The following is a 57,671-nucleotide window of genomic DNA, read 5'->3' on the forward strand; positions in this document are numbered from 1 at the left end:
TTGGATTACAGAAGAAGCGGCAGATGGCTTTATGTTACAGTTTCCTTTATTGCCACGCGATTTAGAGGATTTTGTGAACAAGGTTGTGCCAATTTTACAAGAGCGTGGTATTTATCGTAAAGAATATACAGGATCCACACTTAGGGAACATTTAGGACTGAAAAAACCACAAAATAGATTTACTAAAAGCAAGGTGACTCATTGATGAGTGATGTTTTTATTCGAAATGAACGTGAGCAGCAGTTAGTTCAGTATGCTTCTAAATTGGCACAACAAATTGACGAGACAGCTGGTAAATATGATGAAAGTGGAGAGTTTCCGTTTGAGCACTTTAAAATTTTAGAGGAAGCTGGCTATTTTAAATTAACGGTGCCAAAAAAATACGGCGGTGAGGAAATTTCCCTTTATGAAATGTTATTAGTACAGGAACAATTAGCAAAAGGAGATGCTTCTACTGCATTGTCTGTTGGGTGGCACTTATTAACTTTTTTAAATGTTCGTGAGGCGAAGACATGGCCTGAGCCTATATTTGCGGAATTGTGCCATAAAGCAGTTAAAGAAGGTTCTCTCTTAAATATTATAAATAGCGAGCGAGGGAAGGGGAATATTTCTCGTGGAAGTTTACCGGGAACAATTGCAAAAAAAGTGCCTGGAGGCTATATCATTACAGGTGAAAAGGCTTTTGCTTCCTTAGCCCCAATATTAAAACAATTTACGATTATCGCCTATATTGAAGAAGAAAATTTAACAGCTGAATTTTTAATAACCAAAAATGATCAGGTAGAGGTTATTAATACATGGGATGCGATGGGAATGCGGGCAACGGGTAGTCATGACATTATTTTTCATGAAACGTTTGTTCCAGAGGAGGCATTGCTATACAAACATCGTCCAAATGAAGTGAATCGTTTTTTAGCTGATGGTCGCGTCTACTCGTTAGAAATTCCAGCTGTTTACTTAGGAGTTGCGGGTGCAGCTCGGGATTATGTAATTGATTTTGCTAAAAATACCTATTCATACAGCTTAGAAAATACAATCGCACACGCTAGTCATGTCCAACAAAAAATGGGTGAAATAGAAGTGCTATATCGCACAGCACGCCGAACATTGTATAGTATTGCAGCGCAAGTAGAACAAAATCCAGCGATTAAGGATCAGCTTTCTGAAGATGTTAGTATTGCAAAGTATGTTATTTGTAACAATGCGATTGACATCGTAACAAAAGCAATGCAAGTTGTTGGGGGACGAAGTCTATCTAAAGCTAATAAATTTCAGCGACTTTTTCGAGATGTTCAATGTAGTCGTTTTAATCCTCCAGCTGATGATGTAGTTATTGCACAGCTTGCAAAGGGTTTGTTAATCGATGTCAAACAAGAAGCTTTTCAATTATAGGGATCACTTTAATTTCATACAGCAATTATTTTCTGTAGCGAAAGCGAAGCAAATCAAAGCAAAGCAACAACAACACACGACTGAGTGACCGACATCGTGTCTGCCCTCGTGCAGGCAAAAGCACAAAGCCGATTCTGAACGCACTTATGCCGAGGCAAAATTGATTTTGATATAGTAAGTTTTCCAACCGTTGACGTGAGGAGAATATTATTGAATCTGCTAACGATATAGTTGGCAGATTTTTGCTTTTCTACTGAAGGGCTTTCCGTTCCTAATTTGCCAACCTATCCATCTAGATTTCTATATTGTTTTAGTTTGTTGACTGTAAATCAACTTTGATTTATTATATTTATCTTTTTGTCGCAATCTATTTTTAAGTGATCTATTTTTACTGATTTTCTATTTCTGTTTGTCGTGAAAGTTGATTTCTAGTATGATAATGGAGTGATAGGGGGGAAACCCGTGAATAACGGTTCGAAAAAACAAGAAATGTTTGCAAAAATGCAAGAAAGAAAATCCGAGGTAAAAATTGTGAGAAAAATCGTTGCTATTGTAGCAATTGCTTTTGTTCTAATATCAGGGATTGTCGGTATACTTGGTTATAGTTATGTGAAGAGTGCTTTAAAACCAGTGGATCCAGATGCAACTAAAACAATAGCAGTTGAAGTACCAATAGGCTCAACTTTAAGCTCTATTTCAACTCTATTAGAGAAGAAAGGGGTTATTAAAGATGCTCGTGTTTTTAAATATTATGCTAAATTTAAAAATGAATCCCAGTTCCAAGCAGGGAACTATGATTTAACACAAGCAATGACATTGGATGAGCTAATCGAAAGTTTAAAAACAGGGAAGGTTTATCGTACGCCAGTCTTTACAATGACAATTCCTGAAGGTTTAACACTTGAACAAATTGGTGATATTGTGGAAAAGAAAACGCCTTACACTCAAAAAGAATTTATGGACTTAGTAACAAGCGATGCGTTTGTACAACAAATGAAGGCTAAATACCCTGAGCTTGTGACAGATGCGGTTTTAGCTGATAATATTCGATATGATTTAGAGGGCTATTTATTCCCTGCAACTTATTCTTATTTCGAAGAAAAACCATCATTAGAATCGATTGTAGACGAAATGGTAGGAGCAATGAACAAGGTTGTGAAAAATTACAACGATGCTCTAACTGAAAAGAAAATGTCAGTACATCAATTATTAACATTTGCTTCATTATTGGAAAGAGAAGCCACTGCCCAAACAGATCGAGAAACGATTGCGAGCGTATTCTATAACCGTATCGATCAAGGGATGCCATTACAAACAGATCCAACTGTTTTATATGCACTTGGTTCCCATAAAGATCGTGTCCTATATAAAGATTTAGAAGTAGATAATGCCTATAATACTTACAAAAATAAAGGCTTACCACCAGGTCCTATTGCGGGTGCAGGGAAAACTTCGATTGAAGCAGTGCTTAATCCAAGTAAAACGGACTATCTATACTTCTTAGCGGATAAAAAAGGTGTCAACCACTTCTCGAAAACGTATGATGAACATTTACTGAAAGTAGATAAATATATAAAAAAAGCAGAGTAAGTACTTTAAATAGAAAAAATAAATAGCAATAATGTGGATAGAAGGAAAGAAAAATAGCTTTCCTTCTATTTTCGTGCTATTATAAATTGTGATTTTTAATCAATCCGCATGGAAAAAATTCAATCAGTCCGTTAATGCGGAATAATATACGTGGTGGCAATTGTTTGGAGCTTATAAAAACAATTGCTCATTTTTGTATGACGAAGTACCAAGACATCACGTTTGGTCTTTTTCTTTTTGTTGCTAAATGATGAAGTACAGACAACGAGTATTGCTCGTTGCCTTTTAACTTCTTTCAGCAAATGTCTCAGCTACAAATGTCTTATGTAGCGAAAGTGAAGTGTCAGCTACAAATGTCATATGAGCGAAAGCGAAGCGACAGGTACAAGTGTCTCCCACCTCTATTGGCGGGGAGATGAATGCGATTTTAAGTCACTTTTCAGCTGTGTACAAATATCCGCTGAAAGAAGTTAAAGCCTCCGGCGGATGTCACGGAAATCGGAAAGGAATTCTTAGAGGATGTTAGCCTAAAATCATCGCATCCATGCGATAACGGCTAACTGACCTGCATCGGTAAAGACGCCACGTCCTGTGGCATTACCGAAATGACCAACATCGTGTTGGCCCTCGTGCAGGCCTAAGCACAAAGCCGATTCCAGACACAATTATGCCGAGGCATAATTGATATGAGGGTGAACTAAAAAATGGAATTATCAGATGCATATATACAATCATTTATTCAACCACGTAATGAATTGCTTTTAGAAATGGAAGCATTTGCGGAGGAGAATCATGTACCGATTATGCAACTTTCAGGCATTGATGCACTAAATCAACTGCTACGTATTCAAAATCCGTCGAAAATTTTAGAGATTGGTACAGCAATTGGTTATTCTGCAATAAGAATGGCAGAGGCTTTACCAAATGTGCAAATCGTTACAATCGAACGTGATGCAGAGCGTGTTACAAGAGCAAGGGCTTATATTGAACGTTCTACAGTATCAGATCGTATTACAGTCATTGAAGGTGACGCCTTAGAAGTGAATGATGAAGCAATTCAAACGACCTTCGATGCAGTTTTTATCGATGCTGCAAAGGGACAATATCAACGCTTTTTTGAAAAGTATGCGCCTCTTGTAAAATCTGGCGGAGTTCTGTATATCGATAATATGTATATGCATGGCTTATCAGATTTGGATTTAAAAGATGTTCCGCGTCGTAAGCGTACAATGATTCGCAATTTAAAAAACTTCACCGAATGGATTATGCAGCACCCTGATTATACAAGTGCATTTTTACCAGTTGGTGATGGTTTATTATTATGTTTGAAGAGGTGACTATTATGAAAAAACCTGAATTGCTTGTTACACCGCAATCAGTGGACCATGTAAAAGACCTTTTACAGGCTGGAGCAGATGCTTTTGTCATTGGCGAACAACAATTTGGTCTGCGCCTAGCAGGAGAATTTTCTGTAAGTGAAGTGGAAGAGGCTACAAAGCTAATTCATGCAGCGGGTAAAAAGGTTTATGTTGCGGTAAATGCGTTATTCCATAATGAAAAATTGGATGCGCTTGCCGAATATTTAAAAGAAATGCAACGTATTGGTGTCGACCGTTTAATTTATGGTGATCCAGCAGTATTAATCATCCGTCGTGAGCAAGGTGTAACAATACCGCTACACTGGAATCCAGAAACGACTGCAACGAACTGGTTTACTGCAAATTATTGGGGAAAACGCGGAGCAACTCGTGCAGTGCTTTCACGTGAACTTTCTTTAGATGAAGTGCTAGAAATTAAAGAAAATACAGAAGTAGAGATTGAGGTTCAAGTACATGGAATGACATGTATGTTCCAATCAAAACGTCCATTACTAGGCCATTATTTCTTATATCAAGATAAAGTAATGGAAATTGAAAATCGTAAGGAAAATCGCAATATGTTCATTCACGATGATGAACGTAATAATAAATATCCAATTTATGAGGACGCTAATGGTACTCATATTTTCAGTCCAAACGATATGTGCATTATTGATGAGCTTGGCGAATTATTCGAAGGTGGCATTGATGCATTGAAAATTGAAGGTGTTCTTCAAACGCCAGAATATGTGAACACAGTAACAGAAGCTTATCGTCAAGCAATTGACACATATTTTGACGAATCAGAAGATGCGTATGAAGATATTAAAGATGATTTATTAGCTAAAATTGAAGATATTCAGCCTGCCATCAGACCTCTTGATACTGGCTTTATCTTCAAGGAAACAGTTTACTAGGAGGTGGCAAGAACATGGCATTAGTATTAGAACAAAATGACAAAATCCGTGAGATTGTAGACGGTAAACGTGTCATTACAAAAAAACCAGAGCTACTTGCCCCTGCAGGTAGTTTAGAAAAATTAAAAGTAGCAGTTCATTATGGAGCAGATGCTGTATTTATCGGTGGACGAGAGTTCGGTCTACGTTCAAACGCAGATAACTTCTCAATTGAAGAAATGCGCGAAGGTGTTGAATTCGCCAATAAATACGGTGCAAAAATATATGTTACGACAAATATTTTCGCCCATAATGAAAATATGGACGGCTTAGAGCAATATTTACAAGATATTGAATCTGCAGGTGTTACAGGCATTATTGTAGCGGATCCACTAATCATTGAAACATGCCGTACAGCTGCACCAAAGCTTGAAATTCACCTTTCTACACAGCAATCTTTATCGAACTGGAAGGCAGTACAGTATTGGAAAGAAGAAGGCTTACATCGTGTAGTATTAGCACGTGAAGTGGGCGGCGAAGAAATGAAGCTGATGAAGGAAAAAGTCGATATTGAAATTGAGGCATTCGTTCATGGAGCAATGTGTATAGCCTATTCTGGTCGTTGTGTACTTTCAAATCACATGACTGCTCGTGACTCTAACCGTGGTGGTTGCTGTCAATCTTGCCGCTGGGACTATGATTTATATGAGCTAGAAGATGGCGAAGAAAAGGCACTTTTCGATGATAATCATGCACCTTTTGCAATGAGTCCGAAAGACTTAAAGCTGATTGAAGCAATTCCACATATGATTGAGCTTGGTATTGATTCATTAAAAGTAGAAGGTCGTATGAAATCCATTCATTATGTGGCTACAGTTGTTTCAGTGTACCGCAAAGTGATTGACGCTTATTGTGCTGACCCTGAAAATTTCAAAATTAAACGTGAATGGCTCGAGGAACTAGACAAATGTGCTAACCGTGATACTGCTGAAGCATTCTTCCATGATGCCCCTGGCCACGAGGAGCAAATGTTTGGTGTACATGGCCGCAAAACGACTTATGAGTTTGCTGGTTTAATTTTAGAGCATGACCCAGAAACGAAAATAGTTACAATGCAACAACGCAACTATTTTAAACCTGGTGATGAGGTAGAGTTCTTTGGACCAGAAATCGAAAATTTCCGTCTTACAATGGGTGAAATTTGGGATGAGGATGGCAATAGCTTAGATGCTGCACGTCATCCACTACAAATTGTTAAATTTAAATGCGATACACCATTAAAACCACATAACATGATGCGAAAGGAGAATAATTAATGGCAGCAAAGCGTCCAGTCGTCATCGGAATCGCTGGTGGTTCATGCTCGGGAAAAACGAGTGTGACCCGTGCTATTTATGATGTTTTCCGCGATCATTCAGTAGTTGTAATTGAACAAGATTTTTATTATAAAGATCAAAGTCATTTAACGTTTGAGGAGCGTTTAGGTACAAACTATGACCATCCGTTAGCGTTTGATAATGATTTGTTAATTGAACACATAAAAAAATTATTGGTCCGTCAACCAATCGAAAAGCCAGTATATGATTATGTGCAGCATACAAGAGCTAAAGAAGTTATTCATGTAGAGCCTGTAGATGTTATTATACTAGAAGGTATTTTAGTGTTAGAAGATGCAGATTTACGTGATTTAATGGACATTAAATTATTTGTAGATACGGACTCAGATTTACGTATTATTCGTCGTATAATGCGTGATATTAAAGAGCGCGGACGTACAACAGATTCTGTAATCGATCAATATTTATCGGCAGTGCGTCCAATGCATAATCTATTTATTGAACCGACGAAACGTTATGCTGATATTATTATTCCAGAGGGCGGGGATAATGAGGTTGCGATTGATTTAATGGTAACTAAGATTAAAACTATCCTTGAAACCGACAACGTATTGTAATAAGATAGAGTGGTATTGACAATATTTACATGCATATCTGTACATATTTCAGAAAGGCATGCATACTATTAGGTCAAAGAGTAATTTGAAACCGTTTAAAAATAATAAAATTCGATTAAGTGCATCCTACTAAGCCACTTAATCGAGTTTTATGTTTTTATATTGACGAAAACAAGGAGTGAAGAACTTTGGCAAACGAAAAACAGTACCCAATGACAGCTGAAGGTAAAAGAAAATTAGAAGAAGAATTAGTGAAATTAGAAACAGAAACACGTAAGGAAATCGTAGAACGTATTAAAATTGCTCGTGATTTCGGGGATCTTTCTGAAAACGCTGAGTATGATTCTGCAAAAGAAGAACAAGCCTTTTTAGAAGGTCGAATTTCTACATTAAAATCTATGATTCGTAACGCAGTGATTATTTCTGAGGATGAAACAGACAACAGTGTTGTATCACTAGGGAAAACGGTTACATTTGTAGAAGTTATTAATGGGAAACCATCAACAGATGAGGAATCGTATACAATTGTTGGTTCGGCTGAGGCAGATCCAATGGAATTCCGTATTTCAAATGAATCACCAATTGCTAAAGGCTTGCTAGGCCGTGCTGAAGGCGAAGAGGTTGTCGTTCAAACACCTGGTGGTGAAATGAAAGTTAAAATTATTTCAATAAAATAATTTTGGTACAAGCAGTTAGCTAATCTTTTCAAAAGAGAGCTAGCTGCTTTTATCTTCATTTAGCATTGTCTGTGCGAAAGCGAAGCGACAGCAACAACAACGCCAATGAGATATGGATTCTTGAATCTACACTCTCTATGTAAGCTTTTACATCGATGGTAAAAATCTGGTTCATCACCAAAAGTTGTAGGACTTTTGTTAAAACGTATACTATGTAAATAAGTTGATTGGAGTGGAGGCTGGGCGGCTCCTTGGGGATTAGCAATAGGGGAACGAAGGCTAAAACCATCACGTCCTGTGATAACGCCTTCGTGACCAACATCCTGCTGCTGCCGCTACGTTAGCACTACGCTTTCGCGCAAAAAAACATCTGTTGCCCCAAGCGGCTCATCGGACGCCCCAGGAAGCTTTGCTCTGTGCGAAAGCGTAGCGACAGCAACAACAAATGTTTTCTGCCGCGAAAGCGAAGCGTCAGCGACAAAGCGCCCAGTCGGAACGGAAATCAACCACACGTTTTGGTGATAATACAAAAATCTATTAGAATATACGTTGAGATGTCTATATTTTTCTCTATGAAAAAATATATGAGCACAATTATTTTGCAAGTACTGTTGAACTTGATAGAATATTGGCTAGAGAGGGGGAGACTTCATGAGTGAACGAAAAACTCGAAGCAGTCGTCATTTGCAGCCATCTCGTAATAAAAAGCTAGATAAACTATTGAATGTTTTAATTGGTATTGTCGTGATATTAATTATTATAACAGCAACATTTGTGTTTAAATGGCAGGATGATGCAGGAAAGGCTGAGAAAGACGAGCCAATACAAGAGCAGAAGAACGATAAAAAAGATGTGAAGGAAGAGCCTTCTAAAGAGCAAAATAATGATGAATCAGCTCAGGAGGAAAAACCAGCAAAGGAAGAGCCTACAGAAGAATCTCAAACATCTGAACAGGACACTACTACTGAAACTACTTCAGATAACCCAATTGTTGACAAGGTCATAACAAATAAAAATTGGGAACCTACACCTACAACACAAACAGGTCAGCATGTGTCTTCTTACGATGATGGATCAGTAGACTGGGCTGAAAAGCTGGCAACAGTTGCGGCCGTTACAGGCATCGAAAAGGACAATATGATTATCTGGCGTATGGGAAATAACGGTAGCGCTAATTCTGCTATTGCAACAGTTTCAACGAATGATAAGACAAAAATGTATCGTGTTAGCATGGAATGGGTCGACAACGAAGGCTGGACACCAGTAAAACTTGAGCAACTAAATACATTAAACGGCGCCTATTGACGAAAATAACTCGTTTTATTATTTTTAATAGAGTTGAATAAAGAAGGGAAGTAACAGAGAGATGAAAATTGCAGTAATCGGCGCAATGGAAGAGGAAGTAGAGCTTTTACGAGCATCATTAGAGCAAGCAAAAAACACAACAATCGCAGGCAGTGAGTATACAACAGGAACTTATAAAGGGAAAGAGGTAGTTTTATTAAAAAGTGGTATTGGTAAAGTAAATGCCGCAATGTCAACTACTATTCTATTACATGAATTCAAGCCTGACGTAGTCATTAATACGGGCTCTGCCGGAGGCTATGATGAAACTCTTGAAGTTGGCGCAGTCGTTATTTCAGATGAAGTTCGTCATCATGATGTAGATGTAACAATTTTCGGTTATGAAATGGGGCAGATGGCAGGTATGCCAGCAGCTTATAAATCGGATGAAAAACTTATGAAAGTCGCTGAAGAGGCAGTAGAGGCTGTAGGAGAGCACCAATATGGTATCGGCTTAATTTGCTCAGGTGATGCCTTTATGAATGATCCTGTTCGTGTAGAAGCTGTTCGTCGTCATTTCCCACAAATGAAGGCAGTGGAGATGGAAGCAGCTGCTGTTGCACAAGTATGTTATCAATTTGGTACTCCGTTTGTTGTTATTCGTGCTTTATCAGATATTGCTGGAAAAGAATCGAATCTTAGCTTCGATGAGTTTTTACCAGTAGCTGCAAAGCATTCCACACAAATCGTACTAAAAGCTATCGAATCATTATAAAGTCTAAAAATCTGTGAAATAAACTACACAAAATAGTCAAAATGAGTGGCTTTTAGTGTGAGAAAAATCACAGTTTAAAGGTCTCACTAATGCTAAACTGATGTTAAATAAATCTCTTCATATTTAGATGGGAGGCATTCATAATGCTATTTTTAACAGCAGGTGTAGTCATTATAACAATGTTACTCGGTACACTTATTTCAGTAGAACTATCAGAATCTGCAGAATAAAAAACTCTCTTGCGATTGAAAATCGCAAGAGAGTTTTTTTTATTACTTCATTTATTACGCTAACTTGCTAAGGATTGGCTTATTACTAAAAGTTAGGGATGATGTTTGCTAAAACGTATGTTTTGTATATAAGTATTGGAGTGGAAGCTAGGCGACTCTTTGGGGATTAACGTCACAGATTAGACCCTGGAGCGAGCAGGTAGGGGAACAAAGGCTAAAACATCACGTCTGTGACAACGCCTTTGTACCAACCTCCTGTTGTTGTTGTTGCCGCTTCCTTTCGCGCAGACAAAACATGTTGTTGTTGCCGCTTCCTTTCGCGCAGACAAAACATGTTGTTGCTGCCGCTCCGCTTTCGCACAGACAAAACATGTTGTTGCTGCCGCTCCGCTTTCGCACAGACAAAACATATTGTTGCTGCCGCTTCCTTTCGAGCAGACAAAACATGTTGTTGCTGCGCTCCGCTTTCGCACAGACAAAACATATTGTTGCTGCCGCTCCGCTTTCGCACAAAAATACCCTATTACCCCAAGAGGCTCATCAGACGCCCACGGGAGAGCGTCAGTCGGAACGAAAATCAACTCTACGTTATGGTGACCAGCTTAAGGGGTACTTTTGTAACAAAAAATACAAGATTAATTGCAGAATAAAGTAATGGGAATGTTGAAATTTTATAAGTATCAATTTACAATATATTACTCAATAATCTTTTGATCTCGTTTATATAATTGATAGAGTTTAATAAGAGCTCGCTTTTCAATGCGAGATACATAACTACGAGAAATATTTAAACGTGCAGCGATTTCCTTTTGTGTAAGTGCATCTTGCTGGTTTAGACCATAGCGGAGTGTAACGATTTCGAGTTCACGATCGTCAAGCATATGCAAATAATGATATAGTTGTGCAACATGCTCTTTATGTTCAAGTTTTTCTGTTGCACTTTCTTCATCGCATTGTAAGAGATCTCGGATTTGTAGTGCATTACCATCTTTATCTGTACCGATTGGCTCAAATAAGCTAACATCTTTTTGCACTTTTTTCTGTGTACGCAGATGCATTAAAATTTCATTTTCGATACAACGGGCGGCATAAGTGGCAAGACGGGTTTTTTTGTCAGGCGTATAACTTTCTACGGCTTTCATCAGACCAATAGTACCGATGGAAATATAATCATCAAGTTGTTCATGTTTTGGGTGGAATTTTTTTACAACGTGTGCAACGAGTCTCATATTGCGTTCAATTAGATCGAGACGCGCTTGCTCATCACCGCCTAAAAATCGTTCAATACAAGCAGCTTCCTCTTCTTTTGAAAAGGGTTTATGGAATGTTTGCCCCTTTAAATAGCCAAGTAACGCTGGGATTTCAAGCCATAACTGCAACATAGATGTAAAAATTCCGCTCATTGAATGATTTCATCCTTTCCCCATTTTTCGACAGTATATGTTATAAAACTGTGTTAAATGAAAAAAAGTGCAACAGCAAATGCGCTGTTACACTTTTTTTAACGAGATTGTACTAATCATTAGTAATGCTAGTATTGGGAATAGGAAAAGATAAAATGCCGGGTGGAACGTATCAGATGCAAAATACGTTAAAGTTAAGATCGTACCTGCCGCTGTAATTGGTAACCCTGTAAAATAGCCGTTTGCTTCAGTAATATTGAAGCGAGCTAATCTCATCGCACCGCAGATGATGTATAGTACTGTCATCGTCATGCCGACGAAACCAAAGTCGACTAAGACAACTTTATACATTAATAATGCAGGCGCCACACCAAATGATATAATATCACTCATAGAATCTAATTGTTTACCTAGATCAGACACTTGTCCGAGTGCTCTAGCTACCTTTCCATCATAACGATCAAGAAGGGCTGCAATAAAGATAAACAAGACACTATAGCTATAGTATTCGTGTAGTGTAGCCATTATGGCCGCGCCGCCGAAGGACATATTACTGATTGTGATAAAGTTTGCTGCTTGCGATTTCATTTTCTTAACCGTGGTATCCACCAACTTGTGATAAAAAAACAAGGGGGATCACTCCTTTGCACTTAAGATATTGTACCATTATACTTCGAATGCGAAAAAATTGACAGTCTAAATTAATCGATAGGGGTTTTGTTTTATGAAAGAAAAACTATATCAACGCTTGATTGAATTAACAAACGGAAAGCAATCCTCCCATCTTTTGCAATCTATTGCAAAAGCAAAGTGGAGTAAACGAATTATTCCGAGTTACATGAAGGTATACGATATTAATCTTGAAGAGGTTTCAAAACAACAACAACATTTTTCAAGTTTACATGACTTTTTTACAAGAGAGCTTTTAAAAGATGCACGTCCAATTGAACAAAATCCCACTACTTATGTAAGTCCAGTGGATGCCAAAGTGGAATCCTTTGGACGTATCGAATGGGATATGACATTTCATGTAAAGGGTAAGCCTTATGCTTTACATGATTTACTTGGCAATGCAGAACGTGCTTCACAATATGCAGATGGACATTTTATCGTGTTTTACTTGAGTCCTGCAGATTATCACCGTATTCATAGCCCGATTGATGGGGAAGTGCTAAGACAATATATACTTGGTCAAAAATCTTATCCTGTTAACCAGCTCGGTCTTACATACGGTAAAAAACCTATTTCACACAATTATCGTTCAGTAACGGAGCTGAAAGTGGCGAATGATCAACAGATAGCATTTATTAAAGTTGGTGCTACCTTTGTAAATTCTATCATGCTCACTAATACAACAACACAGTGGCATAAGGGTGAAGAAGTCGGATATTTTTCATTCGGCTCAACAGTAGTTATGCTGTTTGAAAAGGATGCAATAGAATTTACGGAAAATGTTGTACAAGGAAGCCCAATTCGAATGGGTGAAGCCTTCGCAAATATGCTATAATGGTCGAATAATACGTTTAGATTAGGGGTCGCTATTTTGTATAATTTTTTATTACCAGATGAATTTGTCACGAGTATTTATGAAATTACACCGGAAAAGCTTCAAGACTTAGGTATTAAAGGGATTATTACGGATTTAGATAATACGCTTGTGGAATGGGACCGTGCAGATGCAACGGAAGAGCTAATTATTTGGCTGCGCATTATGAAAGAATCAGGCATTCGTGTTATTATTGCGTCGAATAACAAAGAAGCACGTGTTAAGCAATTTGCTGAGCCATTAGGTATTCCTTATATTCATAAGGCGAGAAAGCCACTTCGTAATGCCTTTTATAGTGCAATTGTTCAATTAGGACTACGACCACAGGAAGTAGTAATGGTAGGAGACCAACTACTAACAGATGTAATGGGCGCTAATCGCTTAGGTTTGCATACGGTACTAGTAAAACCAGTTGCACAATCAGATGGGCTCGTAACAAAATTCAACCGATTTATTGAACGTCGTGTGTTCAATAATTTAAAACGAAAAGGAATCAGTACTTGGGAGGAAAAAGAATGAACGAAATGCCAAATTGTATTGGCTGTGGTACAACAATTCAAACAGAAGATAAAACAGCAGTTGGGTATGCACCCCCATCATCATTAGAAAAAGACGTGGTCATTTGCCAACGTTGCTTCCGTTTGAAAAATTATAATGAAATTCAACCAGTTTCATTAACAGATGACGACTTTTTACGCATATTAAACGGTCTTGGAACACAGCAAGGCTTAATCGTAAAAATTGTTGATATATTTGACTTCAATGGGAGCTGGCTACCAGGACTTCACCGCTTCGTAGGTAAAAATCCTGTGTTATTAATCGCGAATAAAGCCGATTTATTACCGAAATCTGTGAAACCGAAAAAAGTGATTAATTGGCTAAAACGTGAAGCGAAGGCTCTAGGTCTACAACCTGTCGATGTACTTTTAGTGAGTGCCCATAAAGGTAACGGGATGGCCGAAGCAATGGAAGCCATTGATGAGTACCGTAACGGACAAAATGTGTATGTTGTAGGTTGTACAAATGTTGGGAAATCCACGTTCATTAATCGCATTATCAAGCAGGCTACTGGTGAAGGTGAGATTATTACAACTTCTCATTTCCCAGGTACCACTTTAGATATGATTGAAATTCCATTAGATGATGGTAGTGCATTATATGACACACCGGGAATTATTAATCACCATCAGATGGCACACCATATTGACTCTAGCGAATTAAAATATATTATGCCTAAAAAAGAAATAAAGCCAAAAGTGTATCAACAAAATGCTGGACAAACATTATTTATTGGCGCCCTTGCTCGTTTTGACTTTATTCAAGGAGAACGTTCGGCATTTACGGTACACGTGGCAAATGACTTACCAATACACCGAACAAAACTTGAGAAGGCAGATACATTGTATGCAGAGCATAAGGGTGAATTGCTGGCACCTCCAACTGCTGAATTTATAGAACAGCTACCACCATTAGTACGTCATGAGTTCTCTATCAAAGAAGCGAAAACAGATGTTGTATTCTCTGGTCTTGGATGGATTACTGTGCAGCATGCCAATGTAGTTGTAGCAGCTTATGCCCCAAAGGGTGTACAAGTATCAATTCGCCCATCACTAATTTAGGATGTACAAGTAGAGAAGAGGGATTAGGAAATGAAGAAATGGTTTGCGGTTATGGGTGATCCGATTGAGCATTCAAAATCCCCGGCGATGCATAATGCTTGGTTCGAGGAAATGTCAATAGATGCGACGTATATTCCAGTGCATGTATCTTCTGAAAATTTGGAGTCAGCGGTTGCTGGCCTGAAAACATTAGGTGCTAGTGGCTGGAATATTACAATCCCACATAAAACAGCGATCATTCCTTATTTAGATGAGCTAGATGAGTTGGCAAAAAAAATGGGAGCTGTTAATACGGTTGTCCGAACAAAAGAAGGAAAATTAAAAGGATACAATACAGACGGTGTTGGTTTTGTACGTTCGTTAGAAGAAGCGGTTGGTAAGTCACATAAAGACAAGCCAGTTCTTCTTATTGGTGCGGGCGGTGCTGCTCGTGGTATTGCTTTTGCAATGCAACAGCAAGGTTTTACGAATTTAACCATTGCTAACCGCACAGTGGCAAATGCCCAAGCAATTGTCGATGAAATGGGTGTAGGTCATGCGATTTCTTTAGCGGAGGCTGAGGAATCATTAGCTGATTTCGGCATTTTAGTGCAAATGACATCGGCTGGACTTGCTACGGGCAATTTTTCAATGCCATTTTCATTAGAACGACTTGCAAAAGGCGCAATTGTAGCCGATATTGTGTATAATCCATTAATGACGCCTTTTTTAAAAGCGGCTGAGGAAAAAGGAGCAACCGTCGTTACGGGTCTTGGAATGTTCGTTCATCAAGGGGCTATTGCTTTTGAGCATTGGCTTGGTGAATACCCAAATACAAATTCAATGATTGCGCAATTAAAGGCGCAATTAGGAGGAAATTAATTTTTATGTTAACAGGTAAACAAAAACGTTTTTTACGTGCAGAAGCACATCATTTAACACCGATTTTCCAAGTAGGAAAAGGCGGCGTTAATGACGAAATGACAAAGCAAATCCGTGAAGCATTAGAAGTACGAGAGTTGATTAAGGTACGTATTTTAGATAACTGTGAAGAGGATAAGCATGAAGTTGCAGAAGCACTTGCTAAAGGTGCTCATGCAGAGCTTGTGCAATTAATCGGTCTGACAGTTGTTTTATATAAAGAATCACGCAATCATAAAAAGATTGCATTACCAAAAGCAACGAAATAAGGTGAGACGATGAAAAGGGTCGGTTTACTGGGAGGTACGTTTAATCCACCACATAATGGACATTTAATGATGGCTAATGAAGTACTGCATGCATTAGATCTAGATGAAGTTCGCTTTATGCCCAATGCGTTGCCACCACATAAGTTCGCACGTCATGATGCTAGCGATGAGGAACGCCTTGAAATGGTAAAGCGTGCAATAAGTCCATATCCGTATTTTTCTGTGGAGTCGTATGAGGTGGAGAAGGGTGGCGTATCCTATTCATATAAGACACTTTCTGCGATGTGTATAAGTGAGCCTAATGTGAAGTTTTACTTTATCATTGGAGGCGACATGATTGATTCGCTTCATACATGGTACTGTATTGATGAATTAGTGAAGCTTGTGCAATTTGTAGGAGTAAAGCGTCCAGGAACAGTGGCCACTACAGAGTACCCTATAGTAATGGTGGAAGCTCCCCAAATCGATTTATCGTCCACACTGATTCGTGAACGACTTGCTACTGGAGGAACGGTTACTTTTTTACTGCCTGAAGCGGTAGAGACGTTCATACGAGAGGAAGGTCTATATGGAACGCGAACAGTACTTGGCGGCGATTAAGCCACGTATGCCTGAGAAGCGCTATATTCATACCATTGGTGTAATGGAAACAGCCATTGAGCTAGCAACATTATATGGTGAGGATGAAAAAAAGGCTGAGATAGCTGCCATCCTTCACGATATTGCGAAATATGCAGATATCGAATGGATGGAGAACATCGTCCGTGATGAAAAATTAGATGCTCGCCTTATTGGCTGGGGTAGTGAATTACTGCATGGTCCAGTAGGTGCATATATTGCAGAAAGCGAATTTGGCATTAAAGATGAGGATATGTTAAATGCTATTCGTTTTCATACAACAGGACGCGTGGGCATGAGCCGTCTAGAAAAAATTATTTTTGTTGCAGATATGATTGAACCTAATCGTAAATTTGATGGCGTTGATCGTCTGCGAAAAAAAGCAAAGAAAAATTTGGATAAAGCGATGAGTGCTTGTGTGCGCCATACATTGGCATTTTTAATTGACACAAAACAACCAATTTATCCATTATCAATAGAATGTTACAACGATATGATAAAAAGAGAGGACAGTGAAGGATGACTTCAACTTTATTACAAGCAGCTTACAAAGCAATTGACGACAAACATGGTGAGGATATTGTCGTTTTAAATATGCAAGGCATTTCACTTTTAGCAGATTACTTTATTATTGCCCATGGTAATTCTGACCGCCAAGTGCAAGCAATCGCACGTGAATTACAAGAGATAGCAGAAAAAGAGGGCTATGAAATTCGCCGTGTAGAAGGCTTTGATGGAGCACGCTGGGTGCTTGTCGATCTTGGAGATGTAGTAGCGCATGTATTCCATAAAGATGAACGTGCTTATTATAACTTAGAGCGTCTATGGGGCGATGCACCGCAACTAGACATGCCAGAGGCTTAAGTGTGAGTAGTTACGAACGATTTGCACACGTGTATGATGAGCTGCAAACCGATATCCCTTACAATCTTTATGTGGATTGGGTTTTGCAGCATGCACCGAGCAGTCAATTCCCGAATCTTTTAGATATCGGCTGTGGTACAGGTGTGCTTGGCCTGCTGTTTGCGCAGGCAGGTTACAAGGTAAGTGGAATTGACTTGTCGGAAGATATGCTCTCAATTGCCGCAGAGCGCTTTGCTGGTGCAGGATTACATGTGCCTCTCTATTGTCTGTCGATGGATGAATTAGAGGGCTTTGAGGCGCTTGACGTTGTAACGATTGCTATTGATTCGCTGAATTATGTAGTGGAAGAAAAAGCAGTTTATTCAACATTAGAACGTATTTATGGTGCTTTACGTGATGGAGGCCAGCTGTTTTTTGACGTACATTCATTATTTAAAATGAATGATATATTTTTAGACGGACCGTTTACGTATGACGATGGTGATATTAGCTATGTATGGCATACGGAACCTGGCGATTTTGAACATTCCGTTGTCCACCAAATGACGTTTTATGTGCGTGATGCTGCGAGTGATCTGTATGAACGCTTTGACGAGGAGCATAACCAACGCACATTCTCGATGGAGCAATATATGGCGTGGCTTCAGGAAATTGGCTTTAAACAAGTAGAAGTAACAGCAGATTTTACTGATGAAGGCCCTGAATATGAAAGTGAACGCATTTTTATCCGTGCGGTAAAATAGTAAAACAGCTCGCTGGTAAACTTACCAGCGAGCTGTTTTTACTTTCCGGTGTTTATTTTGTTTCGCAAATAACACTAATTTTCGAAAAAATATTTCTGTTATCTTACAACCTAATTAAAAGGGGCTGAAATTATGTGGCATTTATCATTGCGTGAAAAAAGAATGTATGAAAATGCGATGAAACTATTTATTTACGAATCTGATGAAGAGTGGACAGATTACCTTGCCTATGCAAAGGAAAATGATATTGATCCATTTAAGGAAAAGAAGCAGGAGTTAGATGTAATACGCGATAGTTTAATGAACTATTTACCACTGCGATTTCATACATATGTTTTAGATCGTACGTTGAATACACCAAATGTTCCTAAACATGTACGAGAAGATTTTTTAGGATGGAGAAATGAACAGGAGCAGCTATTTGAAAATATTCTCGATGCGGCATATGAAGAAAAGCAGAAATCGTTAGCTTATATAGAACCAAAGGAAAGAGAGGTCTTTGAGCAAAGCCTTCATAATGCAACAATAGTTAGTATTCGCCGTAATGCTACTCAAGTAGAATTAACATTTGATATGGCAGGGGGCTTTACTGCAAAGTCAATCATTTCTCTAACGTTTAACAATATTTTAAGTGAAGTAGGTCAAGTAGAACCAGAGCAGTTTTATATTTATGATGAGCTCAGAAAAACAGCGAATGGAATGGCACTACGTGTTATTTTTGATTGTCCAGAAGTGGAATGGACGATTGAAGCAGAGGAGTTAGACGCTGAATTTTATTATCGCCCAAAAACATATAGTGATTTTGCTGAAAACGGTAATTTTTCTACGTACGTTCAAACATTGCAGCTAGAGAGTGGCTTAATCTTTATTACACCTCAATTAAAAAAACGAGTAATCGGGATTCAGCAACAAGCACCGTTTTTAATTTTAGAAAATAGCAATCTATATGAAAATGATCAAGGCGTTTTTGTGGATACAATACGTGTGGCAGAAAAATTAGATGATTGTATTCATTTTTTACATACAGATACATATGAAGACCCGTATGCACATTTTAGTGAGCCAGTACCAATACAGGACTTGGAGGAGGCGGCCCTCGGTACGGATTTAGAGTTAAAGGTTCGCGCATGGAATACAATGTATGCCAATCCAGTACAGCTCGCGGAGAAGATTAATCATATTTTAATGCAGATGGATCCAACTCAAGAGGATGATATGATGCAAAATGTGTTTATTCGTCATTTTTACAATGAGGGAATCTTAACGACTGAGCTTCAAGCGAAATTTAAAGATATCTTAGCAGAATAACGCTTGTAGAAAGTAATGTTGAAAAGAGGCTGGGACATAACTGGTCGAAACCTTAAAAAGTGCGAGAAATCAATTTAGAAACGTTGATTTCTCGCGCTTTTTTGATGTGAAAATTTTTATACGCAAATTATTAGTGCGGTCAGATAGTGTTGCATGAAGGTAGATGTCGACATTTTTCGAAAGTTGGTAGATAAATTAAAAAAGTTGGTAGATAAACTAAAAAAGTTGGTAGATAAATTAAAAAAGTTGGTAGATAAACTAAAAAAGTTGGTAGATAAATCGATAAAGTTGGTCGATAAACAATCAAAAGTTCTCGATAAATCTCAAAACTGCAGCTTAAATTTTCTACATTAATGACCATAAAAACAAAAGTGACGGATAGAACGTCAGCAACACATTGTGCTCATCTCCACATTTTGATGCATGGCGATCTTTACTAAAGTCTAGGGTCGACAGGATCACTTTCGAGTGCTAATGTCCCGAGTACACATTCATGAATACGGGCAGTCGATTCACCTTTAACAAAACGTTCTATTCCTTCTAGTCCGAGTGCAAATTCACGCAATGCATGCTTCATTTTTTTGCTTGGATTACGTTCCTTCAGTTTCGTTAAATGTGAAGGCTCTAAATAGTCCATACCATAAATAATTCGTAAATACTCACGACCACGTACTTTAATTGCGGGCTGAATGAGCTTGCCATTATATTTTGTGACAAATATTTCAGGTTTAATAACAATACCTTCATGACCAGCAGCAGTCATTTCCTCCCACCAAGTGATGATCTCCTGTTCGGAAGCTTCATCCGTAATGACTTTAAACTCTGTTTCAATAAATAGTGTTGAATTTTTTGCGAAAAGTCGATTCATTTCCATATGCCATATATGCGGTTTATGGAAAAATGTTTCCGAACTATGTGCTAATACATGGAAGGGTGCAATTTGAATAGATGAAGCATCCTGGACATCCCAACAATAATTTTGGTAAACAGTTGAAAATCGTTGTACATTTTCAAGCAAGCCCTTATACTCCTGAAGCCATTGTGAAACATCGATTTGTACTGTGTCACGTAGTTTCTCCATTAGCTTTGTGCGGTCCATTAGTGCTTGCTCAGCTACATGTGCATACTGCTGATCGATTAGTTGTTGCGCTTTTAAGTTCCAAGGTAAAATTTCCGCATCAAGTAGTACGAAATTTGTATTAAACTGTTCGAAATAATTTTTCTCTATTAATTCTGTATGAAGTTGTTGCAAAATTTTTTGTTCCGTCTCTTTATCGAAAAACCGTCTTCCTGCTCTAGTTGTAATAATACCAAGTGTTTCTGTATCAACATATTCCTTTGCAATAATCGAATCTTTAAACAGTAAAAGAACAGCGCGACTACCCATATGTTTTTTCTCGGCAATCATTGTCTGAACACCGTGCTTTTTATAATAGGCAAATGCCTCAGAAGGGTGTTCCAACGTATCTGCTAACGCAGATGTTTGTGGTGTTGGGCTCATCGTAGGTGGAATATAAACTAGCTGTTCTAACGGCAGTGCATAATGAGAAACACTGTCGATTGCTGCCTTTGCATGAGCACCGCTTATTTGTACATTGTTAAAGTATGCAGTTTCCACTGTGAATCCTTCTAAAAATGCCCCGATGTTTGGTGGGGCAAAACGTTGAGCTTTTGCCTCAAGTAGAGGATTTCGTTCGATACCGGCATAGTTTTTATACGCCTTCACAAACTCAATTGTCTTTTCAGGGTAACGAAAAGCAGTTAGCTGACCGCCAAAAACAACTCCTTGATCAATATTCAACGTATTATTTTGCTTTAACGGATGAATTTTAGGATCATGCCCCCAAATAATAAGCTGTGATGTTTGATGATCTATAAACCAATCATTACGAATAGGTTTTCCAGATTTATCTTGCCCCTGAACATCACCGTAACGACAGAAATCAGAAATTCTTGTCGATTGTTTGCCTATATAACGGTCACGGATACCTGCGTGTGTAACAACAGCTGAAGAAATGCCATTATTCACTAACAAATAGTGAGAGGGAGCAGCAAGTAAACATTTCGCGAGACGAGCTTTTAAGGCTTTTGTTTTCTCCGCTCCGTAATCTTCTTCATAAGCATTAAATTCAGCTTCGACTAGCTCATCCCCATGATGTAATGTTACTTTGCGACCATCTAACCAACGAGCGATTTTCCAGCCATGATTACTGTCAGTCATATAGGCAAGCCCACGCTCTATATGGCGATCAAAAAAGTCCATCGTTGCGATTGATTTTGGTCCTCGGCTCATAATATCACCAACTGAAACAAAGCGTCGACCTTGGGGATGAATATAGTAACCTTCCTCATTTTCTTCGTAGCCTAGCTTACCAAGTAATTCGATAAATTCATCAAAGCAGGCATGAATATCACCAATAATATCAAGCCCAGCCTCTACATTTAACAGTAGCGGTGACTTTTGTCTTGATAATGTTAGTTCATCCGTCTCTGTCACAATATAGGTTTTAGTAAACGACTCTTTTTTAATAAATCGTTTTTCTGCTTTTAATAAGCGTGCCTGCTGTTTAATACGCTTACTACCTCTTGGGTCTTTGCGAAAAGTATCTCGATGTAACAATTCATCAAGAGGAATGTCCAATACAATTGCACTAACAGGAACATGTAGTTTTTTTCCAAGCGAAATATATTTTTGACGTTCCTCTGATTGTAAATGTGTAGCATCAACAAAGGTGCATTTATTTAATGAGCTCCTAGCCTCTAAAACGCGTTCCATAACAGCAAAGGCTTGTGCTGAAATAGCGAAATATTCATCATATAATAAATCTGCTTCTTCCTTCGAATGATGTTGAAAATCGATATAATCCGTATCTGAAACAAGTGTCCTATAAGCATCAGAGCTAATAATTTCTGAAGGAGAAAGCATACCTGCATTAACCCATTGTTGTAAAAGAGTAGATTTTCCACTATTGGATGGACCAATTAGCAGAACAATCCCTGCATGTGGAATCTTGATGTTCATACATTCTCCTCCTTTTTCGTATAGATGCACATTTGGGTAGGTTGTCCGTAAATATCATGTTGATTGCCGATGCCAATAAATGAAAGCTCATATTGTTCGTTGCGATTCATCGCATGACACCACTCTTGAAATTGTTTGCGTGTCCATTCAAATCGGTGATCATTATGACGCATTTCATCTAATTCGTAAACAGCATTGTATTCAGCATTTGGTGTTGTCACAATTAATGTTTGAGGACTATATTGAGTTAAAAGCAACTCCATTATTTTAGGTAATCTTTCCTCATTAATATGTTCAATGACTTCACATAAAACAATGACGTCTTTATGTTGTAATCGTGCATCGTAATAAAATAGCGAGCCCCATGTAGGTTTTGGGGTTACAAATGCATCCTCTAAGCCTTCAAAACGCTTGATCGCTTTTTTCATTGCAGTTTCACTTGGTTCAACCGCAAGCAACTCGTCAATTCCTTTAACGTAGGCAAGTAAACTTGAAAGCTTTCCTTCACCAGAACCAAAATCAACTATTGATGATTTTCGAGGTAGATTTTTAATGGTTTCAACAATTTTTTCGTAGCGTAATGTATTGAGTGACCGCGTTACATTTTGTGGTGCTATGTTACCATCATATAAATGGGAGAAACGTAGGGCTTTTTTATAAATAAATTCTTTCATTGGATGTGTATCTAACCAGTCTTCTCCGTATCGTTTAAGCTTATCGACTTCCAACTCATCGATAAAGTAGTGCTTATAATCATCTATTACTGGGATCAGTACAAAGAGATGCTGTAGTGCTCGTTGTAGCGTAATGTCCGCGGATAATGTCAGAAAACGCGCACGATGGTCGCTATTCAAAGCCTCGATGTTGACAGTATAGCCAAGAGGCTGAAACAATTCATTTATCGTTTCATTTGTCATAGCTGAAGCAATTGGACCGAATTCAAATGTGAATGAAAATGCTTGAGCTACCCATTCAATATATTGTTCCTTTGGCTTGCCATTTAACGCAGTACCTAAAGCAGAACGGATAAGGGATAAAAAAATACTACTAGCGGCGAATTCCCGGTCATTAATATAATGTGTAATATCAAGTGCGTTGGCATTTTGAACAAGTGCGAGTGCATTTGGTGTAACAAATATTGTCACAGCAAGGTTTGTTTCAGAAAGCTCGTGATAAACAAGTCGAACTAAATGATCTTTCACACGCCGTTCGTATAAATTATTCGGATTTTTTGATAGTAAGTAGGAGATAGCTTTCACATTTTCTCCCTTTGCCTGTATTGTTAGCTGCATATTCTTCCTCCATTCAGTACGCAAAGGCATAATGTGTCTTCTTTATTGTGGCTCATCACCATAACTTGTAGTTGATTCCTGTTCGGACTGAGCGCTTTCCAGAGGGGACGATGAGCCCTAAGAATTCGCCCAATCTCCATCCCAAACTTTCGGTGATGGGCCATTATTCAAAGCATAGCATAGTTTTATATCATTATGGCAGCGCATCATAAGCAAAAGGCAGGATGCCTTCGTTTTTGTCTTAATAGATAAATTATCTTTTCAACACTTGAATGATATTGTAAGATGAAATAGACTCCATATGATTACCTTTTGCAAAGGAAAGGATGTTATTTGATGATCCAATCTTTTTGGCAAAAGTACAAAAAAAGTATGTTGCTCCCCGGCATACTAGTAATCAGTGGACTTTGTTACTTCTTTTTTTCGAGATCTGACTCTTCACCTCCCCAAGAAGAGCTCATCGAAACAATCCAACCTATTGAACAACCTGATATGAAAGAATCTGTTGATGAAGCGGTCATACAGCAGGTATTTGTTGATATAAAGGGTGCTGTTATGTATCCAGGCGTCTATGAGCTACAGACTGACCAGCGAATTATAGATGCAGTACAGCTTGCAGGAGGCTATACGCAGAATGCTGATACGCAACTCATTAATCATGCACAAAAAGTTGAGGATGAGATGGTTATTTACATTCCGATAAAGGGTGAAAAGCCTAACGATATTACCTCTAATATCTTGACGATGCCTACTAGTGGAGCATCACAAGGTGACAACGGCGTAAAAGATCAAAAGGTTAATTTAAATAAAGCAGATGCAGCTGCACTTACGACATTATCAGGTATTGGTCCATCTAAGGCTCAAAGCATTATTTCGTATCGCGAGGAGAATGGTGGCTTTAAAACAATTGAGGACTTAAAAAAAGTGAGTGGTATTGGCGAAAAAACGTTTGAGAAGCTGAAGGATTTCATTACCGTTAAGTAATGGCAGGAAATTTTGAGATATTGACGTTTCTTTTCAAAAAGGGCTACACTATAGTATAAAAAGACTGTTGAAAACGAACAGCTTATTAATTTATGGAGGTAGTCATATGGAGCGAATTACTTGGGATCAATTTTTCATGGCGCAAAGCCATTTACTCGCATTACGTAGTACATGTACAAGGCTTGCAGTAGGGGCAACTGTCGTTAGAGATAAGCGAATTATAGCAGGTGGTTATAACGGTTCAATTACAGGGGATGAACATTGTATTGAAAATGGCTGCTATGTTGTTGAGAACCATTGTGTGCGTACAGTGCATGCCGAGATGAATGCACTGCTACAATGTGCAAAATATGGTACGCCTACAAAAGGTGCAGACTTATATGTTACGCATTTCCCGTGTCTACCATGTACGAAATCTATTATTCAAGCAGGTATTGAACGAGTGTATTACGCTACTGATTATAAAAATAACCCTTATGCACAAGAACTATTTGAAAAAGCAGGTGTAGAGGTTGTACACGTTCCGTTTGATGAACGTAAAATCGACTTTTTAAGCGATGAAAAATTAGCCTTGTACATAGACATGCTAAACGAGCTTCGTGAGAGTGGTATGCCTGCAGAAAAATTGCTCCCATATGAACAGAAGGTGAGTGCATTATTTGGCAAAAAGCTTTAAAGCATAAATGGATTTACGTAGCACTAGCTGTACTTGTTGCTTCAATAGCGGCACACAAGTCAGCTTGGCTACTCGCTATTCTTCTAATTTTCGCGTTATGGCTTAAATTGAAAGGTGAAAGGCGTTTAATTTCAGCGCTTGTTATAGCCATTGGATTTCTTTCTTATTTCTTCATCGTAACATTTCAACTGACGGAATCTTCCCCTCTACCGTCAACATTCTCAATAACTTGGTCGAGTGAATATAAAATAAATGGTCAAAAGCTTAGAGGCTTTGTCAAAACTGAAACAGGTGAGAAGCTGTATGTCGTCTATACATTTTCATCAGAAGAAGAGAAAAGCTTGTATGAAACTACTTCATTGACAGGCAGGACCTATCTAGTTCAAGGAGAACTTGTAGCCCCTCTTCCACCTGCACATGCGTATGCGTTTTCTATGGAAAAATATTTAATCAGTAAAGGTGCTAGGGGAATATTTGAAGTTTCAAGCTGGACCTTTATTGAAGAGAAAAAATCTATACGTTCGTTTCTTGCTAAACAGAGACACTATATGAAAAAACATATTGAAACAACATTCCCGGATTCACTGGTTGCAGAGGCACAAGCACTTCTAATAGGATTGCAGGATCAAGTCGATTATGAGCTTCAAAGGGCCTATCAAAAGCTTGGTATCACCCATATATTTGCTATCTCTGGTTTGCATGTGGCACTTGTCTCATGGTTGTTTTTTGAAGGCCTTTTACGTCTAGGCGTACGGAAGGAAATGGCGACCTTAGTTTTACTCATCATTTTACCTATCTATGGGGTGATTGCGGGTGGTGCTCCTTCCGTATGGCGCGCAGTATCTGTTGTAGAATTAATCATGCTGATGCGTTACGCTAGGTGGCAAATATCGATTGACGATGCCCTAGCAATTAGCTTTCTTTGCTTTGTCCTACTTGAACCAGGTGTCATTTATCAGATTGGCTTTCAATTGTCATATTTAGCAACGGTTAGTCTTGTCTATTCGGGTGTCATTTTAAGACGATCCACGAACTGGTTAATCCGTTCATTTTTCATTACATTTGTATGCCAGCTTCTTGTTTATCCATTATTACTCCATCATTTTTATGAAATTTCTATTTCTTCATTTTTAGCGAATATTATTTTCGTACCACTGTTTTCCCTTGTTATTTTGCCTTTTAATATTATCTTGTTTGTCATAACGATTATATCGATGCCGTTAGCCAAAGCTTTGTTTGTTGGATACGAGCCGCTCCGTGTGTGGCTTACAAAGTTTATTTTATATCTTCAGGAATTGCCGTTTCAGCTGTGGTCGCCAGGGCAACCTGCTATATGGCTTATTTGCGTAGCATTGATTAGCGTATTAGCGGGATTCTATTTTATAGAGATAAAACAGTATGGTATATTTGCAGTTGTCATGTTTATTCCTGCAGTGTGTATTCATTTATCACCGATGTTGTTTAACGATACTAAGCTGACATTTTTAAACGTTGGTCAGGGTGATTGTACAGTTATAGAATTACCGTTTAGAAGGGCTGTGTATGTTATTGATTCAGGCGGCGTACTACGCTTTGAACAGGAAAGATGGAAGACTTCAGAAAGCCCATATGAGGTTGGGAGACAAGTTGTGGTACCATTTTTGAAAGGAAAAGGGATACGAAACATTGATATTTTTATCGCCACTCATGCGGATGCCGATCACGTAGAGGGAGCTGAAGAGATTTTGCAAGAGATTAATATGCATGAAATTCATCTCACTCCTGGTTCGATGGATAAGCCTGTTATGCGGGATTTACTGATGGAAGCCAAAAAACAAAAAGTTTCTGTGAAAGAAAAAATGCAGGGAACTGCATGGCGCATAGGAAAAACTAGTTTTTATTATTTATGGCCACGTGACACTCTTTATGAGGGGAATGATGATTCAATTGTTTTATATATGCAACAGGGGTCATTTCGAGCATTATTTACGGGTGACTTAGAGGAATATGGTGAACAGGAGCTTATCCATCTTTACAACAAGCAATTAGCGAATATGACAGTGTTGAAGGCTGGACACCATGGCAGTAAAACATCGAGTATGGAGCCTTTTGTAGAGCTGTTACGGCCTGAATTAACCATTTTCAGCGCGGGACTCAATAACCGCTATCGTCATCCACATGCTGAGGTAGTGGAGCGTTTTACAAGTCGAAATTTAGCTACTTTAACAACTGGAATAGATGGGACGATTGAAGTAAGAATTCGTGGCAATAGTTGGTCTGTGCAAAAGGGAAAAGACCTTGTCCAATGAGCAAGGTCTTTTTCCTCGTACATTACATTCAATTATTTAGAGGCTACTTCTACTACTATTGCGATGAGAAACATAAGTGCAAACATTCCGAATGATACACCGAAGCCAACTCCTGAATCAGTTGCATCGTTACGGCGACATTGTATGTTTTTTCCTTCAAATGGATTCATTGTTATCCCTCCAATTCTGTTATTTATTATAAGACATCGTTTTCATAAAAGCTATATCGAAACGGAGAATTTACCATGTGGCAAAGAATCGACACAATTCGGTCAAAGTCACAAAGGAATTTCAAATCATGTATACTAGTAGTATTGCTAGATGGAGGGAAAATTATGATTTCAACGGTTTGGAATAATATCAAAAAAGGAGAGCTCTCACCGGTGTATTTACTCGTTGGTGAGGAAGGCTATTTTATAGATGAAACAGTTAAACGGTTAAAAGAAGCGATAGGACCCGAAGAAGAGATAGAGATGTCAACATTTGATTTGGAAGAAATGCCAGTGGATGCCGTTATGGATGAAGCAGATACAATTCCTTTTTTCTCTGAGCGGAAGCTTATCATTGCTAAAAACGCATCCTTTTTAAAGGCAACTGAAAAAGGAAAAGAAAAAATTGACCATGATATTAAACGCTTAGAAACATGGCTTGCTAATCCTTCTGATTTTTCAGTTACAGTTTTTATCGCACCTTATGAAAAATTGGATGAACGTAAAAAAGTGACAAAGATGATGAAGGAGCATGCGTTATTAGTCCAAGCTGAAACACCAAAGGAGCAGGACTTAGCTGTGTGGATACAGAGTAGAGTTAAAGCAGAGGGCAACCGCATTACACAAAATGCGATTGAGCAGCTTGTCGCAATGGTTGGATCGAATATGCTACAGTTGCAAATGGAAATTGAGAAGCTAACCCTTTATATAGGAGATGGCGGTGAAATAACGGCTACGCTAGTTGAGGATTTAGTGGCAAAAACGTTAGAACAGGATGCCTTCAAAATGTTAAATGCTTATTTTGCAAACGATTCTGTAGGGGCACTGTCTATTTATCACGATTTACTACGTCAAAAGCAAGAGCCTATCATGCTTGTCGGTTTGCTTGCATCAAATGTACGTACGATGTCCAATGTGTTTTATTTATTAAAAAAGGGCTATCATCCACAGCAAATCGCAAAAAATTTAAAAATACATCCTTATCGTGTCAAGTTGATGGTTGAGCAGCGTAATCGTCCATCAGAGGAAAGTTTATTGAAGGCGTTATATCAGTTAGCAGAGGTTGATTTACAACTGAAATCAACTGGAGGCAATCGTGAGCGTTATTTAGAACTCTTTTTACTACGTCGGCTTTAAGGATTGTGTAGAAGAAAACATCTATTGATGAGCTGTCCGAAGCAATAGGGGCAGCTTTATCAAGGCGTAATTAATTTTCTTGTAAATTAAAAAGATCAGCTACTCTTAATAGAGTAAACTGATCTTTTATAACAATTACGCTTTTTTAGCAAGGCGAGACTTTTTACGAGCCGCCGCGTTTTTGTGGATAAGTCCTTTTGAAGCTGCTTTATCTAAAGATTTGTAAGCTGCTTGTAAAAGTTCTTGTGCGTTTTCAGCTTTAGCAGCAACAGCGTTCTCAGCTTTTTTCACTGTAGTACGCATTGCAGATTTAGCTTGAGTGTTAGCAGCGTTAGCTTTTTCGTTAACTTTTACGCGTTTAATCGCAGATTTAATGTTTGGCATATGTTTCACCTCCTAAAATAGGTACGAGATGATATCTTCTCATTGATTTCTTGTGTCAATACAACAAAAATCATTTTAACAAACGCTAGGACAAATTGCAATAGATAAATGCAAAGAATATTTACTTGACAGTTTGAACAAACTACAGTTGAGGTGAACTGTATGCAAAATTTTAATTGGCAACGTACGGATTTGATTGATGAGTCTGAAGAGGTCGTTTTACATCAAACGAAAGAGCAAAAAGATACACTTAAAGAGTCGAGTGGTATTCAAATTGAAGATATCAATGCTGGTCGAGTAAAAATCACTGATGTGCTCGTCGATGCAGAAGGTGAGAAGCAAATTGGAAAGAAGAAAGGGAAGTACATTACTCTTTCTGTGCCTACTTTGACGTTAGAAGATCAGGATGGATTTGAGCAGCTTGAAAAAGAATTGCTTGCGAATTTCAAAAAAATGCATAAATCCATGTCATGGAAAGAAGATGACAAAATTTTAATTATTGGTTTAGGGAATCGGACAATTACACCGGATGCTATAGGACCGTATCTTATTGATCATTTGCATAGTTTAGATGTAATAGATGAAAAATTCGTCATGTATGCGCCTGGTGTAACGGGGCAAACAGGATACGAGACTGGTGAATTTGTAGCGGCGTTAGCAGAGCGTCTTAAACCTAAATTAATTATTGTTGTAGACGCACTTGCAACGAGAGCTAGTGATCGCTTATGTAAAACAATTCAATTAACAGATACAGGGATACACCCTGGTTCAGGTGTAGGAAATCAGCGTAAGGAAATTTCATATGAGATGCTTGGCATTCCTGTTACCGCAATCGGTATCCCAACAGTAGTTGATGCACCTGTATTAATTGCGGATGCTGTAGAGGTAATGCTACGTTCTATAGCTGCACGAGTGGCAGAGCGAAGTAAACCTTCATCCAAATTGTCATTGTCGTCTTGGCAACCAGATATAAATAAAGAACTAGATATGTCTTTAGTACAGCCGATTTTTGGAGAATGGGCTACATGGTCTAAAGAAGAGCGTCAGCAATTATTTGCAGAGACTTTCGCAGGCTCGCATACACAGCTAATGGTAACGCCAAAGGAAGCCGATTATTGGGTAGATAAGTATGCAAAAATCGTGTCTTCTATGCTTATGAAATGGGCAAATAATCTATAATTTTTTTCGTTCTAAAAGGCATACCCCCTCCATACGATAAGGGGAGGAGGGTGTGACTTTGCTAAAAAAACTACAGTGGTCATTTGGTTTATTGTTGTTCTTTTTCGTATTACCTGTCATTGCTGGGCAACTTCCGTTCAACAAGCAAGCATCGACTCCGATTAAAGAACCTGAGGATAAACAAGTCGTGTTTGCCGCTACTAATTTACCTGAACAAAGTGCACTGGAGCAGACAAAAGAGGAAACAAAGAATCAAGCAAAAGAGGAAACAAAAGATCAAACAAAAGAGGAAACAAAAAATCAAACACAAGATCAAACACAAGATCCATTTAAAGTCTTGTTATTATTTACGCATTCACAGGAATCATATCAACCAATGGTGAAAGCTGTTAGCGGGAAAGCGGCCTATTATGATGAAAAAACAAATATTTATAATTTAAAAGATACTATTTCTAAGCATTTTAGCATGAATGGTATACAAACTGACGTTTTAGATGTTGATGTTATGAAGGAACTAAAACTTAAGGGAAAAAGTTTTCCGGATTCTTATAACTTTGTACGTCCTTATTTAGCAAAACGTTTACAAGAGCAATCCTATGATTTAGTGATTGATTTTCATCGAGATTCTGCCAAGAAAAATGCGACAACGATAACCCATAATAACGAATCGTATGCAAGGATTGCGATTGTCATTGGTGCAGAGCATAAGAATTATAGATGGAATACTGCTTATGCAGAAAGTCTATCAGCTACTATGAATGAAATTGTGCCGAAAATTTCCAGAGGTGTTATATCAAAAAGTGGTGACAATGTGGATGGACGTTATAATCAAGATTTAACAAAAGAAATGATATTAATCGAAATAGGTGGAATTGACAATACAGAAGAAGAATTGAATCGTACAATTGCTGTAATAGGAAAAGCTATATCAAAATCCTTCAATACAGGAAATAAATAATTTAAATTTGGAATTGGCAAAAAGCTGGACTTTTTTATAGTCTTCTTTTTGCCAATTTTTTGTTGAGATGTAGCACTTAATCATTTTTTGGACAAAGTATGAAAATTGAATGATTGTTAGCAAAAATACCAGGAATTTGTTTTAGAAAAAATAGTTGTTAAGCCTTTTAATTATTCATTTCTTGCCTTATAATTTTCGAGTCAGCACATAAAGATTTGACGAAGAGTTGTAAAAGTTTTGAAGCGGCATATGCAATAGGCGAAAACGCTAAGCATCTACCATTTTGGAGATGCTTTTTTGATGGATAAAATATGAATAAGATTAACCTTTATTTAAAAGGATGAAGGAAAACATACATATGAGAAGTTATTTCCGAGTTATTTATGTTCAAAAAGAATATTAAACTTCTATCAGCAAATGTTTTCTGCGCGAAAGCAAAGCGACAGCGGCAAATGTTTTCTGCGCGAAAGCGGTAATTATGCTGAGGGATAATTGATAAATATCATTAGATGTAAACTTTTATTTATACTCATCCGTCATTTATATAAGTGAATGCACTGAATCATTAGTTAAAAGGGGACGATATTGACTTAATACTAAAATTTACACTATAAAAAAGGTTTGTAGATTATTGGAAGAAGAGGAAGGAATATTATGTCAGGCAAGACAGTCAATCATCGTTATATCCCTGGATTAGATGGGATTCGAGCTTTAGCAGTACTAGCTGTGATAGCTTATCATTTTAACTTTAAATGGGCCAGTGGAGGGTTCCTAGGAGTTGATATCTTTTTTGTTTTATCGGGTTACTTAATAACCTCTACTATTTTACCTTTACAAGGAAATCAATTAAAAGTAGGGCTAGGAGAATTTTGGATTGGACGATTTCGACGCCTACTACCTGCTGCGTACGTAATGATTATTACTTCATTCGCTTGGGCTACCTTATTTCATAAGGAACTTCTTCATACATTGCGCGGAGATGCAATATCTTCTATTTTTTATTCAAGTAATTGGTGGTTCATTTTCCATAAGCTCTCTTATTTCGACAGTTTTGGATCCCCTTCACCTATAAAAAATTTATGGTCTTTAGCAATTGAGGAACAATTTTATCTTATTTGGCCAATTCTGTTAATGCTAGGGCTTTATCTTGTTAAAGAACAGAGTAAATTAGCCATTTTTATCTTTATCGGTGCATTATGTTCAGCTGTGTTAATGGGCTTACTGTATGAGCCAGGAGCTGATCCTAGTCGTATATATTACGGGACAGATACACGTTCCTTTGAATTACTTATAGGCTGCTGGCTTGCTCTCGTTTGGCCGATGAAAAGACTATCTTCTCAAAAACTAACTACTGACCATGTTAATAAACTAAATGCTATAAGTTTGCTTGCTTTTAGTATTTTCATATTAAGTATTATTTTTGTAAATGAATATCAAACTTTCTTATATAGAGGAGGCATGTTCCTATTTTGTTTGAATGCAGCTATATTAATAGCGTGTGTTTGTCATCCAATTAGCATTTTAGGAAAATTACTTTCTTTGAAACCTCTACGTTGGATTGGTTCAAGATCATATGGAATTTATCTATGGCATTATCCAATCATGGTGTTGGGTACTCCAGTCCACGAAATAGGTAATCCTACGTACTGGCGAGTTGCTATACAGCTAGTTCTTATTTTGATTATTGCAGAATTATCGTATCGTTTTATTGAAATGCCAATAAGGAAAGAAGGTTTCCGCTCCTATTATCGACAATATCTTGTAGTTAATAAAGATAAATGGGGCAGCATTTCGTTTACTAGAAAAATTTCTACTGTGCTTGTTCCACTATTCCTTCTAGTATTTTTTACTGGAATGACAGGCGTTATAGGAAAAGAACAAACGGAATCAAAAGAGTCTAAGCCAACAGAAATTAAAATAAATGGTGGAGAACAACCTTCTAAGCACAATGATACCGTAGCGGAAAAAGAAACAACGGAAAGCGATTCATCGATTGTTAAGAATGAAAAAACTGAAACTAACCATCAACCGGACAAAGAAGAACCTAAGCAAGGAAAGAATGATGCAACTACTAATCCTAATGAATCCTATAATGGTATATTAGCTATTGGAGATTCTTTAATGATAGATATTGCTACAAGCTTACATAATGTCTATCCTAACATTACAATTGATGCAAAAATTGGTCGCCAAGTTTCACAAGCTGTCCAACTGGCACCAAATTATGCTAGTTTTAATGAGCCAAATAAAGCGGTTATTATTCAACTTGGCACAAATGGTTACTTTACGGATGATCAGATCGATGCACTACTTAAAGCATTCTCCAATGCCGATATTTATTTAGTGAATACTCGAGTACCGCGCTCATGGGAAAGTAATGTAAACTCTTCATTACAACAAAAAGCTCAAGAGCATGATAATATTACATTGATTGATTGGCATTCGGTTGCAATTAATCATCCAGAGTTTTTTGCTCCGGATGGTGTCCATTTAGTACAAAAAGGTGTTAATACGTTAACAAGCCTTATTCAACAAACAATAAATATATAATTTAGTAATAAAATATCCAGAGTGCACGTAAGTGTAGCTGGATATTTTTTGTAGGAAAATCTTAAGCACTCTTTATCATTTTTTTATTGATTGCAGAGGAAATGGCACGCTATTTAGAATAACCATTGATTTAACAGCATTTATGCCGTTCTAATGTTATGTTACAGACTGCTCCTCTAATTCCTTCAATACATGGCCGTAAATCTTATAGACACAGCCTACAGTCCAGATACGAGATTTTCATTCTACATTGGCGTTCCAATGTTAATACTGTACGTTATTGTCGGTACATATTTGCATAAAAAAGGAAAGATTAATAATCCTAGTTACAACCATTTTTAGATGCACAATAAATGACAAAGAAATTAAATAATCCAACTATATATAAATAGTTGTTTGCATCCATTTTTCTAGTGAATAATCAGAATATTTCAGGAATTACAATGAGTTAAAGGAGATACTGAATGTGTGAGGTTTTTAAATAAGAAATAATCCATTTGACTGCCCTCAATTCATTCTAGTTTTTGGTTGCTTAACCGGAAGATAGAATTTTCGAAATAATTTGACATTATTTTTTATCCTTGATAATATGAAATCGCATACATCACTTACATAGAAACTAGGGGGAGTATATCAAATGGTGAAAACTCTGTACAAACTAGATTTAAGCAAATCAATGGAAGAACAGGCGCATCCTGGTCACAATCGATGGCACCCAGACATACCAGCAGCATTTTCAGTAGATCCAGGCACTTCTTTTAGAATGGAATGTAAAGACTGGACAGATGGACAAATTAAAAATGATGATAGTCCAAATGATATTCGAGATGTGAATCTTGCACGTGTTCATGTGTTGAGTGGACCGGTCTATGTGAACGGCGTTGAACCTGGAGATTTATTAGTCGTAGATATTTTAGATATTGGTACTTTTCAAGATTCGGCGTGGGGGTTTAACGGCATTTTCGCAAGAGAGAATGGGGGAAGTTTCTTAGTTGACGAATTTCCAGAAGCAGCTAAATCAATCTGGGATTTTGAAGGCATTTATACGACTTCGAGACATATACCTGGTGTGAAGTTTGCTGGGATTATCCATCCTGGCTTAATAGGCGTTGCTCCCTCTATGGAACTTTTGCAAAAATGGAATGCACGAGAAAAAGAACTCATCATGACCAACCCGGACCGGGTTCCGACGTTGGCCAATGCACCGACTCCGGAGAGGGCAGTGGTCGGCACATTAAAAGGGGCTGAGTTTGATCGAGTAGCTAAGGAAGGAGCTCGAACAGTACCACCAAGGGAAAATGGCGGGAACTGTGATATTAAAAATCTATCTAAAGGATCGAAAATCTTCTTCCCAGTATTTGTGGAGGGAGCGAAGTTATCGGTAGGCGATCTTCATTTTTCACAAGGGGATGGAGAAATCACATTTTGTGGTGGTATCGAGATGGCAGGATGGATTGATCTAAAGGTGGATGTCATTAAAGGTGGCATGGAAACCTATAAAATTTACGAAAATCCTGTATTCCAACCGGGCCCAGTAGATCCAAACTATAATGATTTCCTCGTTTTCCAAGGGATTTCAGTAGATAATAAGGATGGGAAACAACATTATTTAGATGCTAATCTTGCGTTTCGTCGGGCATGCTTGAATGCCATTGAGTATTTAAAAACGCTTGGTTATACAGGTGAACAAGCTTATATGCTGCTGAGTACAGCACCAGTTGAAAGTAGAATCAATGGCATAGTCGATGTTCCAAATGCTTGTTGTACCATTGCAATCCCTACAAAAATATTCGATAAAAATATTATGCCAAAATGATAGGATAAGGAGGTTTATTCTTGCCTAGTTACACATTTCGTTGCAATGATTGTGGAGAGTTTACGTTATTTTTTAAATCAATGGCAGGGAATAAAGAAAAATCAACTTGCCCTATTTGCCAATTAGAGTCAAATCGGGTCTATTTTGCACCGAATGTGTATTCACTTTCGAGAGCACTTAGTTCGCAAATCGAAAAGGGAATGGAACCGCAAATTATGAGTCGAGAACAATTAGGGACCAATAAGCCAAGGAAAAAGGCGGGCGCAAATCGTCCGTGGCAATTCGGGTAAGCACCTGTTGCTTTACTAAATATATTGGCTAAAGATGCTATTCTATCATTCAGCGAAGGCGCCTACTGTGGTAGGCGAAAATAATAAGACTGACAGTAGTTTTCTGTCTAGTTTATTGCGGGTGGTATCCCTAAGCGCCGAGCGTTGTCGGTAGGATTTTTGATCAGATCCCGACAAAAGACTCCCACTTCAAGCGTTAGCTAAGTGGCGAGTAGTTCAATGAATCATCTCTAAACGACAAAAAAGCTGATTGCCCGTTGTAAAATGGCCAATCAGCTTTTTGTGAGTCTTGAAGTGCATTATCAAAGCGCCAAGCGGTTTAACAGCTGGCCTGGACATAACTTAGACACCGCGAATATCTTTATCAATCATCAGTGTATGGATTTCTAACTAATTCCAACAAATTTCTCCTAATATGCCGTCGTGGATTTGATCATTTTCACCTGTGAGGCGGTAACTAAAAGTCTAATAATAGTCGTCTTTTCGCTATGCTTCTTAAAAATGAGAAATCGTGAAATTTGAGGAGTGTTTACAAAGTACTTCCTTCGACACTTAAGTATAATCCTGCATTATTTATTGTCTAATTCAGAAGGAAATCATCCCCTTTTGTCGAATTAAAGTAGTTGGAAAAAGGAGAGGTTTTATGCAAGGAGAACAGCTTAAACAAAGAATATTAAGAGAACCATCTAAATTTATTTCATATTTGAAAGAACTAATAAGCGAGAATAGATTTGACGATGGTGAAGCGTTAGAAATATCATTGCTCCTCATAAAAAATGGATCTGAAAGTTTATCGGATAAACAATGGCATGTCTTTTTAGAGAATGGTATTTTACGTGATAAATATGTAGATAAATGTGAAAGATGTTCTGAACATATTCCTTGGACAAATATGTACAGTGCTATATTTATCAATAAAGATTACCTTTGTTCTAACTGTAGTTATTTAGAAAATAAAGTTACCTTCCACAATTATCTGTGAAGGGTTATCGAATGAACCTAGAAATGCACTGTACCAAGCAGTGCAATTTTTTATGTAAGTGAGCTATTCTTATAATTTACCAACAAAAAAAGACCGAAGCAACTAGCCTCAATTTTTCTTACTCACGCATTCCTGTACACACGCTCGCCATATTTTTATTAGCCCCATTTAGCCCCAAATCCATGCATTTATATGCCTTATCTTGCAAAATCTAAAAACCGTGAAAACACTTATAAGTATTGATGTAATAGGCTTTTGAGTCTAGTTGTTGTTGTACTTTGCATATCTTTCATAGTATAATTCATTATAGTTTAATTAGGAGTGGAAAAGATGAACCGAGAAGCACGTTTAAAAAGACAAGAGAATATACGAAATTTCTCTATTATTGCACATATTGACCACGGGAAATCAACGCTTGCTGACCGTATTTTAGAGCAAACGAAATCTTTAACATCTCGTGAAATGAAGGCACAGCTCCTGGACTCAATGGATTTAGAGCGTGAGCGAGGCATTACGATTAAATTAAATGCAGTCCAATTAAAGTATGAAGCGAAAGATGGTGAAGTGTATACATTCCATTTAATCGACACACCGGGACACGTCGATTTCACATACGAAGTATCACGTAGTTTAGCCGCTTGTGAGGGTGCAATTTTAGTTGTCGATGCAGCACAAGGTATTGAAGCACAAACACTAGCAAATGTATACTTAGCGCTTGATAACGACCTAGAAATTTTACCTGTTATCAATAAAATTGATTTACCAGCAGCGGATCCGGAACGTGTACGTCAAGAAGTTGAAGACGTAATTGGGTTAGATGCTTCTGAAGCGGTTTTAGCTTCTGCTAAAGCCGGTATCGGGATTGAAGATATTTTAGAACAAATTGTAGAGAAAGTGCCTGCACCAACTGGTGACCCGGATGCACCATTACAAGCCCTTATTTTTGACTCTGTTTACGATGCTTACAAAGGTGTTATTATTTCCATTCGAATCATGAATGGTACAGTAAAACCTGGCGATAAAATTCGTATGATGGCTACTGGAGCAGAATTTGAAGTTATCGAAGTTGGTATACACACACCGAAAGTTGTAGCACAAGATGAATTAACAGTCGGTGACGTAGGTTATTTAACAGCGTCTATTAAAAATGTAGGTGATACTCGTGTGGGGGATACAGTTACATTTGCGAATCGCCCAGCAGATGGGCCATTAGCAGGTTATCGTCGTTTAAATCCAATGGTATACTGCGGATTATATCCAATCGATACTGCGAAATATAATGACTTACGTGAAGCGTTAGAAAAGTTAGAACTTAATGACTCTGCACTTCAATATGAGCCAGAGACATCACAAGCACTAGGATTTGGTTTCCGTTGTGGCTTCTTGGGGCTTTTACACATGGAAATCATTCAAGAGCGTATTGAGCGTGAGTTTAACATTGATCTAATCACAACAGCGCCTTCTGTAATTTACAATGTTCAAATGACGGATGGATCTATAGTAAAGGTTGACAACCCTTCATTTATGCCGGATCCTCAAAAGATTGATCGAGTGGAAGAACCATATGTAAAAGCTACAATTATGGTACCAAACGATTATGTAGGAGCTGTTATGGAACTTTGTCAATTAAAGCGCGGTAATTTTATGACAATGGATTATATTGATACGACACGCGTCAGCATTGTTTATGAAATGCCGTTATCAGAAATCGTTTATGATTTCTTTGATTATTTAAAGTCGAATACGAAGGGCTATGCTTCATTTGACTATGAACTCATTGGTTATCAGACTTCAAAACTAGTGAAGATGGATATCTTATTAAATGGTGAGCAAGTCGATGCACTAAGCTTTATCGTACACCGTGACTTTGCATACGAGCGTGGCAAAGTGATCGTTGAAAAATTGAAAGAATTAATTCCACGTCAACAATTTGAAGTGCCAATTCAAGCAGCTGTTGGCCAAAAAATTGTGGCACGTTCAACAATTAAAGCTATGCGTAAAAACGTATTAGCGAAATGTTACGGTGGGGATATTTCTCGTAAACGAAAACTTCTTGATAAACAAAAAGAAGGTAAAAAACGTATGAAACAAGTAGGTTCAGTCGAAGTACCACAAGAAGCATTCATGGCTGTTCTGAAGATGGATGATTCGAAGTAATGTTGATATAACAACGTTTATAAGGATTTTAATTGTGTGTTTTTATATTAGTATGGTGGAGGTTGCCACCGATTTGCCACCGCATTAAAATTGTGCCAGCAATTTATAAATCTTTTGCGATGGAATTAAAAATATCGACAGCATCTCTTGCCATCTTTTGAGTTAAATGGACATAGCGGTCTTCAGTAGTTGCTGACCTGCTATGTCCCAATCTTTTTTATACAGTTTTAACAGATGTACCATTCTCTATTAATGTCGTTGTATGTGTGTGACGCAATGAGTGATAGTTAAAACTAATATTTAATTTTTCTAGTATTATATTTGATGACACTTGGCGTACAATGTTCTCCATTTTCTTTTTTTAGGTCAACATATTCCTCCAGCCATAAAATTTTCATACACTAAAATCTTTCTTCGTAATATTGCTTCTACTTTTGACTATTATTTTCTTGAAATTCTCCAGTTGAAATAGGTAACTAAACAATTAAAACTAGGTGCTAAAAATGGTGAGTATCTAGCATTTTAATATTCATCCTAAAAATCCCTTTTTAAAAATCAGAAAAAACTAGTATACACGTCTATACATAGAATTAATCGCTACATATTCTAGCAATATAGAGAGCGCTCTCTAATACTAAAAAAATGAAAAGAGGGAATTTTTTGAGTGATCAATTAGATATTCAAGTTAATCAAGTCGAACCTTGTCCAGTAACATCAACAGAACAGATACCATTAACTACTGCTACTACTCCAGTAGTCGCTACACCGTTAGTGACTCCAACTATTAAAGTTCCAGTTGTACTTGCAGAACCAACACTTCAAATTGCTGTGGAGTCTGATATTACGCTTAGTCCTGCAGCAACAGAAATCAAAAGAGTGAAAAAAAATGTATTCCTAAATCAAGTGAAACTAGTACCGGTTGCTTTTGCGCGTATTGCTGGCACTGACTTTTTTGCGGTAACAAGAGCTAAATTATTTGTAGCTGGAAATATTCGCAAAAATATAGAATATGCTTCAGCAGCATGTAACGGGGCACTCCAAGATAGAATTGCCGATGTTCCGTTTTCAGGTTTTACAGACCTTACTTTCCCACAAACACTTGGAGGCCCTACTCCGATTTTAGGAATTTCCGAGTTTGCGGAAGCGAACTTCCTTAATGAAACTACGCAAATGGATGCTCGATTGGATAAAGCATTCTTCCAAAATCTAGTTAAATACAATGAACAACCATTTGGCGAGTTAGTAGCTGCAAACTTCTTTGAACTTGACTTTTCACCGGTTATGGCAGCACCAGAAGGCACTTTCGACACATTACGTGAAAAAATCGTGTTAGAGCTTACTGTAAAAGTACTGCAAGTTCAACAAATTCGCCTTGGAGCTGGAACTAGTGTTATAACTCCTGTTCTTACAGGGCTTACTCCTCCAGTTAGTCCTTGATAATCTCTAGTTTTTAGAGGAGCAGAACAAAAAAAACGCAGTTCGCTGCAACAAAATTTAATCGAAAAAACAACCTTGTAATCAAATATTTGAGTTGGCAGTTGAAAGTGCGGCAGAATCTGATTTTCAACTGCCTTTTTGCATTTAATAACCAAAATGTATTTGACGGTGTGTTATTAGGGGAAGGCTAGAGGGTTGTAAACGGGCATTTATCAACAGTTCCCGAAAAATATTTTGTACAAATTAAATCTACAGAACGCACAATAAAGATTTATTCATCAATTCTTAGAACAATCGATTTAAAAGCCTTACATAGATGTTAATAAGACTGTTTACATTGATAGAGATATTATAAAGACCACTCCAGTGTGTGACGGATGGTCTTATTTTTGCACATCATATCACCACCATATGTAGAAAATAAAGCGATAAAAGCATGAATAAAATTAAATAAAAAATAACCGAAAAATCCTTATGTAGTAAAGGATTGTCGGTTAAATAGAAATATAAAAAGATAAACTTGACTATACATTTCCGTAGTTTAAAATATTCTTTTTCTTTTCATCTGTAAATTTTTATTTGTTATTTATTAGTTGCTGTTCAATTTCTAATACCATTTCATCAAAATTTATATGTTTCCATTCAAGCCCGCATAATTCTCCGACCCGAACACCACAATGAAGACCAATATAAAAAGATAAATAAAATGGATGATCTTCATTTATTCTCTCATTCTTAGACATGAATTTTCTTTCGATGAATTTTTTAATCATCCCTCGTAGTTTTGCAATCTTTATCTTTTAATAACTCGAAATAATGCATTGGATTACAACACATATGATTTATAGAATCATTTGAGTCATTCTACTTGTGAAATATTTAAATTGTATTCCCTCTTAAAAGTTTCGATAAATTTAATAGCACTTTTTGAAAGGTAACGGTCCTTCAACCAGATAACGGCGGAATCTGATTGGATACTAAGTTCTTCGAGCTCCAATATTTTCAGGCCATTCATAGAAAATGAACTTAAGACAGATCTTGGAAGCAAGGAAGCACCGACACCTTCTCTAACTAGGGACATAATCATATCAGCGTCTGAACATTGACAGACAATATTTGGTTCATAGTGATATTTTCTACAAGCTTCTATAACCAGTTCGTATTGACCAACACCCTTAAAACGTTGTAGCAACATTAGTGGCATACTTGAAAGTTCATCTAGTTTTAATGTATTTTCATAATTCCACGTCTCGGGGATAACGGCTACAAAATGGTCCGGAGGTAATGGCAGTGAGGATAAGTCATCTGATTCTGATTCTAAAGGTAACCTGACTATAGCAACCTCAATATGCCTATTTCTTAAATCTTGTAATAATCGATAGGTATCCCCTTCGTATAAACGAAATGTAACGTTTGAATACTTTTCTCGGAAAAAACGAATGCGTTCAGGTAAGTGAGAAAAGCATGTTTTTACAGATCCAATTGATAAGGTACCCTTAAGTCCTTCTCCTACTTCTTTCACTTCCATAATTGTTTCATCAATCTGACTTAACAGATTGGTAGCTCTCTTATACAAAACTTTTCCTGCTGCTGTTAGTTCTATATTCTTTCCATTGCGTACTACCAAAAGAGTACTAAGTTCTTCCTCCAGCGCTTTTAGCTGTTGACTAAGAGGGGGTTGGGCCATATGCAATTTTTTTGCTGCTCGAGTGATTTGGCCTTCTTCAACAATAGTGGCAAAGTATCGCAATTGTCTTATATCCATGAAATTCCTCCTTAGAAGTATATTTATTTTGTATGCATCACGAATATTTTAAATATTTTAAATATTTTATACTTAATGATACATTAATCTTGTAAACGATTCCATAAAAAGGTATAGAGGGAGAAGATAAAATGTCTAGAATTCGAAAAGCTAAAGAAAGTTTAAAAGGTTCGATTGCACCAGTTATTACACCATTCAAAGAAGATGAAAGCTTAGATTTACAGACATTTAAAAGTTTAATTAACTGGCAAATAGAAAGTGGGAGCCATGGTATTTCGGTAACCGGTACTTCTGGGGAACCTAGTTCTCTAACGATCGAAGAGAGAGAGCTTGTGATGGAAACAGCAATTAAAACGATTAACGGACGAGTTCCATTTGTTCCAGCAACGGGATCAGTTAATCATAATGAAGCGCTTCGGCTAACAAAGGCTGCTCAAGAAATGGGAGCAGATGCTGCGATGGTCATTGTTCCATACTATAACAAGCCTTCCCAGCAAGCATTATATAAACACTATAAAACTATTGCCGATGCCGTGGATATTCCAATTATTATATATAACATTCCTGGAAGAACAGGGGTAAATATGGAAGTAACAACAATGGCTCGACTTGTTGAAGATTGCCCGAACATTATTGGTGCCAAAGAGTCAAATAAAGATTTTGAACATGTCAATCGGGTGCTATTAAATTGTGGGAGAGATTTTAGTCTATTCTCGGGAATTGAACTTCTTTGCTACCCAATGTTAACAATCGGTGGAAAGGGTTCTATTAGCGCCACAGCAAACGTTGCACCAGCAAAAGTAGCAGAAATGCACAATGCTTGGGAGGAAGGCGACGCTGAAAAAGCTTTAAATCTTCATTATGAATTGATGACATTAAATGATGTGTTATTCAAAGAAACTAACCCTGGACCAGTAAAAGCAGCTCTGGGCATGATGGGTAAAATTACGCCAGTTTTACGCAAGCCAATGGATTTACCATCTGAGGCACTTCAAAATGAAATTCGTGAAGTTTTAAATCAATACGGCATTTTATCAAATGAGATTGTAACTAAATAATAATTCAAAATCTAAAAAATTCTCTTACTCCTCGTTACAGGAGTAAGAGAAGAGTGAGGAGTGTAATAACATGCAAGTTCAAGTAACTGAGACTCAAAAAAATCACGAACACAAGCAAGTAGAAAATGTAAAACTCTATATTAATGGACAGTTTGTCGACAGTGAATCAAGTGCTACTTTTGAAAATAAAAATCCATTTACCAATGAAATAAACAACTATATCGCTGAGGGACGTGAAGCGGATATAAATCAAGCTGTTCTTTCAGCAAAAGAAGCGTTCGAGAATGGTCCGTGGGGCAAGATGAAATTGAAAGAAAGAATGAAATATATTAATAGAATTGCAGATATCATCGATGAGGAGATTGAAGAAATTGCTTTCTTAGAATCATTAGATACAGGTCTGCCAATTAGCCAAACAAGAAATCAAACCGCACGTGCTGCAGAAAATTTCCGTTTCTACGCACGAATGGTTGAGACAAAATTGCATGGTGAATCTTACCCAATGGATGATGAATTCATTAATTATACAGTTTATAAACCATTAGGAGTTATAGGATTAATTACTCCGTGGAATGCCCCATTCATGTTAGAGACTTGGAAAGTAGCGCCTGCATTAGCAACTGGAAATACTGTTGTGCTAAAACCAGCTGAACTTTCACCATTAACTGCAAATAAATTAGCTGAAATTATTCATAAAGCTCAAGTTCCGGATGGAGTCTTTAATGTCGTTCATGGTTTTGGAGAAACTGCAGGGGCTGCTCTTGTTGCTCACCCAAATGTGAAAGCGATTTCATTTACAGGTGAAACGACTACAGGTTCCACTATTATTAAAAACTCTGCAGATACTTTAAAGAAAACATCGATGGAGCTTGGTGGGAAATCACCTTTAATTGTATTTGATGACGCAGATCTTGAACGAGCTCTAGATGCAGCAATATGGGGGATTTTCTCTTTTAATGGGGAACGTTGCACATCCAATTCTCGAGTATTCTTGCATAAAAATATTAAAGATCAATTTGTTGAAAAATTAAAAGCACGTGTCGCTAACATTAAAATCGGTGACCCAATGGATTCATCAACACAGCTTGGTCCGCTAATTGAAAAAGATCACTACAACAAAGTAAAAAAATATATAGAAATCGCTAAACAAGAAGGTTGTGAAGTAATTCAGGGAGTGGTTCCGGAGAAGGTAAAGGCAGGTAATTTTGTACCACCGACACTTTTATTAAATGCAAGAAATGACATGAGAGTATGTCAGGAAGAAATCTTTGGTCCCGTTATGGCCGTAATCGAATTTGAAACAGATGAAGAAGTACTTCATATGGCAAATGACGTATCTTACGGACTAGCTGGTTTTGTATGGACAAAAGATTTAAAACGAGCACATCGTATGGCGGATGCTATTGAAGCAGGTATGCTTTGGATTAACGCTCAAAACGTACGAGATCTTCGAATTCCATTTGGCGGTACGAAAGATAGTGGAATTGGAAGAGAGGGTGGTCATTACGCAATTTTTGAATTCTATACAGAACCAAAGGTAATCCATGTTGCTATAGGTGATCATCATATTCCGCAATTTGGGAAGTAAAAACTATTTTTTGAGGGGGAAACAATAATGCCAGCAAAAACAGGGAAGCAATATATTGAAAGAGTTGATAATGCACAGGCAAATATATGGATTGATGGCAAACGAGTAGAAGGGAAGATTTCTGAACATCCAGCTTTTAAAGGAGTTATGAAAACTCAGGCAGAACTTTACGATTTGCAACATGATCCAGACAAAAAGGATTACATGACATATGTATCTCCAACAACTGGTGAACGGGTAGGTACATCTTTTATTCAGCCAAAAACAAAAGAAGATTTGGTAACACGTCGCAAAATGATGCAAGAATGGGCGAAATATAATGGTGGCATGATGGGACGTTCCCCTGATTACATTAATGTCGGGATGATGGCGTATGGTTCAGCTTCAGAAATGTTTGGAAAACAGGACTCCATCTATGCCGAAAACATGACCAACTACTACGAGTATTGTCGTGAAAATGATTTATCTTTAACACATACGTTGATTCAGCCTCAAGTCAACAGGGGAGTAAATTCAGCACAGCTTCCAGATCCGTTTATTGCAGCACGGATTAAAGAGAAAACATCTGAAGGGGTCGTTATTAAAGGGGCAAGATTACTTGCTACTCAAGGTGGTATTACCGATGAAATCATGGTATTCCCATCTACTTTATTAAAACAATCAGCTGAAGAAAATCCATATGCATTTGCATTTTCTATTCCTAATAACACACCGGGCTTAAAATTTATTTGTCGAGAATCTTTTGATTATGGTAAGTCTCATTTCGACCATCCGCTAGGATCTCGCTTTGAAGAAATGGATACCATTGTTGTGTTTGATGATGTTGTCGTTCCGTGGAATCGAGTCTTTGCCCTTGGTGATGTTAATGTGTGCAACCAGGCCTACAATGAAAGTAATGCAGTTGTTCATATGACACATCAAGTTGTATCAAAAAATATCGCGAAAACAGAGTTTGTACTTGGTATTCTTCAATTAATGGCAGAGACAATTAATATTGGCCAATACCAACATATACAGGAGAAAATCTCTGAGGTAATTATTGCACTTGAAACGATGAAAGCATATGTCGTTGCTGCCGAAGCAAATGCAAAAGTAGATAGATGGGGGATTATGACACCAGAATTCGCACCGTTAAATGTAGCACGTCATTACTTCCCAAAAATTTACCCTCGCTTTACAGAAATTATGCAATTAATGGGTGCAAGTGGCTTAATGGCAATTCCATCAGAATCAGACTTCAATTCTGATATTCGTCCGGATCTTGATAAGTATTTACAATCAGCCACTGGGGATGCTTATAATCGTGTGAAACTTTATCGTTTGGCATGGGATGTATGTATAAGTTCATTCGGTTCTCGACAAACACTTTATGAGCGCTTCTTCTTTGGTGATCCAATTAGAATGGCAAGTACGCTTTATAACGGATATGACAAACAGGAATATGTTGATCGTGTAAAAGAATTTTTGGATCGATCAGAAGAGTTTGCTAAAAATAGCTAATTAAACGACTAAGGGAGATGAGGAGTATGGATTTCAATATCATTCGTATTGCCAGAACGGTTATTAATGTGAAGGATTTAGACCGTTCAAAAGATTTTTATGTAAAAGCGCTCGGCATGATTGAAACGGAAACAAAGGACGACTGTGTTTATTTGAGAGGGCTTGAAGAACACACACACCACAGCTTGGTTCTTAAAAAGTCTGATAAGTTAGGGGTACATGCACTCGGTTACAAAGTAGCAAAAGAAGAAGATCTTGACCGTCTGGCCGAATTATTTCAATCAAAAGGCTTAAAAACAAAGTGGCTTAAGGAAGGAACTCAGCATGCTCTTGGGCGTGCACTGCATGTACATGATATTTCAGGGATGCCTCTTGAATTTTTCTGTAAGATTGAAAAAGCAGAGCGCTTACTTCAGCGCTACGACTTATACAGCGGTGCCCGAATTCAGCGGATTGACCACGTAAACTGTGCTGTACCGGATGTAGAAAAAGCTTACAACTTCTTTATCAACGAGCTAGGTTTTGCATGTTCTGAATATACAACTATAGAAGATGGTAATATCTGGGCTGCGTGGCTCCACCGCAAACAGACCGTGCATGATCAAGCCTTTATGAACGGAGATGGTCCGCGCCTTCATCACTTTGCTTACTGGCTACCGGATCCACTTGCTCTAATTCACTGCTGCGATGTTTTAGCTTCTCTTGGTTATTCAGAAAACATTGAAAGAGGTCCAGCACGCCACGGCTTATCCAATGCGTTCTTCTTGTATTTAAGAGATCCAGATGGATACCGCATTGAGCTGTATAACGGAGATTACTTAACAAGTGATAATGACTTCGAGCCAATTCGATGGGATTTAAATGACCCACGTCGTCAAACATTATGGGGGGCAAAAGCACCGGATAGCTGGTTTAATGAAACATCTCCGTTTTTAGATATTGAAACCAACGAACAAATTCAATCTAAGTCACCAATCCTTGCGCAGCGCAAACCAGAATTAGTTATATAAAATAAAAAGAATGGAGGAATTTCAATGGATGATCGTACATTTCGAGATGCCATGGGTAAATTTGCAACCGGTGTAACAGTTATTACAACGGACATTGATGGAGAGCCTCATGGCATGACTGCAAATGCCTTCATGTCAGTGTCGCTAAACCCGAAACTCGTACTAATATCGATTAAAGAAAATGCAAAAATGCTGGATAAAATTAACCGCTCCGGTAAATTTGCAGTGAATATTTTATCGGAAGACCAGCAAGAAGTTTCTATGTTATTCGCCGGCCAGATCAAAGAAAAGCGTGAACCAGAATTTGACCGACTAAATGAAATGTCGGTAGTAAAGGATGCGCTGGCGAATATTACATGCAATGTATATGGAAAGCAAGTAGCTGGTGACCATACGCTGTTTCTTGGAGAAGTAGAAGATATTGTCCTTCGTGAAGGAAATCCTCTGACATTCTTTGCAGGGAAATATGGCCAGCTCGCTGCACCGCAGTTAACTTAACATATAAGGAGAGGGCCAACGATGGAGACAATTTATATCAAAAGTTCAATTGATAAATCAAAGTTCACTGAATTAGAAGCTTGTGTTTTGGCCCTTGGTTTTTTTGATGGAGTTCACATCGGTCATCAAAGAATTCTTGAAACAGCAAAACAAATTGCTGTGCAAAAACAATGCGCCTTTGGTGTTATGACGTTTTATCCGCACCCAAAAGATATACTCTTTCCTCATATGGAGCCAATGACTTATTTAACTCCGCTTCCTTTGAAAGAAGATCGATTTGAAAAGCTGGGTGTTGAGACGTTATTTGTTGTTGAGTTTAGCCCTGAGTTTGCCCGTCTTTCTCCTAACGATTTTGTTGAACAATACATTACAGGACTTGGCTGTGTACATGTTGTAGCAGGCTTTGATTATCATTATGGCTATAAAGGACTCGGTAATATGAAAACGTTATCAGAGTATAATCCCGAAAGTTTGGAAGTAACGACTGTTCCAAAGGTCCAACATTATGATGAAAAAATTAGTTCAACAGCAATCCGAAAATTGCTTGATGAAGGTCATGTGCAAAAGATTCCTATGTACCTTGGCGATTTTTATGAAATTAATGGAGAAGTGAATCAAAGTTCTCTTTTTTACAAAAAACATCAGTTTCTTAAATTAATAGTAAAAAAGAGATACCGCATGCCTAAACCTGGTATTTACCATATTCAAGTTGAAATAGATGGTAAAAATTATGATGGAACCTGCCACCAAATATCTATAAATGAGCAACACTCTTCATTACTAATACAATTAAAAGATTGTTCTGTAAACCCATACAAGAAGCGGATTAAGGTAAAATGGCTAGATTATAAATATGGCAAGCAAAATGAGTCATATGGAATGAATGAATACATGAAAAAAGATGAGCTAGTAATCTAATTAATAGTAGGTAACAGAAAGGAGTAGAATATGAATTTAAAAGTGCAAGTAAGAAAGAAAAATTTATACATTGATGGTCAATGGAAAGAAGCCACTGAACATGCATCTCTAACATCTCCATACTCTGGAGATGTTATTGCATATATTCCTAAGGCTAATGAAGAAGAAGTGAATGAGGCGATTGAAGCTGCAGTTCGTGCAAAAACAGTAATGGCGAAAATGCCAGCTCACGAACGTGCAGCTATTTTAGAACGTTTGGTAGCTTTGTTTGAGAAGCGTTTAGATGAAGCTGCAGAAATTATCGCTTTAGAAGCAGCTAAACCAATTGCTACTGCAATCGATGAAGTGAAACGAACAATACAAACGTATAAGTTTGCAGCTGAAGAAGCAAAGCGAATTCATGGAGAAACACTTCCTTTGGATGCTGCACCAGGTGGAGAAAAACGAGTAGCATATACGGTGCGTGAACCTATTGGGGTTATTGGAGCGATTACTCCATTTAATTTCCCGATGAATTTAGTTGCCCATAAAGTAGGTCCTGCCATTGCCGCAGGAAATACAATTGTATTAAAACCAGCATCTCAAACTCCACTATCTTCTTTCTTTTTAGCCGAGTTGTTACAGGAGGCTGGTTTACCTAATGGAGCTTTTAATGTTATTACTGGCAGCGGAAGAGTCGTGGGGGATAAAATCGTGACCGATGATAGAATTGCAGCTATTACATTTACGGGAAGCCCAGCTGTTGGGATTGGTATTCGAAACAAAGCAGGACTGAAGCGCGTGACATTAGAACTGGGTTCAAATGCAGCCGTTATTATTGATAAAGGGATCGATATTGATTCAATTATTAATCGTTGTGTGAAGGGAGCCTTTTCTTTCCAAGGTCAAGTATGTATATCATTACAACGAATTTATATTCATGAAAGTTTGTACGAAACATTTGTGCAAAAATTCGTTGAAGCTACTCAACAACTCAAAATTGGTGACCCATTAGATCCAAGTACGGATGTTTCAGCGCTTATTTCAAAAGGAGATGTGGAACGTACTTTAGATTGGATTCATGAGGCGAAACAACATGGAGCAGAAGTAGCAACTGGGGGAATCGCAAAAGGGAATATTCTATTGCCAACGGTATTATTAAATGCAGAATCTTCTTTAAAAGTTTCGTGTCAAGAAGTGTTTGCTCCAATTGTTATCATCAATAAAGTTCAAGCAGTAGAAGAAGCAATTGAGCAAGTAAATGATTCGCGATATGGTCTTCAAGCGGGAATCTACACGGATAATGTTCATACAGCGTTAACTGCAGCTGAAAACCTTCATGTTGGAGGCGTAATGATTAATGACATTCCAACGTTTCGTGTAGATCACATGCCTTATGGAGGTGTGAAGGAAAGTGGAGTTGGAAGAGAAGGAATAAAATATGCTGTAGAGGAAATGACAGAGCTAAAGCTAGTGGTTTTTAATAGAAATTAAAAATCGAAGAATTAGAAGCATTTAAGAACCCTATTAAATGATTAGGAAAGAGGTGCTATCAATTTGGAGCTAGTAAAAGAACAAAGCAGTGTAAAAAAAGACATCGAACAACAAGACAACAAACAAATAGATTATGACAAAATTTCCACCTCGGAGGATTTTAAACAACTACTTTTATATAAGAAAAAGTTTATTATTCCATACACAATTTTTTATTTGGCTTATTCACTAGCTTTACCATTCCTAGCCTTGTTTACAAATATATTAAACGTCCAAGTAATAGGAGACATTACGTTGGCGTGGATTTACGGTATTTCAATTATCTTTATGTCATTTGGGGTATGCAGTGTTTATGTAAAGAAGTCTGCTGAATTTGACGAAAAAGTAAAGCAAATCATAGTAAAGGAGGGGCTGTAGACATATGGGATGGGATATTATTCTTCTTTTTGTACTCATGTCAATAGGGGTACTTTTCATTACGTACTATGCTTCCAAAAAAACAAAAACGGCAGGTTCTTTTTATACAGCTGGAGGTGGTCTTACTGCTAGGCAAAATGGACTTGCTTTAGCTGGAGACTTTATGTCTGCATCTACCTTTTTAGGGTTAATTGGAGCCTTTTCTTTAACGGGATATGACGGATTTTTCCTCATGTACGGTGCCTTAGTTTCTTTTCTTGTCATTTTATTTTTAGTTGCAGAACCATTAAGGAATCTTGGGAAATATACGTTAGGTGATATGATTACTGCTCGATTTAAGTTTAAACAAGTACGAGGTGTAACTGCCTTCAATACAATAATCATCTCGGTTTTTTATATGCTTGCACAGCTTGTTGCTGCAGGAGCTTTATTTAAATTATTATTAGGTATTCCATATAATACTTCAGTCCTTATTGTTGGTGTTGCTATGTTAGCTTTTGTTTTGTTTGGAGGAATGACCGCAACAAGCTGGGTTCAAATTATTAAAGCCGTTCTTTTAGTAGGTGGAACCTTTATTATGTTTGTCATGGTTATGTGGAAATTTAATTTTAATTTTATTGGCATTTTTACTGATATGAAAACCGCCACTCCTTTTGGAATTGATTTCTTAAATCCTGGTTTGAAATATAAAAACGGTTGGGATGCAGCTTCTTTAACACTTGGGCTCATTCTTGGGACAGCGGGTCTACCCCATGTATTAGTTCGTTTTTTAACTGTACCTAATGCTCAGGTTGCCAGAAAGTCAGTTGTTTGGCTTATGTGGATCATGGGGTTATTCCACATTATGGTTATTTTCCTTGGGTTTGGAGCAGCAAAGCTAGTTGGAACTTCGAATATTATAGAGGCTAACCCAGCAGGGAATATGGCAGCGCCATTATTAGCAAAGTATATTGGCGGAGATTTTATGTTTGCTTTCATTTCTGCGGTTTCTTTTGCTACTATTCTTGCAGTTGTTGCTGGAATTGTAGTTACGGGAGCAACAGCATTTTCCCATGACTTTTATAACGAAATTTTAAAAGACGGGAAGGCAACCGAAAAACAGCAAATGTTTATGGTACGTCTTGCATCGATTGTCATCACTGCTATCGCGATTGCCTTATCACTATTTCTTCAAAATTTTAATGTTGCCTTTGTAGCGTCAATCGCTTTAACATTAGCAGCGAGTTCGAATTTACCAGTTATTTTATTAACTATTTTTTGGAGAAAATTCAACAAAACTGGAGCAATCTTTGGGATGCTTATAGGATTAATTAGCACGATTGGTCTGGTTATGTTAAGTCCAAATGTTTGGAATCCACAACCAGGTGTAGCCTTATTTACTGGTAAGCCTATTTTCCCTCTTGCATCACCAGGAATTCTTTCTATACCGTTAGGTTTCTTAGGCTGCTATATTGGTACATTAATAGGGACCCGTAAGTCAAAAAATGTAGAGGATAATTTTTCAGAAATTATCGTTAAGTCAAATATAGGTAATGATGTTAAAGGTGTAGTTAATCATTAGTAATAGTTTTGCAAGATCAATAATATTAAGTAATTATCAGAAGAATTTACGAGTTTATGAGAGGAGTGAATAGTTATGAGAAAGGCAATTATTAAATTTAGTGAAACCCTTCACACAAAAGAAGTGGAAGTAGACCCTCAAAGCAATACAATTATTCTCGGTGATAGAAATTTAACAGTAGAACAGTCCTCTTTGGAGGCGCCAATTTCGGGTACAGTATATGGAACTTTATTAAATTATAGTGGCGAGCTAAAGGCATTAGGTTCATCGTTAACTAAGGAACCTTATAAACAGCCTCCCAAAGCGCCTGTCTTATATATAAAACCGGTAAACACCATTACTGGATTTAAATCTTCAATTCCATTACCCGAGGATACACCTCATCTGCAAGTGGGTGCCTCATTAGGCATTGTCATTGGGAAAAATGCTACTCGTGTAACAGAAGAAAAAGCTTTAGATCATGTATTAGGATACACGATTGTAAATGATGTGAGTATTCCACATGAGAGTTTTTATCGACCAGCTGTTAAACAAAAAGCGAGAGATAACTTTTGCCCTGTAGGTCCATGGATTATTGAACGCGATGCAATCTCTGACCCTAATAAGTTGACGATTACTGTATTCGTTAACGATGAATTAAAACAAAAGAATACAACGGCCAATTTAATTCGTCCTGTATCACAATTGATTTCTGAAATTTCGGAATTTATGACGCTGTATGAGGGAGATGTTTTACTGGTTGGGGTACCTGAAAATCCCCCGCTTGTGAAAGAGGGAGATCGAGTACGAATTGAAATCGATGGAATCGGTTATTTAGAAAATACAGTTAAATGAGAATCTTATTGTTTTGTAAAGGAGCGCGATTATTATGAAACATGCACGTGTAGTATTTCAGGATGTCATTCATCACGCAATTGAAACAAATGATGGTCACCTGAAACTAGATAATGGACAAATTGTTTCTGAGGAGGAAGTGGTCTGGCTACCACCTGTCCAACCTAGAACCGTTTTTGCTTTAGGACTTAATTATGCAGATCATGCAAAGGAACTTGCTTTTCAAGCACCAACAGAACCTTTAGTTTTTCTAAAAGGTCCTAATACTTTTATTGGTCATCGAGGTCAAACTTACCGACCGACTGAGGCAACCAATATGCATTATGAATGTGAACTTGCAGTTGTCATTGGGCGTTCTGGGACTAACATTAAACGAGAAGATGCTTATGATTATGTAGCAGGATATACCGTTGCAAATGACTATGCCATCCGTGATTATTTAGAAAACTATTATCGTCCAAACTTAAAAGTTAAGAATAGAGATACTTGTACACCAATCGGTCCATGGCTAGTCGATGCAAAAGATGTTGAAGATCCTATGAATCTTACATTGCGTACTTATGTAAATGGAAAAGTGACTCAGGAAGGCACAACGAAGGATATGATTTTTAGTATTCCGCAATTAATTGAGTATTTAAGTAGTTTTATGACATTAAATAAAAACGACATTATCCTTACTGGTACGCCTGAGGGCTTAGTTGATACAAAAGAAGGAGATGAAGTCATTACTGAAATTGAAGGAGTGGGACGACTAGTAAATACCATTATTAGCGAAAAACATTTCTTAAAAACTGAAAGTGATAACGCTATTTTTAGTCAGTGAAAGGGATGAAAACATGCCGCATTTTATTGTTGAGTATACCGATAACATAAAGAAAGAAGCAGACATTCCGAGTTTGCTTAAAAAAGTGAATGATGTTTTGATTAGCCGTAGTAATCTTTTTCCGACTGGAGGAATTCGATCAAGAGCAGTTGAACTTCAAGATTACCGAGTAGCAGATGGAGCAGAAGATGATGCATTTGTTCATGCTATATTAAAAATTGGGGCGGGAAGATCGGCTGAAAATAAGAAAGAAACTTGTGACGAACTATTCGAAGTGATGAAGGATCATTTTGCTGAGCTATTTACTAGACGATATCTGGCATTATCTATGGAATTGATTGAATTCAGTGAGGAAGGTACTTACAAGTATAACAATATTCATACACGTTTTAAAAAGTAAGAAGGCGTGTAAGTCGTTCATTCCTATTCTTTTATTTTTTTGCTTCTCTTAGCAATTATCATCCTGATAAGTATAGTTCCGCTTTTTACAATAAAAAACAATTAATACCGCTTACAATTTAGGTTACATCGCGTTAAGTATAGATTTTCATTTCAGGAAGGGGACTTTAAATGACAAAGAATCAGGCTTTAGATGTGAACTGCATTGAATGGGCAAGTAAAATAAACAAAAGTTATATTGGCGGTCAATGGGTAGAGGGTGGTAGTAAAAGAACTTATTCAATAAAGGATCCATATGATCAGTCAACTATTACATCTGTAGAATTAGCGAATGTAGAGCAAATAAAAGACGCATATCACAAAGCAAAAGTAGCTCAAAAGGAATGGGCTAAATCTACTCCAGAACAAAGAAGAGAGGTTTTAACGAAAGCATTAGACTATTTAGAGAAAAATAAAGAGCATATTTTGGAATTAATTACACGGGAAACAGGTGGAACACTACTTAAAGCTCATATTGAGTTTGGCTTTGGGGTTAGTGACATAAAAGATTCTATTAATATGGTTGATGAAATATACAGACCCCAAAATTATGCATCTACTACACCAGGAAAGGTTAGCCGTGTATATCGATTACCTTTAGGTGTAATTACGTCCATCACACCTTTTAACTTTCCATTTAACATGGCAACAAGAACAATTTTCCCGGCCATTGCTCTCGGGAACAGTGTTGTTCATAAACCAGATCTCCAAGTTGGAATAGTTGGTGGACAAGTTTTTGCAAAGGCTTTCGAAGAAGCAGGACTTCCTGCTGGAGTGTTTAATTCAATTTTAACCGATCTTCAAGAATCAGGAGATGAATTCCTGTTAAATAAGAATTCTTCGTTTATCAGTTTTACAGGATCAACTGCAGTAGGAAAACATATTAATAAGGTAACAGGCGGAACATTAAAACAAATGGCATTAGAACTTGGAGGCAATAATCCTTTAGTAGTTTTAGGAGATGCCGACGTTGAACAAGCTGTGAGAGCCGCCATCTTCGGGAAATTTTTGCATAGTGGTCAAATCTGTGCGATTACAAACCGAATTATTGTTCATAGAGATATTTATGATGAATTTGTTGCTAGATACGTAGAAAAAGTAAAGGGATTAACAGTAGGAGACCCCAAGGACCCTAACACAATTATTGGACCTGTTATAAATGAGAAACAAGCTGATAAAATCATGGATTTAGTTAATAAAGCAAAGGAAAGTGGATTGAAAGTTGCCGTAGAAGGTGACCGTACAGGGAATGTTATTTCTCCATTTGTATTTGTTGATGTACCTAATGATTCAAGTCTTGCATCTTGTGAAATCTTCGGTCCTGTTGCACAAATTATTCCGGCTGAAAGTGATGAAGAGGCCATTCGTTTTGCTAATGACACGGAATATGGACTATCCTCTGCCATTATAACTAGTGACTTAGAAAGAGGGGAAAGATTAGCCCTTGAGATCGAATCTGGTACAACACATATAAATGATATGCCTGCAGTGCTAGAAGGAAATGTTCCATTTGGTGGAGTGAAACAAAGTGGAATTGGGCGATTTGGATATGAATGGATTGTAGATGAGTTTACTGTTACGAAATGGGTATCCGTACAGACAAGTAAATTAGATTATCCGTTTTAGGATTGCAGCGAAGTTCAAATTACTTACAGCTCGATACTATTAAGAGGATATTAATAGATTTGAAGATATTTCTCAATAAAGCATTGAACCGTTGTTAGAAAAGCCTGTAACCTTGAGTGACAAGGGATACAGGCTTTTAACTTACTATGAATGGAAAAGCGCTCTTTATAGCTGTTTTAAAGTCTGCCCGCTATTCGTAACTCGTCTACTTTTTCGAAGAATTTACCATCTTCATCAAATAAAAGGAACACTGAGGGGAGATAATTAATTATCTAAATTTTCCGAAAGTTTTGTTGATTATTTTTCCTTTTTTTATTACACTTATTTTACGAACATTCGTAAACAACATTAGCAACTTTCAAACCGTTGATTTAGCTGTTATTCGATTAACCGAGGGAATTATCACATATTAAACATCGATTTGTAAGCGTTTACTAATTTGTATTAAAGGTGGTATAAAGTTGATTAATCCTTTAAATTCGAAAATAATTAGTTACTTGCCGTCTCAGCCTGACTTTGAATTTCAGACAGATTACTATACTGAACAAAAAGTTAGAATTAAACCAAATCAACCATCTATTCTGTTTTACCAATTTAAAATGGGAGGGGTAAGTAATCAAATTTCTGTTATCCCGGATGGGTGTATCGATATTCTCATTAATTGTGATCAGCATTACGGTAATATTTGTGGAAGCGTTACTAAAAGTAGAGAGATTAACCTTCTCCCAAACAGTACATACTTTGGGTTTCGTTTTCTGCCATGTCTAGATATTAAGAAAATAAAATTCGGTATAAAAGACCTTACAGATAAAGAAGTTTCCTTAAATGAAATGTTTCCTGTAAATACGAATATTTTAGAAAGGGTAGTAACCTACGATAGTTTTACGGAGAGAGTCAATATATTCAATGAAATATTGGGAAGTCAAATTTTTGAGATTGATAAATCATCAAAACTAATAAAACAAGCATTATATAATATATACGCGACAAGAGGTAATATTACCATAGCTCAACTTGCAGAAGAAGTAGGATATTCAACTAGATATTTAAGAAAACAATTTGAAGATCATATTGGAATTTCCCCAAAATTATTTAGCCAAATAGTAAGATTTCAATCATCACTAAATATGCTTCTGAGGACAACCCACTCTACGTTAAATGATGTTATTTATGAGAATGGTTATTATGACCAAGCCCATTTGATACATGAGTTTCGGAATTTTGGATGCATGACACCTTATCAATTAACTGGGCAAAAAAGTTGCCTGAAAACCAGCTAAATAATGTTTGTATAGCTCAAGCAATTACTTATTTAAGTAATTGCTTTTTTAAGTGCACCCGGCATGCGCATACTTGAAGAATCCTTGGGTGAAAA

At 37.4% G+C, this 57,671-nt stretch carries 53 protein-coding genes (1 of these 53 cut by a window edge); 46 read left to right on the forward strand and 7 right to left on the reverse strand.

The window, feature by feature from the left end; genetic code table 11:
• The 10 genes from ACMZ42_RS08650 to mtnN all read left to right on the forward strand — a co-directional run.
• Positions 1-205 carry the end of an LLM class flavin-dependent oxidoreductase gene (locus ACMZ42_RS08650; RefSeq protein ID WP_415731181.1) on the forward strand. The gene continues 1,139 nt to the left of window position 1, outside the view, so only the last 205 of its 1,344 coding nucleotides appear in the window; its start codon lies beyond the left edge, outside the window; it ends in the stop codon at positions 203-205.
• On the forward strand, positions 205-1,392 hold the full coding sequence (locus ACMZ42_RS08655; protein WP_415731182.1) for an acyl-CoA dehydrogenase family protein: 1,188 nt from the start codon (positions 205-207) through the stop codon (positions 1,390-1,392). The genes ACMZ42_RS08650 and ACMZ42_RS08655 overlap by 1 nt, the downstream gene beginning before the upstream one ends.
• A 462-nt stretch (positions 1,393-1,854) precedes the next feature.
• The gene (mltG, locus tag ACMZ42_RS08660) at positions 1,855-2,982 is read left to right on the forward strand and encodes an endolytic transglycosylase MltG (RefSeq protein WP_415731183.1); all 1,128 of its coding nucleotides are present in this window, start codon (positions 1,855-1,857) and stop codon (positions 2,980-2,982) included.
• A gap of 704 nt (positions 2,983-3,686) precedes the next feature.
• Positions 3,687-4,319, forward strand: a complete 633-nt coding sequence (locus ACMZ42_RS08665) for an O-methyltransferase (protein ID WP_370075351.1) — start codon at positions 3,687-3,689, stop codon at positions 4,317-4,319.
• 5 nt (positions 4,320-4,324) lie between these two features.
• Positions 4,325-5,257 (forward strand): peptidase U32 family protein, encoded by a 933-nt coding sequence (locus ACMZ42_RS08670; protein WP_370075350.1) that lies wholly within the window; start codon positions 4,325-4,327, stop codon positions 5,255-5,257.
• A gap of 14 nt (positions 5,258-5,271) precedes the next feature.
• Complete coding sequence (locus tag ACMZ42_RS08675) at positions 5,272-6,552, forward strand: peptidase U32 family protein (RefSeq protein ID WP_370075349.1); 1,281 nt, start codon at positions 5,272-5,274, stop codon at positions 6,550-6,552.
• A complete protein-coding gene (gene udk / locus ACMZ42_RS08680; protein ID WP_370075348.1) occupies positions 6,552-7,190 on the forward strand; it encodes a uridine kinase in 639 nt (212 codons plus the stop codon). Before ACMZ42_RS08675 ends, udk begins: the two co-directional genes overlap by 1 nt.
• Positions 7,191-7,378: 188 nt before the next feature.
• The gene (gene greA / locus ACMZ42_RS08685) at positions 7,379-7,867 is read left to right on the forward strand and encodes a transcription elongation factor GreA (protein ID WP_049667741.1); all 489 of its coding nucleotides are present in this window, start codon (positions 7,379-7,381) and stop codon (positions 7,865-7,867) included.
• A gap of 651 nt (positions 7,868-8,518) precedes the next feature.
• Positions 8,519-9,172: a YrrS family protein gene (locus ACMZ42_RS08690; protein ID WP_415731185.1), complete on the forward strand. Its 654-nt coding sequence runs from the start codon at positions 8,519-8,521 to the stop codon at positions 9,170-9,172.
• Positions 9,173-9,233: 61 nt separating this feature from the next.
• Positions 9,234-9,926: a 5'-methylthioadenosine/S-adenosylhomocysteine nucleosidase gene (gene mtnN / locus ACMZ42_RS08695; RefSeq protein ID WP_415731186.1), complete on the forward strand. Its 693-nt coding sequence runs from the start codon at positions 9,234-9,236 to the stop codon at positions 9,924-9,926.
• A gap of 925 nt (positions 9,927-10,851) precedes the next feature.
• Here the strand turns inward: mtnN and sigK are convergent.
• Positions 10,852-11,559, reverse strand: a complete 708-nt coding sequence (gene sigK / locus ACMZ42_RS08700; protein ID WP_370079523.1) for an RNA polymerase sporulation sigma factor SigK — start codon at positions 11,557-11,559, stop codon at positions 10,852-10,854.
• Between the two features lie 87 nt (positions 11,560-11,646).
• A complete protein-coding gene (gene pssA / locus ACMZ42_RS08705; RefSeq protein WP_370079526.1) occupies positions 11,647-12,147 on the reverse strand; it encodes a CDP-diacylglycerol--serine O-phosphatidyltransferase in 501 nt (166 codons plus the stop codon).
• 136 nt (positions 12,148-12,283) lie between these two features.
• Here pssA and ACMZ42_RS08710 point away from each other — a divergent pair, with 136 nt between their 5' ends.
• The 10 genes from ACMZ42_RS08710 (at position 12,284) to ACMZ42_RS08755 (ending at position 19,426) form a co-directional block, all read left to right on the forward strand.
• Complete coding sequence (locus tag ACMZ42_RS08710) at positions 12,284-13,066, forward strand: phosphatidylserine decarboxylase (protein WP_370079522.1); 783 nt, start codon at positions 12,284-12,286, stop codon at positions 13,064-13,066.
• A 36-nt stretch (positions 13,067-13,102) separates the two neighbouring features.
• Positions 13,103-13,624, forward strand: coding sequence for a YqeG family HAD IIIA-type phosphatase (locus tag ACMZ42_RS08715; protein WP_049667747.1), 522 nt, complete (start codon positions 13,103-13,105; stop codon positions 13,622-13,624).
• Positions 13,621-14,724 carry a ribosome biogenesis GTPase YqeH gene (gene yqeH / locus ACMZ42_RS08720; RefSeq protein WP_370079521.1) on the forward strand — a complete coding sequence of 368 codons (1,104 nt, stop codon included), beginning with the start codon at positions 13,621-13,623 and terminating at the stop codon, positions 14,722-14,724. The genes ACMZ42_RS08715 and yqeH overlap by 4 nt, the downstream gene beginning before the upstream one ends.
• 30 nt (positions 14,725-14,754) lie before the next feature.
• Positions 14,755-15,585, forward strand: coding sequence for a shikimate dehydrogenase (gene aroE, locus ACMZ42_RS08725; protein ID WP_370079520.1), 831 nt, complete (start codon positions 14,755-14,757; stop codon positions 15,583-15,585).
• Between the two features lie 5 nt (positions 15,586-15,590).
• Positions 15,591-15,893 carry a ribosome assembly RNA-binding protein YhbY gene (gene yhbY, locus ACMZ42_RS08730; RefSeq protein WP_323653381.1) on the forward strand — a complete coding sequence of 101 codons (303 nt, stop codon included), beginning with the start codon at positions 15,591-15,593 and terminating at the stop codon, positions 15,891-15,893.
• 9 nt (positions 15,894-15,902) lie between these two features.
• Positions 15,903-16,493, forward strand: coding sequence for a nicotinate-nucleotide adenylyltransferase (locus tag ACMZ42_RS08735; RefSeq protein ID WP_370079518.1), 591 nt, complete (start codon positions 15,903-15,905; stop codon positions 16,491-16,493).
• On the forward strand, positions 16,462-17,034 hold the full coding sequence (gene yqeK, locus ACMZ42_RS08740; RefSeq protein WP_402870339.1) for a bis(5'-nucleosyl)-tetraphosphatase (symmetrical) YqeK: 573 nt from the start codon (positions 16,462-16,464) through the stop codon (positions 17,032-17,034). The genes ACMZ42_RS08735 and yqeK overlap by 32 nt, the downstream gene beginning before the upstream one ends.
• Positions 17,031-17,375 carry a ribosome silencing factor gene (rsfS, locus tag ACMZ42_RS08745; RefSeq protein WP_370079516.1) on the forward strand — a complete coding sequence of 115 codons (345 nt, stop codon included), beginning with the start codon at positions 17,031-17,033 and terminating at the stop codon, positions 17,373-17,375. The genes yqeK and rsfS overlap by 4 nt, the downstream gene beginning before the upstream one ends.
• Before the next feature lie 2 nt (positions 17,376-17,377).
• Complete coding sequence (locus ACMZ42_RS08750) at positions 17,378-18,118, forward strand: class I SAM-dependent DNA methyltransferase (protein ID WP_370079515.1); 741 nt, start codon at positions 17,378-17,380, stop codon at positions 18,116-18,118.
• A 132-nt stretch (positions 18,119-18,250) separates the two neighbouring features.
• Positions 18,251-19,426, forward strand: a complete 1,176-nt coding sequence (locus tag ACMZ42_RS08755; RefSeq protein ID WP_415731187.1) for a DUF4085 family protein — start codon at positions 18,251-18,253, stop codon at positions 19,424-19,426.
• Positions 19,427-19,862: 436 nt separating this feature from the next.
• Here ACMZ42_RS08755 and ACMZ42_RS08760 read toward each other — a convergent pair whose 3' ends face one another.
• Both ACMZ42_RS08760 and ACMZ42_RS08765 read right to left on the reverse strand, forming a co-directional pair.
• Positions 19,863-22,448: a polynucleotide kinase-phosphatase gene (locus ACMZ42_RS08760; protein ID WP_415731188.1), complete on the reverse strand. Its 2,586-nt coding sequence runs from the start codon at positions 22,446-22,448 to the stop codon at positions 19,863-19,865.
• Positions 22,445-23,740 (reverse strand): methyltransferase domain-containing protein, encoded by a 1,296-nt coding sequence (locus ACMZ42_RS08765; RefSeq protein ID WP_415731189.1) that lies wholly within the window; start codon positions 23,738-23,740, stop codon positions 22,445-22,447. Before ACMZ42_RS08765 ends, ACMZ42_RS08760 begins: the two co-directional genes overlap by 4 nt.
• Before the next feature lie 336 nt (positions 23,741-24,076).
• Between ACMZ42_RS08765 and ACMZ42_RS08770 the strand changes: the two genes are divergently transcribed.
• The 3 genes from ACMZ42_RS08770 (at position 24,077) to ACMZ42_RS08780 (ending at position 27,688) form a co-directional block, all read left to right on the forward strand.
• A complete protein-coding gene (locus ACMZ42_RS08770; RefSeq protein WP_415731190.1) occupies positions 24,077-24,724 on the forward strand; it encodes a helix-hairpin-helix domain-containing protein in 648 nt (215 codons plus the stop codon).
• Positions 24,725-24,830: 106 nt separating this feature from the next.
• Positions 24,831-25,400: a ComE operon protein 2 gene (locus ACMZ42_RS08775; protein WP_370079511.1), complete on the forward strand. Its 570-nt coding sequence runs from the start codon at positions 24,831-24,833 to the stop codon at positions 25,398-25,400.
• A gap of 107 nt (positions 25,401-25,507) precedes the next feature.
• Positions 25,508-27,688, forward strand: a complete 2,181-nt coding sequence (locus tag ACMZ42_RS08780) for a DNA internalization-related competence protein ComEC/Rec2 (protein WP_415731191.1) — start codon at positions 25,508-25,510, stop codon at positions 27,686-27,688.
• A 32-nt stretch (positions 27,689-27,720) separates the two neighbouring features.
• Here the strand turns inward: ACMZ42_RS08780 and ACMZ42_RS08785 are convergent, their stop codons facing one another.
• Complete coding sequence (locus tag ACMZ42_RS08785) at positions 27,721-27,858, reverse strand: YqzM family protein (protein ID WP_142508925.1); 138 nt, start codon at positions 27,856-27,858, stop codon at positions 27,721-27,723.
• Between the two features lie 165 nt (positions 27,859-28,023).
• Between ACMZ42_RS08785 and holA the strand changes: the two genes are divergently transcribed.
• Positions 28,024-29,034, forward strand: a complete 1,011-nt coding sequence (gene holA, locus ACMZ42_RS08790) for a DNA polymerase III subunit delta (protein WP_370079509.1) — start codon at positions 28,024-28,026, stop codon at positions 29,032-29,034.
• A gap of 135 nt (positions 29,035-29,169) precedes the next feature.
• On the opposite strand, the gene rpsT is transcribed toward holA, so the two are convergent.
• Entirely contained in the window at positions 29,170-29,418 is a 249-nt protein-coding gene (rpsT, locus tag ACMZ42_RS08795; RefSeq protein WP_142508923.1) for a 30S ribosomal protein S20, read from the reverse strand.
• Positions 29,419-29,580: 162 nt separating this feature from the next.
• Here rpsT and gpr point away from each other — a divergent pair, with 162 nt between their 5' ends.
• The 8 genes from gpr to ACMZ42_RS08835 all read left to right on the forward strand — a co-directional run bounded on the left by gpr (position 29,581) and on the right by ACMZ42_RS08835 (position 40,787).
• Positions 29,581-30,597 carry a GPR endopeptidase gene (gpr, locus tag ACMZ42_RS08800; RefSeq protein ID WP_415731192.1) on the forward strand — a complete coding sequence of 339 codons (1,017 nt, stop codon included), beginning with the start codon at positions 29,581-29,583 and terminating at the stop codon, positions 30,595-30,597.
• 52 nt (positions 30,598-30,649) lie between these two features.
• Complete coding sequence (gene spoIIP, locus ACMZ42_RS08805) at positions 30,650-31,555, forward strand: stage II sporulation protein P (protein ID WP_415731193.1); 906 nt, start codon at positions 30,650-30,652, stop codon at positions 31,553-31,555.
• A gap of 654 nt (positions 31,556-32,209) precedes the next feature.
• On the forward strand, positions 32,210-34,105 hold the full coding sequence (locus tag ACMZ42_RS08810) for an acyltransferase family protein (protein WP_415731194.1): 1,896 nt from the start codon (positions 32,210-32,212) through the stop codon (positions 34,103-34,105).
• Between the two features lie 637 nt (positions 34,106-34,742).
• The gene (gene fmdA, locus ACMZ42_RS08815; RefSeq protein ID WP_402870363.1) at positions 34,743-35,921 is read left to right on the forward strand and encodes a formamidase; all 1,179 of its coding nucleotides are present in this window, start codon (positions 34,743-34,745) and stop codon (positions 35,919-35,921) included.
• Between the two features lie 20 nt (positions 35,922-35,941).
• Complete coding sequence (locus ACMZ42_RS08820) at positions 35,942-36,211, forward strand: FmdB family zinc ribbon protein (protein ID WP_415731195.1); 270 nt, start codon at positions 35,942-35,944, stop codon at positions 36,209-36,211.
• Between the two features lie 643 nt (positions 36,212-36,854).
• On the forward strand, positions 36,855-37,193 hold the full coding sequence (locus tag ACMZ42_RS08825; RefSeq protein WP_415731196.1) for a hypothetical protein: 339 nt from the start codon (positions 36,855-36,857) through the stop codon (positions 37,191-37,193).
• A 330-nt stretch (positions 37,194-37,523) separates the two neighbouring features.
• Positions 37,524-39,350 (forward strand): translation elongation factor 4, encoded by a 1,827-nt coding sequence (gene lepA, locus ACMZ42_RS08830; protein ID WP_370079501.1) that lies wholly within the window; start codon positions 37,524-37,526, stop codon positions 39,348-39,350.
• A gap of 660 nt (positions 39,351-40,010) precedes the next feature.
• Entirely contained in the window at positions 40,011-40,787 is a 777-nt protein-coding gene (locus tag ACMZ42_RS08835; protein ID WP_370079500.1) for a CsxC family protein, read from the forward strand.
• An 859-nt stretch (positions 40,788-41,646) separates the two neighbouring features.
• On the opposite strand, the gene ACMZ42_RS08840 is transcribed toward ACMZ42_RS08835, so the two are convergent.
• A complete protein-coding gene (locus tag ACMZ42_RS08840) occupies positions 41,647-42,552 on the reverse strand; it encodes a LysR family transcriptional regulator (RefSeq protein ID WP_415731197.1) in 906 nt (301 codons plus the stop codon).
• Positions 42,553-42,683: 131 nt separating this feature from the next.
• On the opposite strand from ACMZ42_RS08840, the gene hpaI reads away from it, so the two are divergent.
• The 14 genes from hpaI (at position 42,684) to ACMZ42_RS08910 (ending at position 57,576) form a co-directional block, all read left to right on the forward strand.
• Positions 42,684-43,610, forward strand: a complete 927-nt coding sequence (gene hpaI, locus ACMZ42_RS08845) for a 2,4-dihydroxyhept-2-ene-1,7-dioic acid aldolase (RefSeq protein ID WP_370079497.1) — start codon at positions 42,684-42,686, stop codon at positions 43,608-43,610.
• 70 nt (positions 43,611-43,680) lie between these two features.
• Positions 43,681-45,198 (forward strand): 5-carboxymethyl-2-hydroxymuconate semialdehyde dehydrogenase, encoded by a 1,518-nt coding sequence (gene hpaE, locus ACMZ42_RS08850; protein WP_370079496.1) that lies wholly within the window; start codon positions 43,681-43,683, stop codon positions 45,196-45,198.
• Between the two features lie 27 nt (positions 45,199-45,225).
• Positions 45,226-46,698: a 4-hydroxyphenylacetate 3-monooxygenase, oxygenase component gene (hpaB, locus tag ACMZ42_RS08855; RefSeq protein WP_415731198.1), complete on the forward strand. Its 1,473-nt coding sequence runs from the start codon at positions 45,226-45,228 to the stop codon at positions 46,696-46,698.
• Between the two features lie 26 nt (positions 46,699-46,724).
• The gene (hpaD, locus tag ACMZ42_RS08860) at positions 46,725-47,708 is read left to right on the forward strand and encodes a 3,4-dihydroxyphenylacetate 2,3-dioxygenase (RefSeq protein ID WP_415731199.1); all 984 of its coding nucleotides are present in this window, start codon (positions 46,725-46,727) and stop codon (positions 47,706-47,708) included.
• Between the two features lie 24 nt (positions 47,709-47,732).
• On the forward strand, positions 47,733-48,206 hold the full coding sequence (locus ACMZ42_RS08865; protein WP_415731200.1) for a flavin reductase family protein: 474 nt from the start codon (positions 47,733-47,735) through the stop codon (positions 48,204-48,206).
• Positions 48,207-48,227: 21 nt separating this feature from the next.
• Positions 48,228-49,124, forward strand: a complete 897-nt coding sequence (locus ACMZ42_RS08870) for a cytidyltransferase (RefSeq protein WP_415731201.1) — start codon at positions 48,228-48,230, stop codon at positions 49,122-49,124.
• Positions 49,125-49,154: 30 nt separating this feature from the next.
• Positions 49,155-50,597 carry an aldehyde dehydrogenase family protein gene (locus ACMZ42_RS08875; protein ID WP_415731202.1) on the forward strand — a complete coding sequence of 481 codons (1,443 nt, stop codon included), beginning with the start codon at positions 49,155-49,157 and terminating at the stop codon, positions 50,595-50,597.
• 63 nt (positions 50,598-50,660) lie between these two features.
• Positions 50,661-51,014, forward strand: coding sequence for a DUF485 domain-containing protein (locus ACMZ42_RS08880; RefSeq protein ID WP_323647386.1), 354 nt, complete (start codon positions 50,661-50,663; stop codon positions 51,012-51,014).
• 4 nt (positions 51,015-51,018) lie between these two features.
• Complete coding sequence (locus ACMZ42_RS08885) at positions 51,019-52,575, forward strand: cation acetate symporter (protein WP_415731203.1); 1,557 nt, start codon at positions 51,019-51,021, stop codon at positions 52,573-52,575.
• A 75-nt stretch (positions 52,576-52,650) separates the two neighbouring features.
• Positions 52,651-53,409 carry a fumarylacetoacetate hydrolase family protein gene (locus ACMZ42_RS08890; RefSeq protein WP_415731204.1) on the forward strand — a complete coding sequence of 253 codons (759 nt, stop codon included), beginning with the start codon at positions 52,651-52,653 and terminating at the stop codon, positions 53,407-53,409.
• A 34-nt stretch (positions 53,410-53,443) separates the two neighbouring features.
• The gene (locus ACMZ42_RS08895; RefSeq protein ID WP_415731205.1) at positions 53,444-54,232 is read left to right on the forward strand and encodes a fumarylacetoacetate hydrolase family protein; all 789 of its coding nucleotides are present in this window, start codon (positions 53,444-53,446) and stop codon (positions 54,230-54,232) included.
• 13 nt (positions 54,233-54,245) lie between these two features.
• A complete protein-coding gene (locus tag ACMZ42_RS08900; protein ID WP_415731206.1) occupies positions 54,246-54,632 on the forward strand; it encodes a 5-carboxymethyl-2-hydroxymuconate Delta-isomerase in 387 nt (128 codons plus the stop codon).
• 170 nt (positions 54,633-54,802) lie between these two features.
• Positions 54,803-56,296, forward strand: coding sequence for an aldehyde dehydrogenase family protein (locus ACMZ42_RS08905; RefSeq protein WP_370079485.1), 1,494 nt, complete (start codon positions 54,803-54,805; stop codon positions 56,294-56,296).
• Between the two features lie 461 nt (positions 56,297-56,757).
• Complete coding sequence (locus ACMZ42_RS08910) at positions 56,758-57,576, forward strand: helix-turn-helix domain-containing protein (RefSeq protein WP_370079484.1); 819 nt, start codon at positions 56,758-56,760, stop codon at positions 57,574-57,576.
• The last annotated feature ends 95 nt before the right edge of the window (positions 57,577-57,671 follow it).

It is taken from the genome of Lysinibacillus sp. NPDC056185 (assembly GCF_047737915.1).
Classification (GTDB): domain Bacteria; phylum Bacillota; class Bacilli; order Bacillales_A; family Planococcaceae; genus Lysinibacillus.

Bases quoted from the DNA above. Each gene is read 5' to 3' on its own strand.
- ACMZ42_RS08690 (WP_415731185.1), top strand. From the start codon at position 8,519: ATGAGTGAACGAAAAACTCGAAGCAGTCGTCATTTGCAGCCATCTCGT.
- holA (WP_370079509.1), top strand. From the start codon at position 28,024: ATGATTTCAACGGTTTGGAATAATATCAAAAAAGGAGAGCTCTCACCG.
- yqeH (WP_370079521.1), top strand. From the start codon at position 13,621: ATGAACGAAATGCCAAATTGTATTGGCTGTGGTACAACAATTCAAACA.
- ACMZ42_RS08895 (WP_415731205.1), top strand. From the start codon at position 53,444: ATGAAACATGCACGTGTAGTATTTCAGGATGTCATTCATCACGCAATT.
- ACMZ42_RS08665 (WP_370075351.1), top strand. From the start codon at position 3,687: ATGGAATTATCAGATGCATATATACAATCATTTATTCAACCACGTAAT.
- ACMZ42_RS08875 (WP_415731202.1), top strand. From the start codon at position 49,155: ATGAATTTAAAAGTGCAAGTAAGAAAGAAAAATTTATACATTGATGGT.
- ACMZ42_RS08785 (WP_142508925.1), bottom strand. From the start codon at position 27,858: ATGAATCCATTTGAAGGAAAAAACATACAATGTCGCCGTAACGATGCA.
- udk (WP_370075348.1), top strand. From the start codon at position 6,552: ATGGCAGCAAAGCGTCCAGTCGTCATCGGAATCGCTGGTGGTTCATGC.
- ACMZ42_RS08905 (WP_370079485.1), top strand. From the start codon at position 54,803: ATGACAAAGAATCAGGCTTTAGATGTGAACTGCATTGAATGGGCAAGT.
- ACMZ42_RS08775 (WP_370079511.1), top strand. From the start codon at position 24,831: ATGGAGCGAATTACTTGGGATCAATTTTTCATGGCGCAAAGCCATTTA.
- fmdA (WP_402870363.1), top strand. From the start codon at position 34,743: ATGGTGAAAACTCTGTACAAACTAGATTTAAGCAAATCAATGGAAGAA.
- ACMZ42_RS08825 (WP_415731196.1), top strand. From the start codon at position 36,855: ATGCAAGGAGAACAGCTTAAACAAAGAATATTAAGAGAACCATCTAAA.
- mtnN (WP_415731186.1), top strand. From the start codon at position 9,234: ATGAAAATTGCAGTAATCGGCGCAATGGAAGAGGAAGTAGAGCTTTTA.
- ACMZ42_RS08655 (WP_415731182.1), top strand. From the start codon at position 205: ATGAGTGATGTTTTTATTCGAAATGAACGTGAGCAGCAGTTAGTTCAG.
- yhbY (WP_323653381.1), top strand. From the start codon at position 15,591: ATGTTAACAGGTAAACAAAAACGTTTTTTACGTGCAGAAGCACATCAT.
- pssA (WP_370079526.1), bottom strand. From the start codon at position 12,147: ATGAAATCGCAAGCAGCAAACTTTATCACAATCAGTAATATGTCCTTC.
- ACMZ42_RS08670 (WP_370075350.1), top strand. From the start codon at position 4,325: ATGAAAAAACCTGAATTGCTTGTTACACCGCAATCAGTGGACCATGTA.
- rsfS (WP_370079516.1), top strand. From the start codon at position 17,031: ATGACTTCAACTTTATTACAAGCAGCTTACAAAGCAATTGACGACAAA.
- ACMZ42_RS08900 (WP_415731206.1), top strand. From the start codon at position 54,246: ATGCCGCATTTTATTGTTGAGTATACCGATAACATAAAGAAAGAAGCA.
- hpaB (WP_415731198.1), top strand. From the start codon at position 45,226: ATGCCAGCAAAAACAGGGAAGCAATATATTGAAAGAGTTGATAATGCA.
- ACMZ42_RS08710 (WP_370079522.1), top strand. From the start codon at position 12,284: ATGAAAGAAAAACTATATCAACGCTTGATTGAATTAACAAACGGAAAG.
- ACMZ42_RS08770 (WP_415731190.1), top strand. From the start codon at position 24,077: ATGATCCAATCTTTTTGGCAAAAGTACAAAAAAAGTATGTTGCTCCCC.
- ACMZ42_RS08870 (WP_415731201.1), top strand. From the start codon at position 48,228: ATGGAGACAATTTATATCAAAAGTTCAATTGATAAATCAAAGTTCACT.
- aroE (WP_370079520.1), top strand. From the start codon at position 14,755: ATGAAGAAATGGTTTGCGGTTATGGGTGATCCGATTGAGCATTCAAAA.
- ACMZ42_RS08810 (WP_415731194.1), top strand. From the start codon at position 32,210: ATGTCAGGCAAGACAGTCAATCATCGTTATATCCCTGGATTAGATGGG.
- ACMZ42_RS08675 (WP_370075349.1), top strand. From the start codon at position 5,272: ATGGCATTAGTATTAGAACAAAATGACAAAATCCGTGAGATTGTAGAC.
- lepA (WP_370079501.1), top strand. From the start codon at position 37,524: ATGAACCGAGAAGCACGTTTAAAAAGACAAGAGAATATACGAAATTTC.
- ACMZ42_RS08865 (WP_415731200.1), top strand. From the start codon at position 47,733: ATGGATGATCGTACATTTCGAGATGCCATGGGTAAATTTGCAACCGGT.
- ACMZ42_RS08760 (WP_415731188.1), bottom strand. From the start codon at position 22,448: ATGAACATCAAGATTCCACATGCAGGGATTGTTCTGCTAATTGGTCCA.
- ACMZ42_RS08885 (WP_415731203.1), top strand. From the start codon at position 51,019: ATGGGATGGGATATTATTCTTCTTTTTGTACTCATGTCAATAGGGGTA.
- hpaD (WP_415731199.1), top strand. From the start codon at position 46,725: ATGGATTTCAATATCATTCGTATTGCCAGAACGGTTATTAATGTGAAG.
- rpsT (WP_142508923.1), bottom strand. From the start codon at position 29,418: ATGCCAAACATTAAATCTGCGATTAAACGCGTAAAAGTTAACGAAAAA.
- ACMZ42_RS08755 (WP_415731187.1), top strand. From the start codon at position 18,251: ATGTGGCATTTATCATTGCGTGAAAAAAGAATGTATGAAAATGCGATG.
- hpaE (WP_370079496.1), top strand. From the start codon at position 43,681: ATGCAAGTTCAAGTAACTGAGACTCAAAAAAATCACGAACACAAGCAA.
- sigK (WP_370079523.1), bottom strand. From the start codon at position 11,559: ATGAGCGGAATTTTTACATCTATGTTGCAGTTATGGCTTGAAATCCCA.
- gpr (WP_415731192.1), top strand. From the start codon at position 29,581: ATGCAAAATTTTAATTGGCAACGTACGGATTTGATTGATGAGTCTGAA.
- ACMZ42_RS08735 (WP_370079518.1), top strand. From the start codon at position 15,903: ATGAAAAGGGTCGGTTTACTGGGAGGTACGTTTAATCCACCACATAAT.
- ACMZ42_RS08765 (WP_415731189.1), bottom strand. From the start codon at position 23,740: ATGCAGCTAACAATACAGGCAAAGGGAGAAAATGTGAAAGCTATCTCC.
- hpaI (WP_370079497.1), top strand. From the start codon at position 42,684: ATGTCTAGAATTCGAAAAGCTAAAGAAAGTTTAAAAGGTTCGATTGCA.
- ACMZ42_RS08890 (WP_415731204.1), top strand. From the start codon at position 52,651: ATGAGAAAGGCAATTATTAAATTTAGTGAAACCCTTCACACAAAAGAA.
- ACMZ42_RS08840 (WP_415731197.1), bottom strand. From the start codon at position 42,552: ATGGATATAAGACAATTGCGATACTTTGCCACTATTGTTGAAGAAGGC.
- yqeK (WP_402870339.1), top strand. From the start codon at position 16,462: ATGGAACGCGAACAGTACTTGGCGGCGATTAAGCCACGTATGCCTGAG.